The organism is Mesorhizobium sp. M1D.F.Ca.ET.043.01.1.1, from assembly GCF_003952385.1.
In the GTDB taxonomy this organism is placed as follows: Bacteria; Pseudomonadota; Alphaproteobacteria; order Rhizobiales; family Rhizobiaceae; genus Mesorhizobium.
In genome coordinates, this window is the sequence record NZ_CP034444.1 from 4,351,239 (window position 1) to 4,404,486 (window position 53,248).

The following is a 53,248-nucleotide window of genomic DNA, read 5'->3' on the forward strand; positions in this document are numbered from 1 at the left end:
TCTTAGAGCGTGTTCGGCGTCGCCGCCGAAAAGCCTTGACGGCGTGCCTGCCGCGGATTTTACAAAAGGGTGCCTCATTGGAGACGCCCAGATGTTCGGTGCCATCCCGCTGCTGATCGTGCCCTTCGTCCTCTACAATCTCGGACTGCTCGGGCTGTTCGGCGGCGGCGACGATCCATGGATGATCGAGATGTTCTCGTTCCGCATGATGTCGGGCGGCGTCTTCTCGATGACGCTCGGCGACCTCATGGTGCTGATCGGGCTGATCTTCCTGTTCATCGAGATCTCAAAATCGGTGCGCACGACCAATGCCTCGATCCTGGATCATCTTCTATCGACGCTGGTCTTCATCGCCTTCCTGGTCGAATTCCTGCTGGTGAAGGGCGCGGCGCACTCGGTGTTCTTCACGCTGATGGTCATCGCGCTGTTCGACGTGCTCGCCGGCTTCTCGGTGTCGATGCGATCGGCCAGCCGCGATATAAACCTGAACTGAAGGCATAGAATTTCTGGTCGCATGACTTCGCGATTGGCGAAGCACATTGATCGCGTCGTCATTCTATGGCGGAGCAAGGAGCGAAGCGACGCGCGCAGACCATAGAATCCATGCCGTGGCTTGGAAGCGCTACTACGGTCCAGAATTCTGCTCCGCGGCATTCCTCGGCCAAGTTAACGGCATGGATTCCAGGGTCTCCGCGACGGAGCTTCGCTCCTGCTTCGCCCTGGAATGACGAAGTTTCTTCGCCCCGCCTCAGCCTGCCATCGCCTCCGCCTTCCGGGCGACCACTTCCTCATAGGCAGCCTGCAGTTGCCGGCGCACGGTCGGTGCGCCCGGCGGCGTCTTCACCGGCGCGCCGAGGTGTTCGTGGCGCAGCTCGTCCATGAACTGCTCCCATAGCGGCGGGCCGCCTTTCTCGAGCAGCTCGGCGCGGATCGACAGCTCCTCGCTGACCGGCAGCCACACCCGCCCCCAGGCGCCGAGATGCGCCATGATCGGCACCAGGGTGATCGCCATCTCGGTCAGGCTATAGATCGCCTTCTGCTTGTGGCTGGGGTCGTCGGCCTTGGTCAGCAGGCCGAGCTCCATCAGCCGCCGCAGCCGGTCGGCCAGGATGTTGGAGGCGATGCGTTCCAGCGACCCGTTGAGCAGTTCGCGGAAATGCCGCCTGCCGCCGAAGATCATGTCGCGCAGGATGATCAGGCTCCAGCGGTCGCCAAAGACCTCGAGCGACAGATTGATCGGGCAGCTGGAGCGATGCTCGGTGTTCATGACGATCTCCAAAAAACCGGTTGCATTATGATATCGGTTTGATTATCGTGCAACTGATTGCAAAATGCAATCGGATTGGGAGAGGAGAGAAGGATGACCGCTTTGCCGCGCCCCGAAATCGTCTCGGAGACCTTCGGCGATCCGTCCGATCCGGCGATCCTTCTGATCATGGGCGCCATGGCCTCCATGCTCTGGTGGCCGGAAGCCTTCTGCCGGCAGCTTGCCGAACGCGGCCGCTTCGTCATCCGCTACGACAATCGCGATACCGGCCTGTCGACCAAGTACAAGCCGGGCAAGCCGCCCTATGCATTCGAGGACATGGTCGACGATGCCGTCCGCGTGCTCGACGACCACGGCCTCGCCGGGGCGCATGTCGTCGGCATGTCCATGGGCGGCATGATCGCGCAGATGGTGGCGCTGAAATATCCGACGCGCGTCAGCGCGCTCACGGTGATCTCCAGCTCGCCGCTCGGCGTCGATACGTCCGGCCTGCCCGGAACGACCACGGCCTACAAGGAGCATTCCGCGCAAGGCGCCGATGTAGACTGGTCGAACCGGAGACAAGTGCTCGACTTCATGGTCAAGGATGCGCGGGCACTTGCCAGCACCTTGCATCCGTTCGACAGCGAACGGACACGCGCGATGATTGAAGAGGATTACGACCGCTCCGGCGGCCTCGCCAGCGCCTCCAATCATTTCCTGCTCAAGGGCGGCGGTCCGGAGCGGCGGATAAAGGACCTGACGGCGCCACTCATCGTCATCCACGGCACCGCCGATCCGATCTTCCCGATCGAGCATGGCGAGGCGCTCAGCAAGGCGGTTCCCGGCGCCGGGCTGGTGCGGATCGAAGGCGGCGGCCACGAACTGCACCGCAACGACTGGCCGCAAATCATCGAAGCCATCGCGACGCATCGCTAGCCGGCAACGGCCAGCCTTGACTCCGGCGGTCCAGGAAAATAGTTAAGTGATCACTTCAGTATTGCCTCGACGCCCGACCACAGGAGAAAAAATGTCCCTGACGCTGCATTTCCATCCGCTGGCCTCCTTCTGCTGGAAACCGCTGATCGCGTTCTACGAGAACGACACGCCCTTCACGCCGGTGATCGTCGATCTTGCCGAGGAGCAATCGCGCGCGGCCTTCCTGAAGGTTTCGCCGACGGGCAAGATGCCGGCCCTGCGCGACGACGCGCGGGACCGCACCGTGCTGGAATCGACCATCGTCGTCGAATATCTCGCGGCCCATTACCCCGGGCCGGTCGAGCTCATTCCCGCCGCCATCGATCTCGCCATCGAGGTCCGCCAGGCCGACCGCTTCTACGACTTCTACGTGCAGCAGCCGATGCAGAAGATCGTCGCGGACCGGCTGCGGCCGCAAGACAAGACCGACCCGTTCGGGGTCGAGGAGGCCCGGGCGCAGCTGCGCAATTCCTACGCCATCATCGAAAAGGAGATGCAGGGAAAGATCTGGGCGGTCGGCGAGACCTTCACCATGGCCGACTGCGCCGCTTCGCCGGCGCTGTTCTATGCCAACAAGGTCGAGCCGCTCGGCGACAGTTTCCCTGCCGTGAAACGCTACCACGACCGTCTGCTCGAACGGCCGGCCTTCGCCCGCGTGATCGAGGAAGCGCAGCCTTATTTCAAGCTCTTCCCCTACAACAACGGCTAGCCCGCGATGCTGCACGATCCCGCCCAGCTCGACCTGATGTTCCAGGCGCTCGCGGATCCGGCACGGCGCCAAATGGTGGACCGGCTGTCGCGCGGGCCGGCCTCGGTCAGCCAGCTGGCCGAGCCGCTGGCGATGTCGCTGTCGGCCGTCGTCCAGCATCTCAGCGTTCTCGAGGCGAGCGGCCTTGTGAGCAGCGAGAAGCTCGGCCGGGTGCGTACCTGCCGGATCGAGCCGAACGCGCTCAGGGCTGCCGAGCATTGGATCAACGAGCGGCGGCTAGCCTGGGAGCGCCGACTTGACCGGCTCGGCGATTTTCTCGTCGAAACCAAGGACCAAAACTGAGGAACGCCGTCATGACCAAACGATCCGTCGTCCATTCCACCTTCGTCATCGAGCGCGTCTACCCGGCGGCGCCCGAAAAGGTCTATTTCGCGCTCAGCGATCCGGCGGCCAAGAAGCGCTGGTTTTTCGATCCGGACAATCCGATGCCGAGCCGGCATGAGATGGACTTTCGCGTCGGCGGCAAGGAGGTGAACGCCGGCTGCCCCAGCGACGGGCAGATGCATTTCTTCAACGCGGTCTATCAGGACATCGTGCCGAACCGGCGTATCGTCTACAGCTATGAGCTTTTGTTCGGCGAAACCCGGGTCTCGGTGTCGCTTGCGACGATCGAGCTGATCGCAGAAGGCAAGGGCACGCGGCTTATCATGACGGAGCAAGGAGCCTTCTTCGACGGCATCGATACGCCGTCCACGCGCGAGCATGGGACGGGCGAGCTGCTCGATGCGCTCGGGGCGGCATTGGCAACTGGCGACATGAAGCAGTAGAGCGTTTCATCATTTCACGGAAACGGCGAGCCGCCCTCTACCTGTCAAATGCTTGGCTTTTCGTCGCTGCATGGTGAAGCAGGTCCAGCTAAGGAGTCCTACTCCGCCGCAGCGACCAGATCACAGAAAACGAGCCGTGGCGGCGCACTCAGCAGCGCCTCGAAGCGCTCCAACGCCTGCTTCACCGGCGGAGATGCGAGGTGCGCGTCACACGCCGCCGCGTCTCGATAGAGCTCGTAGACCACAAAGGCATTGGGGTCCTCCTTCCGCCGATGCACCGCATAGCGCACATTGCCTTCTTCGCCGCTTGCGATATCCACTAGCTTGCGCAGAATCTGTTCGACTTCGCCGGCACAGGCAGGGCGGGCACTCAATTCCGCCAGCAAAAGATGCATGATGACAATCTCCTAGAGGTGTGAAGGAGCCATCAGCATCGATCCAACCCGACGGGAAGTATTGTAAAAATGCGTCCTGGCGCGAGCCTCTCTGAGGTAGCGCTGCGGAGACACAGCAACCAGCTCGCGGAAGTGGCGGATAAAGTGAGCCTGATCGTAATAGCCGTATGCCAGCGCCGCGTCTGCGGTCCTTGCGCTTTCATCCAGCATCAGGGCGCGAACCGTCTTCTGGAGGCGTCCCAGACTACGAATCTCGACTGGTGTCTGCCCGGCAATCCTAGCGAAACGGCGTTCCAACTGACGGCGCCCGAGTCCGACGCAGTCCGTCAACCGGTCGATCGCAAGGTTGGCAGGATCGCCATACAGCATGCCCATTGCGTGCTCGAAGACGATGTCCGGCGCCGCGCGGGACAGGCGTTCTGCAAGGAAGCGCTGGATCAGCAGGAGCCGGGCGGACGGCGTCTCCGCGCCGACTACACGCCAGGCCAACTCTTGGCCCGCCGCCCCCCACAGGTCCTGCGCGGAAAGGGCACGATCCATCATGTCTCTGCCCGGCATATCGACAAATCGATGTATCATGCCGGCCCGGAAGCGCACCGCGACGAAACCTACGTCGTCTGATGGCAACAGTTCCAGCGGCCGGTGGCGAATGTAGAACAAGTGGGCGACGGAACAGGTTTCCGGTGCGCCACCAGCCACCGACCGCCTGAACGGCGTACGGTAGTGGAAATACAGTTCGGCCCCGGTTCCGGGAAGCAGCACAGGCAAGTCGACCCGCTCGCCGCCGACACTTTCCCATCCCCAAATCCTGTCGACATAGGGAGCCAAACCATCGATCGGAAGGAATTGAAAGGCGCGCATCTGCACACTTTCTGAGCGGCATGCATTCACGGCCAAAGACTATTCCCCCGGCGCCGTCTCCCAGAACTGGTCGAGCCAGATGTTGAGCCTGAGGAAGCCGGCGCCGCTGACGGTATAGACGCGCCTTGTGCCTTCAGCCTTGGCATTGACCAGGCCGGCGTCAAGCAGGACCTTGAGATGCTGGGAAACGGCCGGGCGTGAGACGGGCAATCCGGCAGCCAGCTCGTTCACCGTCTTCGGACCGCGCCGGAGTTCTTCCAAGAGATAACGCCGGTTGGGATCGGCTATCGCCACGAAGGCGTCGGAAAAGATCATGCCTTCATTTGTGAGGCAAAGTCTTGCGAATCTCAACTATTGGTTTCAACCTTTCTGCGCGGATCGAGCCGTGTGGCCTCGGGCGTGACGGCGCGGTCGGCGGGCTGCGTCTTGAAGGCCTCGCGGTTTTCGATCGGCACCGGCGCGCGTGCGCGGATGCGCAGCAGCGTGTAGCCGGTGAGACTGAGATGGGCGAGCGCGGTCGCAAGGAAGAGCGCTTCGGGGCGCAGCCAGCCCATAAGGGCCGCCGCAAGCAGCGGCCCGATCATGGTGCCGAAGCCGTAAAGCAGAAGCAGGCCGCCCGAAACCTTGACGAAATCCTCCGCCCGCGCGTGGTCGTTGGCATGCGCGACGGCGATCGAATAGAGCGTGTAGGCGAAGGCGCCGTAGGAGGCGGTCAGCACGATGACGAAGACGCCCGAATGCGGCTCGATCAGGAAGATCAGCACCGCGAAAAGCGCCGCGCCAAAGGCGGCGCCGGCCAGCACGAAACGGCGGTCCGTGGTGTCGGAAAGCCGCCCCGCCGGGAGCTGCATGGCTGCGCCGGAGACGACCACAAGGCTCATCATCAACGCGATCTCGGGGGTGGAGATGCCGATGCGGGCGCCATAGACGGCGCCGAGCGTGCCCCAGGCTCCATTGGCGATGCCAATCAGAAGGCAGGCCACCGCCGAAACCGGCGAATTGGCGTATAGGCCTTTGACGTCGAGCTTGACGTCCTGCAGCGGTTTGGGATGCGACTGCGTCGAGACGGCGGTCGGAATGAGCGACAGGCAGAACAGGATGCCGGTGATCATGAACAGCGAGGCCGATTTCACGTCGCCGCCCGCGACGATCATCTGGCCCCCCATGATCGAGGCATAAGTGACCATCATATAGAGGCCGAAGACGGTGCCGCGGTTCTCGTTGGTGGCTTTCTCGTTCAGCCAGCTTTCGATGACCATGAAGGCGCCGGCCATGGTGAAGCCGGTGAAGGCGCGCAGCAGGATCCAGAAATATTCGTCGATGATGAGGCCGGTGAGCAGTGCGATGATCGCGCCGGAGGCGGCGAAGGCGCCGAAGGCCCTGACATGGCCGGCGCGGCGAACGAGGCGAGGCGCGAAGAAGCAGCCGGTGACGAAGCCGCCGGCCCAGGCCGTGCCCATCAGGCCGAGCGAGGCGGTCGAGAACCCTTCGACCTGGCCGCGCAGCGGCAGCAGCAGGCCATGCAGGCCCGACGCCGCCAGCAGGAATGCGGTGCCGCGCAGCAGCGAGAGGATCGGTCGATAGGTAGCGAACATGGGCTGATCCGGCTGGAAATTTCGGAGCACAGGTGGTTTCAGAGGAAAGGTGTCTGGCAGTCGCTTTCAGGCTTTTCCGGGGCGGGCGAACACGCCGCCAGGATTATCCCCGGCGAAACAGCGCCTCGGCGGCGGATTTGGTGGCGCCCTTGGCGGCGCGCTCTGCTTCCAGCCTGGCGATCTCGTCACGCAGCAGGGCAATGCGCTCGGACAACTCGTCGGCGGACAGCAACGACAGATCCTGGCCGATCTCGTGCGGGCGCGGCTTCTTCTTGGGTTCGTCGTCGAAGATCGCCATCGTCGCTCCTCCCTCACTTGGCCATTTGCCTGATTTGGTAATGAGCATACATAGGGCGGGGGTGCTGATGCAAATAGCCGGCCAACGGCATGAGGAGACGGACAATCCATGGCAAGCGGACAGAAGATTCCGGCGAGGATGACGGCCATCGCGATCTCGCAGCCCGGCGGTCCCAGGGTGCTCAAGCCCGAGACGCGTGACGTGCCTTCGCCTGGTCCCGGCGAGATCCTCATCCGCGTGCATGCCGCCGGCGTCAACCGGCCAGACGTGCAGCAGCGCAAGGGTGCCTATCCGCCGCCGCCCGGCGCCTCGGACCTGCCCGGCCTCGAGGTAGCCGGCGAGGTCGCAGCGCTCGGCGACGAGATATCGCGCTGGCGCATCGGCGACCGGGTCTGCGCGCTGACGCCGGGCGGCGGCTATGCCGAATATGTCAAGGTTCATGCCGGCAGCGTGCTGCCGATCCCGGCCGGCTTCACCTATTCGGAGGCCGCCGCCGTGCCGGAGAACTATTTCACCGTCTGGCACAATGTGTTCGAGCGCGGCGGGCTGAAAAAGGGCGAGACGCTGCTCGTCCACGGCGGCTCATCGGGCATCGGCACCACGGCCATACAGCTGGCCTCGGCGTTCGGTTCCTATGTCGTCACTACGGCCGGCAGCAAGGAGAAGTGCGACGCCTGCCTGAGGCTCGGCGCCGACCGGGCGATCAACTACCGCGAGCAGGATTTCGTCGCCGAGGTCAAGGACGCGACCGGCGGCCGGGGCGCCGACGTCATCCTCGACATGGTCGGCGGCGACTATGTGGCGCGCAACTACGATGCCGCGGCGATCGAAGGGCGCATCGTCCAGATCGCCGTGCAGGCCGGCGCCGTCGCCAGCACCGATTTCGCAAAGCTGATGGTCAAGCGCCTTGTCCATACCGGCTCGACGCTCAGGCCCCGCACCGTCGAATTCAAGGCGGCCATCGCGGGTGCGCTCGAGGCCCAGGTCTGGCCGCTGCTCGGAACCCGCAAGGTCGCTCCGGTCATGGACATGATCTTTCCGCTGACGGAAGCCTGGCGGGCGCATGAGCGCATGGAGGAGGGCGAGCATATCGGCAAGATCGTGCTCGACGTCGGTTAGGATGGGCCCCACCTGAATCTGGACCCATCCTGGGCCTGGGCATTCCCCCGCGACAAGCTGAACAAAGGCTTAATGCTGCAATGCACAAAACGCATTGCGGCCATGCAAAAGCGTCCGTTCAATTTGTGGGCAGGCGTGCCTATTTACGCGGCATCGAACAATTTGACCAAACGACTGGAGAACCATCATGAACCCGATCCGTGCTTTCCGTAAATGGCGCATGTACAACGAGACCGTGCGCGAGCTGAACAAGCTCAATGCCCGTCAGCTGAACGACCTCGGCATCAACCGCGCCGACATCGAGCGCATCGCCCGCCAGGCGGTGTAATCACAAGCAGCCCGACCGCAAGGCCGGGCTGCGACATGCAAGCCAGAGCCGTCGAGACGCTTGCTTCGTTTCCGGTTCCAAGCCCGCTGGACCTCGTCCAGCGGGTTTTGTCTTTTTGGGGCTGTCTCAATGCTTGTCGCCCAAAAGTGCGCAGCGGTTTTTGGGAAAACGACATGCGCAACAAATACCTAAAGCGGGTCGCCCGCATCCGCTTCGGCGCGACGCGCTTTGGCCCCTTTCCAAAAACATTGCGAAAATGTGAGGGAGCGTTTATACAGGCCGCGAATTTCCCATTTTGGTGGCTCTAAAACCACCGCCCGCGCGGGAACGCGGGCGAACGAGAAGGATTTTTGACATGGCCAATACGCTGCTGATGCCCAAGGCGACCGCCGTCTGGCTGGTCGACAACACCGCGCTTTCCTTCGAGCAGATCGCGCAGTTCTGCGGGCTGCATCCGCTGGAGGTCAAGGCGATCGCGGACGGCGAGTCGGCGCAGGGCATCAAGGGCATGGACCCGATCATGACCGGCCAGCTCACCCGCGACGAGATCGCCCGCGGCGAGAAGGACCCGAACCACCGGCTGAAACTGTCCGACCCCAAGGTGCGGGTGCCGGAATCGAAGCGCAAGGGCCCGCGCTACACGCCGCTGTCGAAGCGCCAGGACCGGCCGAACGCCATCCTGTGGCTGGTGCGCAACCATCCCGAGCTCAAGGATGCCCAGATCGCCCGCCTGGTCGGCACCACCAAGTCGACGATCGAGCAGATCCGCGAGCGCAAGCATTGGAACTCGGCCAACCTGCAGCCGATGGATCCGGTGACCCTCGGCCTCACCTCGCAGATCGACCTCGACCTCGAAGTCAATCGCGCCTCGCGCGGCCGCGAGCAGGCGCAGCCTGTCGCCGGCGACACGCTGCTGCCGGCGGCGCTCACCGAGCGGCTGGTGCCGGCTCCGGAGAAGCCGAAGGACGAGGATCAGGAACTCGACGCCAACGCCGTCTTCGCCAAGCTTTCGGCGCTGAAGTCGAAGGACAAGGACCAGGACGACGGCGAGGAGTAGGCTTATCGGGGTCTAGAGCGTTTCAGCGATTCATAGAATCGCCGAACCGCTCTAAGTATTTGTTTTTAAGCAATTCCGAACGGAAAACCGTTACACACTTTTCCTGGAATGCTCTAAAGCGCGTCGCGATCTTCAGATTCGCTCCGTGCGCTTTAGGTTCTTGATTCTACGCACGTCTTTATCCCGAAACCGGTTCCCACTTTCGGGAGACATGCTTCAACAAAAAAGCCCGCTTCGAGCGGGCCTTTTTGTTGGACAAGTCGCTTGGGAGGGATCATGTCCGCGCTGCGCGGTCGGGCGCCATGCCGTAATCCTCGCTGCGCTCCACGGCGCGGTAGAAATCGGCGAGCTGCTTGCCGCGCTCCGGCTTGTAGACGCGGCCGGCGATCACCACCGAGGCGATGCGGTCGATGCGGAAGGCGCGAAAATCGTCGCGCATCTCGCACCAGGCGACCAGGGTCCAGACCTTGCCCCAGAACCACAGGCCTAAAGGCCGGATGTCGCGTGCCGTGCCGCGGCCGGCCTCATCCGAATAGTCGATGGTCAGCACCTGGCGCTTCTCGATGGCGCGCTCGATCAGATCGATCGCTTCCCGCGCGGCATCGCTCACCACCCACATCGGCGTATGGATCTCGGTGCGCGCGATGCGGTCCTTTTCCGTGTCGGGCAGCACGGCGCCGATCTTGACCAGCGCCTCGTCGGCGGCCCTTGCCATCGCGGCGCCGCCGAAGGCGCGCACCATGCGGGCGCCGGCAACCAGCGCCACGATCTCGTCACGCGTGAACATCAGCGGCGGAAGGTCGAAACCCTCCCTCATCATGTAGCCCACACCCGCCTCGCCGTCGATCGGCACGCCCGTCGACTGCAGGTCGGCGATGTCGCGGTAGATGGTCCGCTCGGAAACCTCGAGCCACGTGCCGAGCTTCTGCGCGGTGACCAGCCGGCCGCCGCGCAAATGCTGGACGATCTGAAAAAGCCTGTCGGCGCGGCGCATCGTTTGACCCCTTGGTTTCGGTTCTACGCATGCCGCGGTCCCAAACCGGTTCCCGCAGGTTCAAGGCTGCATCAATAACGCAAGCCTCCTGACAACATACTGTCAGGAGGTTGCAGCCAATCCGCCACGGGACAACGGCGTCTTTCGTGAAACCCAGCGTTTCGACCGACATTACATCTGGGCGTGGCACGGTCGCTATCCAAGTCGTGCGCTCAAAAATTTCAGTTCCTACGCACGCGGCCGTCATAGAGATCCGGCCAGCCGATGTCCTTGCGGATGTCCGCTGGCAAAGTATTCAGGAAACGCTGGGTGCGAATCTCGTCCCGCACGGTGCGGATCTTGCCGACATAGTTCTGTACGCTACGCAGGATGGTAAAACCGTTCATGACCAGACTCCTCTCTTTTGATGGGAGGAGTATCTCACACCCCTGCTGACAGCAGTCTGTCAGGAGCCTGGCAGGTTGCCGAAGCAGGCCCCGGAAAGATTGGCGCGGCCCCGGGCAACCGGTTGTCTGTCAGGAGCGAATGCGGCTGCCGGAGGCGCCAAGAACCGCTTTGACAGCTGCCGGCGATGCTGGTCAAAGGCGGCATGACGAAACTTCTCGCCCTTGTCATCATCGGCATCATGCTGATCCAGATCATCAAGCCGCTCGGCTGGCCGGGGCTGAAGCGCCGCGGCGATTTCTGGAAGCTGGCGCTGCTTGCCATGGCCGCGATCTCGCTGGCCGCCGTGCTCGGCCACTGGGCCTGAGGCACGTCCATATTCAGGTGAGGACGCCTACGAATGGCGGCCTCCTGCGGCTGTTTCGACGGAGGTGAACGAGGCCGGTCACTCGCAGCAGTCCGGCCGATCCTTGCCTTGCGCCTGGTATTCGTCGTGCAGGCGAACCCAGTCCATCAGGCCGTGATAGGGGCCGGTCTCGTTGCGGCCTTTCGGCGTCATGTCGAGATAGTGGTAGGCGCCGATCAGCGCGTCGCCGCCGCGGGCGCGCGACATGAAGGTGAGGAAGATGTCGCCGTTTTCGTCGCGGTAGAAGACGCTGATGCCCGGCAGGTCCCTCGACCGTAGCGGGCGCTTCTCGAAATTGTAGACGGTGTCGCCGGCCGCGATCTGCCTGTCGGTGAAGGAGACCTGCATGTCGAAGTTGAAGTCCGACGCGTAGGACGACACCCAGTCGAATTTCCAGCCCATGCGCTGCTTGTAGGGCAGGAGCTCGGCCAGCGGCGCCCGTGAGACGGCGACCAGCGACACGTCGTGGTGCTTCAGATGCTGGTCGGCGGCGTCGATGTGATCGGCCAGGAACGAGCAGCCTTCGCAGCGATGGTCGGATCCTGGTGTCATCATGAAATGGTAGACGATCAGCTGGCTCCTGCCGGCGAACAGTTCGGCGAGGCGCTTCGGCCCCTGCCCGCTTTCGAAGACATAGTCCTTGCGCAGCTTCAGCCAGGGCAGTTGCCGCCGCTCGGCGGCGATACAGTCGCGAAACCGCGTCAGCTCCTTCTCGCGCTCGAGGTGCCTTCTGTGCGCCTCGAACCAGTCCTCTCGCGAAACCACGGCATTGCGATGCATGATCATCTCCTGTCCTCTCCTGCCAAGGACGTTCGACATCGGCGCGATCCGACACGGCCGGTAGCGGCCGGAGCCTCACAAGTGGGAATGCAGTCCGCAAAAAGCAAAACCCGGGCCGATGGCCCGGGCTTTCAGCGGCGGCGAGGCGGATGTCAGGCGGCTTTTTCCAGCGCCGGCTGCCATTTTCCGAGCGCTGCCAGGTGGTTCATATGGGCGCGGTGGATGAAGGCCGCCTGGCCGGCGGCGACGTTCGACGCCTTGCCGCTCCAGGCCTTCTGCGCGGCCGCCTGCAGGGCCCGGCCGTATGAGAAGGAGAGCTTCCACGGATGCGGGCCGATGACGTTGATGGCATTGAGGTTGGCCGTCGCTTCCTCGTCGTCCTGGCCGCCGGAGAGAAAGGCAATGCCTGGCACCGCCACCGGCACGGTCTCGCGGAACAATTTGATCGTCTTCTCGGCGACTTGCTCGGGATTGTCCTTCTTTCCCGATTTCTTGCCGGAAATGACCATGTTCGGCTTGAGGATGGTGCCTTCGAGCACGACGCGCGCGGCATAAAGCTCGCCATAGAGCTTCAGCAGGGTAGCCTTGCTCACTTCGTAGCAAGTGTCGATCGAGTGGGCGCCGTCCATCAGCACTTCCGGCTCGACGATCGGCACGATGCCGGCCTCCTGGCAGAGCGCGGCATAGCGGGCAAGCGCATGCGCGTTGGAGGCGATCGAGGTCGCCGAAGGCACGCCCTTGGCGGTGTCGATGTCGATCACCGCTCGCCATTTGGCGAAACGGGCGCCGAGCTTGTAATAGTCCGCCAGCCGCTCGCGCAGGCCGTCCAGGCCTTCGGTGATGGTGTCGCCGGGAAAGCCGGCGAGGGGTTTGGCGCCGAGATCGACCTTGATGCCCGGAATGGCGCCGGACGCCTTGATGATATCGACCAGCGGCGTGCCGTCGGCGGCCTTCTGGCGAATCGTCTCGTCATAGAGGATGACGCCGGAAATGTACTTGGTCATCGCGTCCTTGGCGCGGAACATCATCTCGCGATAGTCGCGGCGGCTGTCGGCGGTCGATTCGACGCCGATGACGTCGAAACGCTTCTTGATGGTGCCGGAGCTCTCATCGGCGGCCAAAAGGCCCTTGCCATCAGCCACGATCGCGGCGGCAATGTCTTCGAGACGTTCGCTCATGGTGCTGCTCTCCTTGACGGTTGTATTCCGCGCCTGGAGCGGTCAGCCCGCCGACCGCTTCAGGCCTTTGTTTTTCCCGCAATTCCGGACGGAAAACCGCTGCGCACTTTTCCTGGAATTGCTTTAAGCAGAACACTACCGCCAAAGGAACGACGCCGGAAAGCTCGAATCGATTGAAAGTGTTTGAGCCCTGGACCGGCTCGCCGACTATTGATCGGCTCAGCGCTTCAGCACCTCGACACCGGGCAGCGGCTTGCCCTCCATCCATTCCAGGAACGCGCCGCCGGCGGTCGAGACATAGGTGAAGTCGTCGGCAACGCCGGCATGGTTGAGCGCGGCCACCGTGTCGCCGCCGCCGGCAACCGACACCAGCTTGCCCTCCTTGGTGCGAGCCGCGGCGTGTTTCGCCGCAGCCACCGTGGCGTGATCGAAGGGCTCGATCTCGAAGGCGCCGAGCGGGCCGTTCCACACAAGCGTGGCGGCGCGGTCGATCCAGTCGGTGACGCTCTTCACCGTCTTTGCCCCGACATCGAGGATCATGCCGTCGGCCGGCACGGCCTCGATGGCCACGGTTTCGCTGGCGGCGCCCGCCTTGAATTCCTTCGCCACGACGCCGTCGGCGGGCAGGATGATGGCGCAGCCGGCCTCTGCCGCCTCGATCATGATCTGCTTGGCGGTGGTGGCCAGGTCGTGCTCGCAGAGCGATTTGCCGACATCGGTGCCGCGCGCGGCGAGGAAGGTGTTGGCCATGCCGCCGCCGATGACCAGCGCGTCGACCTTCTTCACCAGGTTCATCAGGAGGTCGATCTTGGTCGATACCTTGGCGCCGCCGACGATGGCCACCACGGGCCGAACCGGATTGCCGAGACCCTTTTCCAGCGCGTCGAGCTCTGCCTGCATGGTGCGGCCGGCAAAGGCCGGCAGGCGGTGCGCCAGGCCTTCGGTCGAGGCATGCGCGCGATGCGCGGCGGAAAAGGCGTCGTTGACATAGATGTCGCCATTGGCGGCAAGCCTTTCGGTGAAGGCCGGCTCGTTCTTCTCCTCGGCCTTGTGGAAGCGGGTGTTTTCCAAAAGCAGGACGTCGCCGTCCTTCATGGCGGCGACGGCTTCAGCCGCCCTATCGCCGATGCAGTCGGAAGCAAAGCCCACCGGGCGGCCGAGCACTTCCGCCGTCGCCCGGGCGATCGGTTCCAGCGAGAACTCGGCCGACGGGCCGTCCTTGGGGCGGCCGAAATGCGCAAGCAGGATGACCTTGGCGCCCTTGCCGGAGAGCTCGGAAATGGTCGGCGCGATGCGCTCGATGCGCGTGGCGTCGGTCACCTTGCCGTCGGCGACGGGCACGTTTAGGTCGACGCGCACCAGAACGCGCTTGCCGCTGACTGCGCCGATATCGTCGAGTGTCTTGAAGCCGGCCATGGTCGTTCCTTTTTAGCGAAAAACGCGGCGACCTTACCCGGCACCGGGGACGATGCAAGGGCTGCGTTACGGCGCGCGCGCAAAAATCATGTCGATGTGTGACGTCAGCTTTCGGTCGCGGCTTTTTGCGCCGCGGGTTCGGGCTCGGCCGCTTCGTTTGCCGCGCTCTCGGCAACCGGCACCTGCGCCGGTTTGCGCCACTTGCGGATGAAGGCCCCGAGGCGGTCGGCGATCTCGCCGGCGCTCAGGAATACAGGCACGCGCGCCACCGGCGCGGTCGGCTCGAAGGACAGGCCAAGGCCGGTGATCCGGCCCTTCTCGTCGACATCGCGCACGATCAGCTCGATCGGGCCGATCATGACGCGGTCGGCATATTCGGCATGGCCGCCGAGCCGCTCGGTGACCAGTGCCGCGACGGTGAGCTTCTGTTCGGCCTCGGTGAGGCCGGGCGCGTATGCGGCTTCCAACTCGGCAGCGGAGCGGGACGGATCGACGGCGAAGGCGCCGAAGAAATCGGCGTCCTCGGGGTCGACGACGGCGCGGCTGGCGAACAGCTTGTCGAGCAGGCGCGGATAGCGGTCCGGCACGAAGATGTAGACCTGGTCGCCCGCGGTCAGCCGGCCCATGTCCTGGAAGCGCATGGAGCGGCCGTCGCGCAGCACCAGCGAGGGCCTTGCCCAGCGCGGGATGCGCTCGCCGCGCGCCACCGGGCTGCCGGGGGCGACGCGATAGGCGAGGAGCTCGTGATGCGCCGAGCCCGGCAGCTCGAGCTCGACCTTGTCGAGCGGGCCGAGCCGCGCCGGCACGATCAGGCCGAGCCGGCGCGCCAGCGGGCCGACGGTCCAGCCCTGCACCACCAGCGACACCAGCACGATGATGAAGGCGACGTTGAAGATCAGCCGGCCGTGCTCGAGCCCGCCGAGCAGGGGCGTAATGGCTAGCAGTATCGACACGGCGCCGCGCAGACCCACCCAGGAAACGAAGGCGACCTCGGGGCGCGGCAGGCGGAACGGCATCAGGCAGAGCCAGACGGCCACAGGCCGCGCGACGAAGATCAGGAACAGGCCGAGCAGGATCGCCGGCAGCATGATCGCCGGGAATTGCGAGGGCGTGGCGAACAGGCCGAGGATCAGGAACATGATGATCTGCGCCAGCCACGACATGCCGTCCTGGAAGCGCTTCAGGATGGTGACGGCGCGAATGTCGGAATTGCCGGCGATGAGGCCGGCGAGATAGACCGCCAGGAAGCCCGAGCCGCCGACCGCGCCTGCCGCCGCGAACACCATCAGGGAGAGTGTCAGCACGAAGATCGGCAGCAGGCCGTGGTCGAGGTTCAGCCGCTCGACGAGGCGCACGATCGCCAAGCCGCCGAGCACGCCGATGACGGCGCCGAGCCCCATGTTGATGAGGAAGCCGAGCAGGAGATTGGTGGCCAGCACGTTGGCTTCCGGATTGGCGTTCGCGGCGATGATCTCGACCAGGGTGATCGTCAGGAAAATAGCAATCGGATCGTTGGTGCCGGATTCGACCTCCAGCGTCGAGCGCACGCGCTCGCGCAGATGGATCTCGCCGGCGCGCAGCAGGAAGAACACGGCGGCAGCGTCTGTCGAGGCGACCGCCGCGCCGAGCAGCGCGGATTCCAGCCAGCTGAGGTTGAGCAGGTAGAAGGCGGCGACGCCGAAAATGCCGGTGGTGAGGATGACGCCGATCGTGGCCAGCGAGAGCGCCGGCCCGGCCGCCTGGCGCAAGGCGTTGAGCGGCGTGCCGAAGCCGGAATCGAACAGGATGATGGCCAGAGCCAATGAGCCGGCAAAATAAGCCAGCCGCGCATTGTCGAACTCGATGCCGAGGCCGTCGACACCGGTGGCGAGCCCGATGCAGAGGAAGAGGAGCAGCAGGGGAGCGCCGAAGCGGAAGGCGATCAAGCTCGAAAACGCGGCGGCCACGACAAGCGCGGTTCCGACCAGCGTCACAAGATAGATCGCATGCTCCATCCGGAATCGCCCCTCATCTTACGCTTCCCTCCCGCTTTACGGCAGAGTGGGGCGAAGACATGACCAGTGCAAGGCGGCGGTGTGTTTTTTGGCTCAAGCCGGCCAACAAAAAACGCCCGGCCGAAGCCGGGCGTCTGGATCAGAGTGACTATTCTCTAGATCAGGCGATGGTCTTGCCGAAGGCGACGGCGGTGTCGGCCATGCGGTTGGAGAAGCCCCATTCGTTGTCGTACCACGAGAGCACCGACACGAAATTGCCGTCCATGACCTTGGTCTGGTCGAGCGCCGCGATCGAGGAATGCGGATCGTGGTTGAAGTCGATCGAGACATTCGGGTGATGGGTGACCGCCAGGATGCCCTTCAGCTTGCCCTTGGAGGCGGCGATCAGCGCTTCGTTGATCTCCTGCGCGGTGGTCGAGCGCTTGGCGATGAACTTGAAGTCGACGACCGAGACGTTGGGGGTCGGGACGCGGATCGAGATGCCGTCGAGCTTGCCCTTGAGGTCGGGCAGCACCAGGCCGATCGCCTTGGCGGCGCCCGTCGAGGTCGGGATCTGCGACAGGGCAGCCGCGCGGGCGCGGTAGAGGTCCTTGTGCATGGTGTCCAGCGTCGGCTGGTCGCCGGTGTAGGAGTGGATCGTCGTCATCATGCCCTTCTCGATGCCGACGGTCTCGTGCAGCACGGCGGCCAGCGGCGCCAGGCAGTTGGTGGTGCAGGACGCGTTCGAGATGACGACGTGGTCCTTGCTCAGCTTGTCGTGGTTGATGCCGTAGACAACGGTGAGGTCGGCGCCGTCGGACGGGGCCGAGACGATGACGCGCTTGGCGCCGGCGGCCAGATGCGCGGCTGCCTTGTCGCGGGCGGTGAAGATGCCGGTGCATTCGAGCGCGATGTCGATGCCGAGATCCTTCCAGGGCAACTGGGCCGGATCCTTGATGGCGGTGACCTTGAACTTCTCAGAGCCGACCGAGATCTGGTCGCCGTCGACCGCCACCTCATGCGGGAAGCGGCCGTGCACGCTGTCGTAACGCAGCAGGTGCGCGTTGGTCTCGACGGGGCCGAGATCGTTGACGGCGACGACGTCGATGTCCTTGCGCCCGGATTCGTGGATCGCGCGCAGGATGTTGCGGCCGATGCGGCCAAATCCGTTGATGGCAACTCTGACGGTCATTTTTCTCTCCCTAGGGGCTGGAAGCAGATAGGTCCGCAGCTTCATAGCGGCGGACGGCACAAGAATCCAGCCGCAGAAGCCGGAATTTAAATCGATTAGGTTAGGCCAGTCCGGCAAAGCCCTTTGAATAGGCATCGCCGGACCGGAGCCCTTCCTGTTCTACAGGCCGCTCGAAACCGCCGTGCGCTTTCGAGCGACATGCAATGGCTCACTTGCCGTGCAGGCGTTCTTCCACGGCCTTGGCCGCGGCCTCGGCGGTAATGCCGAAATGCGGATAGAGCTGCTCGATCGAGCCGGAGGCGCCGAAGCCGTGCATGCCGACGAAGATGCCGTCGGTGCCGATCAAGTGGTCCCAGCCCTGGCGGATGCCGGCTTCGATGGCGACCTTCACCTTGGCGTTGCCGATGGTCTTCTTGCGATAGTCCTCGCTCTGCAGGTCGAACAGCTCGAAGCACGGCACCGAGACGACGCGGGTCGGGTGGCCGTGCTTCTCGAGCAGATCGCGGGCGCCAAGCGCGACCTCGACTTCGGAGCCCGTGGCGAAGATCGTCACCGCCGCCTCGCCGCTTGCCGCGGCGAGCTCATAGGCGCCGGAAGCGCTGCGGTTCTCTTCGCTGAACTCGGCACGCACGGTCGGCAGGTTCTGGCGGGTCAGGGCCAGCGTCGACGGCGTCTTTTCCGACTTCAGCGCCAGCTGCCAGCATTCCGCCGTCTCGACCGCATCGGCCGGGCGGAACACGTTGTGGTTCGGAATGGCGCGCAGCGCGGCCAGATGCTCGACCGGCTGGTGGGTCGGACCGTCCTCGCCGAGGCCGATCGAGTCGTGCGTCATGACGAAGATCGAGCGGATGCCCATCAGCGAGGCAAGGCGCATCGAGGGGCGGGCATAGTCGGAGAAACAGAGGAACGTGCCGCCATAGGCGATCAGCCCGCCATGCAGGGTCAATCCGTTGATCGCCGCCGCCATGCCGTGCTCGCGGATGCCGTAATGTACATAGCGCTGGCCGTAGTCGTCCGGCGTGATGTTCTTGGTCTGGCTGGTCTTGGTGTTGTTGGAGCCGGTGAGGTCGGCCGAGCCGCCGATGGTCTCCGGGACCGCGCCGTTGATGACTTCCAGAGCCATTTCCGAAGACTTGCGGGTGGCGACCTTCGGCTTGTCGGCCGAGAGCTTCTTCTTGTACTCGGCAATGACGGCGTCGAAATTGCTGGGCAGCTTGCCGGCGAGTCGGCGCTCGAATTCGCCCTTCAGGCTGGCGTCGGCCTTGGCAAGGCGGCCTTCCCAGTCGGCGCGCGCCCTGGCGCCGCCGGTGCCGACGGCGCGCCAGGCGTCGAGGATGTCGGACGGAATCTCGAAGGGCGGCGATTCCCAGTTGAAGAATTTACGGGCGCCGGCGATCTCCTCGGCGCCGAGCGGCGAGCCATGCGCCTTGTTGGTGCCGGCCTTGGTCGGGGCGCCGAAGCCGATGGTCGTCTTGCAGGCGATCATCGTCGGCTTGTCGGAATGGCGGGCCGCCTCGATGGCGTAGGCGATCGCTTCGGGATCCGTGCCGTCGATGTGGCTGGCGTTCCAGCCGCTGGCCTGGAAGCGGGCGACCTGGTCGGTGTTGTCGGCAAGTGAGACCGGGCCGTCGATGGAGATGTTGTTGTTGTCCCAGAAGACGATCAGCTTGTTGAGCTTGAGGTGGCCTGCAAGCGCGATGGCTTCCTGGGAAACGCCCTCCATCAGGCAGCCGTCGCCGGCCAGCACATAGGTGTAGTGGTTGACGAGGTCGTTGCCGAAGGCGGCGTTCATGATGCGCTCGCCGAGCGCGAAGCCGACCGAGTTGGCGAGGCCCTGGCCGAGCGGACCGGTGGTGGTCTCGATGCCGGCCGCATGGCCGAATTCGGGATGGCCCGCGGTCCTCGATCCGAGCTGGCGGAAATTCTTGATCTGGTCGATCGTCATGTCCTCGTAGCCGGTGAGGTACAAGAGCGAGTAGAGCAGCATCGAGCCGTGGCCGGCCGACAGGATGAAGCGGTCGCGGTCGGCCCAGCGCGGGGCCTTGGCGTCGAATTTCAGGAAGCGGGTGAACAGCACCGTGGCGATGTCGGCGCAGCCCATGGGCAGGCCAGGGTGGCCGGAGTTCGCCTTCTCGACGGCGTCCATGGAAAGGAAACGGATCGCGTTCGCCATCCGGTCATGTTGTTCACGCGAGGTCATGCTTCCTCCGGAAGTAAGGGTTGGAGCCTTGGGAGAGCCCGTGGAAAGGGTGCGCGACACATAGCAGGCGCGGCCCTTGAGTCAACAAATCGGTGCTTTTTTGCCGGGCTTGTGAAGGCGCCGGCGGCGCTACATTAGCGTTAGCGGGGGACAGTCGCGAGAGCTTTATTGACGCGCGCTTCACCCGGTGCCTAATGTTTCCGCAATAACGCGTTCTGAACGCGAGCGATTCGGTGACGGGCAGGGCATAGGACGAAGGCCATGACCGGGGAAACGACCCTCAAGGAAGTCATCGCCAGGCTCGGCAAGGCCATGGAAGGACTGGAAAGCGCCGTCGCGGCGCGGCTCGAGCACGAGCGCGACTATTCCGAAGCCGAGGCCGAGGTGCAGCGCATGAACGCCGACCGCTCGCGGCTGGCTCAGGAGCTCGACAATTCCGAGGCCCGCGCCGAACGGCTTGAGGATGCCAACAAGGAAGTGTCGCGCCGGCTGGTGACCGCCATGGAGACCATCCGCGCGGTGTTGGACAGGTAGGCCAATGGCACAGGTGACGGTTTCCATCGACGGCAAGCAGTACCGGATGGCTTGCGACGAGGGCCAGGAAGAGCATCTGATCGACCTCGCCGAGCGCTTCGACCGCTATGTCATGCATTTGAAGGATTCTTTCGGCGAGATCGGCGACCAGCGGCTGACCGTGATGGCCGGCATCATGGTGATGGATGAGCTCTCGGAGCTCAACAAGCGCGTCAAGGGCATGGAAAGCGAGGTGCAGACGCTGCGCAAGACCCGCGACGAGGCTCTGACCAAGGCCGACAAGAGCGACAGCGTGCTGACCACCGCGCTTGCGGCGCTCGCGCAGCGCATGGAAGACCTGGCGACAACGCTGGCGATGAAAAAAGCTTAAAGCGCGCCGCAGGGTCAAATATCCGTCGCGGAAGTTCCTGCTGTCTTTTCCAGGAAAAGACGAAATTTTTCCGCTCTCCCGATCACGCTTGCGGACACAAGCCTTTTGAACCGGACCGTGCGGCGGTATAGAAAGCAGAGCCGCCGATGGGGTTGGCCCATGCCGGCGAATGTCACAGGGTTGGGAGCAACGTCATGAGCCTTCGTATCAACGATACCGCGCCGGACTTCACGGCCGAGACCACGCAGGGAACGATCAATTTCCATCAATGGATCGGTGACGGCTGGGCAGTGCTTTTCAGCCATCCGAAGAACTTCACGCCGGTCTGCACGACCGAGCTCGGCACGATGGCCGGCCTCGAAGGCGAATTCAAAAAGCGCAACGTCAAGGTCATCGGCATTTCGGTCGATCCGGTGTCGAGCCACGACAAGTGGCAGGCCGACATCAAGACCGCTACCGGCCAGACGGTGAACTACCCGCTGATCGGCGACAAGGACCTCAAGGTCGCCAAGCTCTACGAGATGCTGCCGGCGGGCGCCGGCGAGAGCTCGGAGGGCCGCACCCCGGCCGACAACGCCACCGTGCGTTCGGTCTATGTGATCGGCCCGGACAAGAAGATCAAGCTGGTGCTGACCTATCCGATGACCACGGGCCGCAACTTCGACGAGATCCTGCGCGTCATCGATTCCATCCAGCTGACGGCCAAGCATCAGGTGGCGACGCCGGCGAACTGGAAGCAGGGCGAGGATGTGATCATCACCGCCGCCGTCTCCAACGAGGACGCGATCAAGCGCTTCGGCGCCTACGAGACGGTGCTGCCGTATCTGAGGAAGACCAAGCAGCCGACGGCTTAGGGCGTACTGATATTCAGGTGAGGCCGGCCTGCAAATGCCGGCTTACTGCGCTTCCGGTGCTCACGTACTTCAAGTACGCTCCGCTCCGGCCTTTGCCGGCCGAAGCCCTCATAAGTCTCTTCGCTCTATGAAGGCTACGGCCGGCGTAGGCCGGTTCTCGGAAGCCGTCATTTTCGGCGCGTCCTGACCTGAATCTCACCACGCCCTGGGCCGTGCCCTGAAGACAACAAAAAGCGGCGCCGAAGCGCCGCTTTTTGTTTCCATATAGAGATCGAGCTCTAAGCAGCCGGCTGCGCTTCGATGGTGCGCAGCGCCTGGTTCTGGCGCTTGGCCGCGGCCTTGACCGCGTCCTGGACCTTCTCGAAGGCGCGCACCTCGATCTGGCGCACGCGCTCGCGGCTGATGTCGAACTCGGCCGACAGCTCTTCCAGCGTCAGCGGCTCTTCGGCCAGGCGGCGCGCCTCGAAGATGCGGCGCTCGCGATCGTTGAGCACCGACAGCGCGCCCGACAGCATGGCGCGCCGGCTTTCCAGCTCGTCCTGCTCGATCAGCATCTCTTCCTGGCTCTCGTGGTCGTCGACCAGCCAGTCCTGCCATTCGCCGGACTCGCCCTCGCTCGCCCTGATCGGGGCGTTGAGCGAAGCGTCGCCCGACAGGCGGCGGTTCATCGACACCACCTCGGCCTCGGAAACATTGAGGCGCGTGGCGATCTCGGCGATCTGGTCGGGCTTCAGGTCGCCGTCGTCGAGCGCCTGGATCCTGCCCTTCACCTTGCGCAGGTTGAAGAACAGGCGCTTCTGGTTGGCGGTGGTGCCCATCTTGACCAGGCTCCACGAGCGCAGGATGTATTCCTGGATCGAGGCCTTGATCCACCACATGGCGTAGGTGGCGAGCCGGAAACCACGCTCCGGTTCGAATTTCTTGACGGCCTGCATGAGGCCGACATTGCCTTCCGAGATCACCTCGCCGATCGGCAGGCCGTAGCCGCGATAGCCCATGGCGATCTTGGCGACGAGCCGCAAATGGCTGGTGACGAGCTTGTGCGCGGCGGAAGTGTCCTGATGCTCGGCATAACGCTTGGCGAGCATGTATTCTTCCTGCGGCTGAAGCATCGGAAAGCGACGGATTTCTTCCAGGTACCGGGCGAGACCGCCTTCACCGGAAACGATACTGGGTAGTGACTGGGCCATGATAGCGCCCCCTCTCAATTGGAGTGATGCCCCCGTAACGCGGCGGGCATGTGACGCGAATGCCAATCGGCTCATCCGCGGCAACTGCTGTATATAGGAACAAAACCAGAAAGGACAGGCATTTGTTCAACACGAAACAGTGTGTCACGCTGAAGTGAACAACGCCAGTCAGGTTTTTTGATGGCTGGTTTGAAGCGTCTTGATGGCGGTTCAGAACTTGCGAAAGCCGCCGACGAGTTCCTCCATGTCCCTCGGCATCGGCGCCTCGAACCTCATCGTTAGATGGGTGGTCGGGTGCCGGAATGCAAGGAGCCAGGCGTGCAAGGCCTGCCGGGAAAATGCATTGACCTCGCTTTTCAGCGGCTCCGGCAGCCGGTTGGCCTTGGTGCGAAAGGCCTGGCCGTAGTCCGGGTCGCCGATCACGGGATGGCCGATATGCGCCATATGGACTCTGATCTGGTGGGTCCGCCCGGTTTCCAGCCGGCATTCGATCAGGCTTGCGGTGGCGAATTCCTTCTGCTGCGCGCCGAAACGCTCCACCACCGAAAAATGCGTGACCGCGTGGCGGGCATCGTCCCGACCTTCGGGAACCACGGCGCGCCGCACGCGGTCGGCGGCGCGGCCGAGCGCTGCGTCGACGGTGCCGGTCGGCCGCTGCGGGATGCCCCAGACCAGCGCCAGATAGGCGCGCTCCAGATCGCCGATCAGGCCATGGTCGGCGAAGGCCTCCGACAGCGCCTTGTGGGCGCGGTCGGTCTTGGCCACCACCATGACGCCGCTGGTCTCCTTGTCCAGCCGGTGCACGATGCCTGGCCGTTTTACACCGCCGATGCCGGAGAGACTGTCGCCGCAGTGATGGATCAGCGCGTTGACCAGCGTGCCGGTCCAGTTGCCGGCGCCGGGATGGACGACCAGTCCGGCAGGCTTGTTGATGACGATCAGCTCGTCGTCCTCGTAAAGGATATCGAGGGGAATGTCCTCGCCTAGCGGCTCGGCCGGCTCCGGTTCCGGCATGACGACCGAGACGCGCTCGCCCGCCGCAATCTTGCGCTTGACCTCTTGGACCGGCTTGCCGGCGATGGAGACCGCGCCCTGGCGGATCAAGGCCTGCACGCGGCTGCGCGAGATATCGGGGCCGAGCTTCGCGGCCAGCCATTGGTCGAGGCGCTGGCCGGCGGCATCGGCGCCGGCCTCCAGAACGACCGCTTCGTTATCGGCCAATTCATCCTCTGTCAAAATCGGGGCCCTATCAAAATCGGGGGCTCTTCGTTATGAGCGCTCATCGAAACCCGTTGCGGATTGTTTAGCCATGGCCCGGCCTGTCGCCGAAGAAGATGAGGAGAAGCCGCTCGACCCGGCAGCCGAAAAGGTGCGCCGGAAGCTCATCCGCTTCATGATCGTCAATCTCGGCCTTCTGTTCCTCGCCCTTATGGTGGTGATCGGGGCGCTTGTCTACAAAGCCCGCAACGCGCCCGGCGCAGGGTCGGCTCCTGCTGGCGATGTCCCGGCCCCGGCCGGCGCGCCGCTCTCCGGCGACATCGTGCTGCCGGTCGGCGCCAGGGTGGTCAGCCAGGCGCTGTCCGGCAACCGGCTGTCGATCGACGCCGAGCTTGCCGACGGCAGCCGTTCCATCTTCGTCTACGACATTGCCGCGCGCCGCATGATCGGCCAGTTCGCGATCCGCAACAAATGAGCCCGCAACAGATAAGCGGCTTTGCCGAAAACCGCAGCATTGCGACCGTGGCGCTCGTGGTCGGGAACTACGACGAGGCGATCGCCTGGTATGTCGGGCGGCTCGGCTTCGTGCTGACCGACGACGTCGACCTCGGCGGCGGCAAGCGCTGGGTGACCGTCACGCCGGCGAGCGGGCGGGGCGCGCGGCTGCTCCTGGCGGAAGCCTCCGGCGAGACGCAGGCAAGCCGCATCGGCGACCAGACCGGCGGCCGGGTGTTTCTGTTCCTCGAAACGGACGGCTTCGCGCGCGACCATCAGGCGATGCTCGGCCGGGGCGTCGAGTTCCGCGAGGCGCCACGCCTTGAAGCCTATGGAACGGTGGCAGTGTTTGCCGATCTTTACGGCAATCTCTGGGACCTGATCGAGCCGAAACGGCGGGGTTGATCACGGTCCTCTGGCAAAGTCTGCGGACAATCCGAAACCCCAGTTGCTTTTTCGCGGCCTTCATCCTATGTAGCCGGTTCTTGAGCGCGCCCATCGTCTAGCGGTCAGGACACCGCCCTCTCACGGCGGGAACAGGGGTTCGATTCCCCTTGGGCGTACCATCCTCCCAATAAGCTGCGTAGGTTGCCGGTGCTGACCCGACATCCGATTCTAAACGCCCGCTACCGTCTTGTCATGGGACGCCTGTTCCAGCAACCGCGACAGGTGCTGGAGGTGCATCGATTGGGCATCTTCGAGCAACTGCAGGAAGTTGGACGCCTTGCCGCGCGGCAGCCGACGACGCTTCAGGGTTGCGATGCGCGCGCGCTGGAGCTTGATGTGCCGCTCGGCCTGCAGGACATGCCGTTCCGCCATTTGGATGTCGTCGTTCAGCGCCATGGCCCTAAACGGCCGGGCGGTCAAAGGGTTCCGCAGGGGAAAGCGTCATCTGAAGCGCGGTCCCGATGGCGAGAACCCGATTCGCGCCGCCAGGATCCTACGCGGCCTGAGCGGAAGCCAGCTCGCGATGCAGGCGGGGATCACGCCCAGCATGCTGTCGCAGATAGAGCGCAGCGGAAAGGCCGCGCCTGCACCTGAAGCTCAGCGCTTCTGGCGCAACGCCTCGGATTGAATTAGCATCCGTTCGTCAAAGCTTCGGCCGCAATCCCGCAGGATGCGGAAAATGCGGAGCGCGGGAGCGAAGCCGGGCGGTCACATGCCGGGCGCCAAGCGCGACTGGCATCTGAAACGTGTCCGCCGGCAAGGCGGCGTGGCCGGGAGGAGCAGATGCGGAAACTGCAATCGCAAGGCGTCCATCACATCACGCTGGTCGGCGCCGATCGCCAGACCTCCATCGATTTCTGGGAAGGCGTGCTCGGCATGCCCTTCATCTTCGAGCAGCCCAATCTCGACAAGGCGAGCGAAAGCCACCTCTATTTCGACCCGGGCGATGGGCGGCTGATCACGGTCTTCACCGACGAGAGCCGCAGCCCGGTCAAGCGGCGCACGCCGACCGACATCGGCTGCGTCCACCACATCGCGTTTGCGGTGTCGCGGGTGACCTTCCTGCAGGCGGTAGGCCGGCTCGACGAGCGCGGCATCAAGCACAGCGGCGTCAAGGATCGCGGCTTCATGGATTCGATCTATTTCGAGGATCCGCTCGGCCTGCTGATCGAGCTCGCCTCCTACCGCTTCGAACCGCCAGCCGGCTTCAGCCATGCCGACGTGCTGATGGAGGCGCACAGGGTTCGCGTGGGGCGCGGCGACTACGCAATAGCCGAGGTGCATCTTGCGGACGCCATCCAGGCGCTGGTCGAGCGATCACGCGCAACATTGTCCGAGGACCGGGCGGCGAAGAATCCATACTGAACAGGTGACAGGGAGGACCAAGATGGCAAAGGCAGCAACGAAAGCAACGAAGAAGACCGCGGCCAAGCCAGCGGCGAAGCCTGCAAAGCCGGCGGCGAAAACCGCGGCAAAGGCAGCAACTGCCGCCAAGGTGTCGGCCAAGGCAGCCAAGCCCGCGCCTAAAGCGACGGCCAAAGCCGCGCCTAAAGCGACGCCCAAAGCCGGGGCGAAGCCGGCCAGGAGACCCGCGGTCAAGCTCAGCATGCTGAGGCCCAGCGTCAACAACATGACGGTCAGGGTGTTCACCCGCGCGGCCGGCCTCGATCATGCCGAGACCGACGCCTGGGGCCTGACGCGCACACCGGAATTCCTGGCGCGGAACCCGGCGCATCTGACGCCGATGATCGAGGACAAGGGGCTTCCGAGAGGCGTGCTGTGGGAAAGCTGCGCCATCATGCAGTATCTCGCCAACAAGCACGGGCTGGACAAATTCTATCCGAAGGCGCCCGCCAAGCGGGCGATGGTCGACAGCGCCATGTTCTACCTGGTCGGAACGCTCTATCCCTATGTGGCCAGGGCCACCTATCCGGCGCTCGGCTTTCCGCAATATGCCGGAGAGGTCGGCCATAGCGACGCCCATCCGGAGAAGAAGTCGGAGGCACAGAAAGCTGCCGCCGCCGCGATCGCGGAGCCGCTGGAGGTGTTTCACTCCTTCTTCAGGGACGGCAAGCCGTTCATCGGCGGCAACAACCCGTCGATCGCCGATATCCGTCTGGCGGCGACGCTCGAGTTCCTGGCCGTCATCGACTATGCTCTGCCGGCATGGGCGAAGGACTATATGTCCGCGATCGAGAAGAAGCTCGGCAAGGCCTATGCGGAGCCGGCCGGCGACGTGCGCGGCTATATCGCGCATATCAAGTCGCAGGCCGCCGCCTGAAGCGTGTCGCCCTGACACGGATTCAGGCGACGCGCTTAAATGGTTAGTTAACCAAAGCCCTGTCAAGTGATCCGGTCCTCTTCGCGAACCACGGATGTACTGGCGCGATGGCAAGGCGAAGGAAAGGTCGGCCCCGTGCCGGCCTTTTGCTTTTGGCGACGGTCGCGCGATGACGGCAGTCTGATTTCGACGGCGCCGGGCGGGTCGAAATCCTATTGTCATCGTTCCCGTTGATCGTACGATGCCATCGTGCGGGCGGCGAAAGGGACGAGGACCTGCGATGAGAAACACGGCAAGTTTTGCGACGGTCGCCGGCGTGCTGCTGGCGCCGCTCTTCCCGGCGAATGCCGCGTCGCTCAACACCATGAACGAGGTCGGCACCGCCCTCCAAGCGTGCTGGACGCCGCCCGCCGATTCCGGAACTGCCTCGGTCACCTTGAGCTTCAGCTTCAAGCGCGACGGCACGCTGATCGGCCCGCCGAAGCCGACGGCCATCAAGGTCAGCGGCGACGACAAGGCGCGTCAGGCCTATGTCGACGCGGCCACCGCGGCCCTGCGCAACTGCCTGCCGCTCAGCTTTTCGCCGGCATTGGCCAAGGGAATTGCCGGCAACGTCTTCACGCTTCAGTTCAATTCGCCGAAGCAATAGCAAGCGCCGGGGCTATCCCGACGCAAATGCTCCGCGGCGCGTGACCGGAACGCTGTTCCAGGACCAGGCAAGGCCTGCCCCGGGCAATCAACAATCAGTGCGGCAAGGATGCGCGCCTCGCCTTGCGGTGACGTGCTTTGCCAACTCCGGCATCTCGAACACATAGTCGTTCCAGGCCGACTCCGGAATCTGTCCGGCCAGATAGCATTCCAGCAGCAGATTTTGCTCCGGCGTCAGATGCCTCGGCGCCCGCTCGTGATCCAGTCCAAGCGAATGGATCAGGTTCCTGGTCAGGCCAGAGACGGTGAAGTGAATGGACATCGACAGTCTCCCTCGCGCAGCACAGATAACGTCCGATGCGGGCCAAAGGTTTCATCGTCAGCCCGTGATCGAGGGCCGCCGGACATCGATTGGCAGGCGCCGGCCGGTGCGGAGTGGTTTTTGGCGTCTGTCCCATTCTTGAAATGAAAGCGTAATATTCATTTACAAGATCGGTCATAACACTCAGTGTAAGAGGCCGATTGAGGCGCTCTACTTTGCAATCGTGACGATGAGCCTAAAGCCGTTGTTTTATGCATGTCGCCCAAAACAGCTGTGCATTTTCGGGTGACAGGCATTACTCGCAGACGACGCGATAGCGCTTGCCGGCTTCGCTGACATTCCTGCAGGCCAGCGCCTTCTCCGGCTGGGAGGAAGCATCGGGCAAATCCGGCTGAAGGGAAGGGGTCGTCGAAGCCGGCCTGAAATGTCTTCGGCCGGGGGGACCCGCAGGCGCGCCCGGAGGCTGCGGAAATACGTCCGAGGCAACCTGCCTCGAGGCGGTCGTCCCCGGCGGGGCCTTGTCCCAGATGCGCCTGACGTCCATCCGGCTTGGAATGACGACGGTTCCGTCGTCGCTGCGCGCGCAGCTGCTTGCCGCCAGCAGCGCCGGGCAGAGAACAAAAGTCAGCATTCGACCAAGCATCGGCAATACCCCCGGACAGTCTTATATCGCGGTGGCGGCGGGGCAGCCAACGGGCGGATTACCGCAGCCGGCATCGGACCAGGGTCTGACTAAATGGAATTGCGCGGAGGTGGTTCCAATTCGTTAAGGTTAGCGGATCGTTAATGCTTCTGAGGCACTGTTCGCCGACGAACCACGAAGGCGGTTCGGCGGGGGTGGCGACAGCATGGCGGACTTGGACGAGACGGGCGGGACAGGCGGCATGCGCAATCCCCTCGAAGCAGCGGTTGCGCGTGGCGACGATTCGTCCGGCAACGAACAGCATCTTGCCGATCTCGATCGCACGATGGACGCCATGCATATGGGCATCGTGCTTTTGGACGCCCGGCTCGACACGTTGATCATCAACAAGGCCTATCGCGACCTGTCCAGGATTCCGGACGGGGCCGTGGCCGTCGGTGCCCCATTCAGCCACCTGATGGACCTCAACCGCCGCAACGGCATCTATGGCGAGATCGGCGAACAGGAGTGGCAGCGCTACCTCGCCGCCCGGATCGCGGAGATCCGCGCCGGATCCGTCGCGCCGCGCGAGTTCGTCCATGCCGACGGCCGGACGATGATGTTCTCGGTGACGGCGCTGTCCGAAGGCAAGCGCCTGCTGACCTACTATGATGTCACAGAGGTCAAGCGCCGCGACGCCGAGATCGAGAGAGCCAACGCCAGGACGGCCGAGACGTTCACCAATCTTCGACTGATGGTTGATTCGATGCCGATCGGCGTCATCGTCCTCGATACCGATCTCAGGGCGGAGGTCATCAACCGCGCCTTCTACGACTTCTGGAAGATCGATCCGCGCCGCGCCACGGTGGGCTGCGGCTTCCGCGAGCTGATGGAGGCGAGCCGCGACGCCGACCCCTATGGCGCCGACGAGGCGGCCTGGCAACGCCACATCGCCGAACGCGAGGCGGAAATCCGGGCGGGTGTCGCCGGCTCCAGGCAGTTGCCGCGCATTGACGGCCGCACGCTGATCGCCTCGCTGGCGCCGCTTGCCGGCGGCAAGCGGCTCATCTCCTATGTCGACATCACCGACATGAAGCATCGCGAGACTGAGGCCGACGATGCGCGCAAGAACCTCGCCACCGTGCTGGAATCGCTGCCGGCCGGGGTCATCATCTACGATCGGGACGACAAATTCGTCTTCGCCAACCGCAAGCTGCAGGATACGCTGCCGGCGCTGAAACCGGCCTGGCAAGCGGGCTGCACGTTCCGCGAGGCACTCACTCTCGGTCATTCCGTCGGCTATTTCCGGTCGAGCGGCGACGCCGAGGTCGACAAGCTCTACAGCATCGAGAAGGAACGCTGGCTCGACGCCATGCTCGGGCGCTATCGTTTGCCAAATTCCTCCTACGAGCGCCAGAATCCCGACGGTCGCTGGTACCAGGTCTACGACATGAGGACCGACGACGGCACGTTCATCGGCGTGCGCGTCGACATTTCCGATCTCAAGGCGCGCGAGAAGGCGCTGCGCGACTCGATGCGCCAGATCGACCTCTACCGGCATGTCATGGACGAACTGCCGGTGGCGGCCTTCATCAAGGCAGAGGATCTCAGCATCGAGTTCGTCAACAAGGCCTGGTGCGCGCTGACCGGCATCCCCAAGGAAGATGTCATCGGCAAGACGGACCGCCAGCTTTTCGGCACCCATGATGCCGAGAGCTACAGCCAAGACGACACCGAGGTCGTCGCCACCGGCAAGGGGCGCGAGGTCGAGGAACCGGTCACCCATCGCGACGGCACCGTGCGGCAGCTGATGACGCGCAAGAACCGGCTGGTGGCCATCGACGGTTCGGTGCATCTGGTCGGTTCCAGCACCGACATCACCGACGTCAAGGCGCGGGAGCGGGCGCTCAAGGAAAGCATGAGCGAGAACGAGGTGTTCCGCAGCCTGATCGACAACGTGCCGGTGTCGATCTATGCCAAGCGCTCGGATCTGCGGCAGTTCTACGTCAACAAGGGCTGGTCGGATCTCACCGGCTTCAGCAAGGACGAGGCGATCGGCAAGACCGACGTCGAAATTTTCGGCGCGGACGGCGAAGCTTTCATCGCGGGGGATCTCGCGGTGCTGCGCACCGGCGAGACGCAGGAGATCGAGGAAAAGGTGACGCTGCCCGACGGCAGCGTGCGCCACCAGTTCGCGCGCAAGGGCGCGATGATCGCGTCCGACGGCTCGCTCTACCTGATCGGGTCGACCACGGACATAACGGAACTGAAGCAGCGCGAGGCCGAGCTTAGCGAGGCGCGCCAGCGCGCCGTGCTCGCCGACCGCGCCAAGTCGGAGTTCCTCGCCAATATGAGCCACGAGATCCGGACCCCGATGAACGGCGTGCTCGGCATGGCCGAGCTGCTCGCCAAGTCCGACCTCGACCCGAAGCAGAAGACGTTCACCGACATCATCGTCAAATCGGGCAACGCGCTGCTCACCATCATCAACGACATCCTCGACTTCTCCAAGATCGACGCCGGCCAGCTGGTGCTCGACCCGGCGCCCTTCAATCTCGCCGAGGCGGTCGAGGATGTGGCGACGCTTGTGTCGACGCGCGCCAAGGAGAAAGACCTCGAGCTCATCGTCCGCGTCCAGCCCGGGCTCGACGGGCAGTTCGTCGGCGATGTCGGCCGCCTCAGGCAGATCGTCACCAACCTGCTCGGCAACGCGGTGAAATTCACCGACGAGGGCCACGTGCTGGTCGACGTCACCGGCGAGCGGGTTCCGGCCGGCACCAGGCTCACCATCTCGATCACCGATACGGGTATCGGCATTCCCGAGGACAAGCTGAAGCTGGTGTTCGAGAAGTTCAGCCAGGTCGACACCTCCTCGACGAGGCGGCACGAGGGCACCGGCCTCGGCCTTGCCATCACCTCGCGGCTGGTCGAGCTGATGGGCGGCGAGATCGGCGTCGACAGCGCCGAGGGCAAGGGCTCGACCTTCTGGTTCACCGTCACGCTGCCGCGGGCGGAGCGCGGCGGGCAACGGATCATGCCGGTCGACGTGACCGGCGCTCGCGTGCTGATCGTCGACGACAACGCCGTCAACCGCTCGATCCTGAGCGAGCAGATGGCGTCGTGGACCTTCGATTCCTGCGCGGCCGAAAGCGGCGCCGAGGGACTGAAGGTGCTGATCGCGGCCGCCGCCTATGGCGTGCCTGTCGACTGCGTCGTGCTCGACTACCAGATGCCGGGCATGACAGGCGCCGAAATGGCGCGCATCGTGCGCAATACGGTCGGCCTCGCGCATACGCCGATCATCATGCTGACCTCGGTCGACCAGTCGCTCGCCACCGCCGCCTACCGCGATCTCGGCATCGATGCGCAACTGATCAAGCCGGCACGCTCCTCCATCCTCCTGGAGACGCTGGTCGCCACCATCCAGCGCCATCGCCACACAACGGCGGCCGCCCGGCCGCCGCTGGCAACCGGAACCGGTTCCGCGCATGGCGTGCCGCCGCAGCCATCGCAGCCGCAGGTGCCCGCGGCGGCGTCGAATCGTACCCTGCTGCAGCCGCCGTCCGTCCGCGCGCGCCCGCGCCCGGCCGGCGCGGAGCGCGGGCTCGACATCCTCGTCGCCGAGGACAATGAGGTGAACCAGCTGGTGTTCACACAGATCCTCGGCGAGACAGGCTATCAGTTCGAAATCGTCGGCAACGGCCGCAAGGCGCTGGACGCCTTCAGCAAGCTCAACCCGCGCATGATCCTGATGGATGTGTCGATGCCCGAGATGAGCGGTCTGGAGGCGACCGCCGCCATCCGCCGGCTCGAAGCGGAGATGGGGACGCATGTGCCGATCGTCGGCGTCACCGCGCATGCGCTGAAGGGGGACCGAGAGCGCTGCCTGGAAGCCGGCATGGACGACTACCTGCCGAAGCCGATCAGCCCGAAGGCGTTGCTCGAAAAGCTCGAAAGATGGCTCGGGTCGAACGCCGAAGTCCGGCGCAGCGCCGGCTAACAGTCTTGCTCGCGGAGTTGCCCGCCGCGAGCAGGGTCCGCGGATCGGACGCGGGGCATATGGTGTGATCGCACCATACAAAACGAAGCCCAAGTCGCGACAATGGTCACTGTCGATTCCGCCCTTCGGTTACGGGCGGGAGCAGCGACCGCCGGCAAGGAACAGCGTCGACTCTACCCCAACGGACCCTGTTTTCGGCGATGGCTATGCCATGATCCGCTCTGGCATTCGGGCAACGCGCTCTCGTCCGGATTTTATTTCCGGCGGCCGAGATCCGGCCGCCGGGATAATTTTTGACTCAAAAGTCAGACAAGTTACTGATTCCCGCGGCAAACTCCGGCCGGTCCGCAAAGGGCGGCTGCAGGCTCCTCCAGGCATCGCCGATGAGGCGTTACCGGGCTGACACGAAACTGTCATGCAACTGTAATAATCGAGAGCTATTGCGCTCACGGGCGCCGGCAAAAGGCGGTGCCAAGAGACCATATTCCGAACAGGAGCAGGCCACATGAGACATTTCATCCGCTCGGCGGCCGTTGCGATCGCAATGGCTACGGCGTCCACGCTCACCCTGTCCGCCGCTTGGGCTGCGGACATCTCCGGTGCCGGCGCCACCTTCCCCTATCCGATCTACGCGAAGTGGGCCGACGCCTACAAAAAGGAGACCGGCATCGGTCTCAACTATCAGTCGATCGGTTCCGGCGGCGGCATCAAGCAGATCAAGGCCAAGACCGTCACCTTCGGCGCCTCCGACGCGCCGCTGAAGGGCGACGAACTTGACGGCACCGGCCTCGCGCAGTTCCCGATGGTGATGGGCGGCATCGTTCCGGTCGTCAACCTCGAAGGCGTCAAGCCCGGTGAACTCGTGCTCGACGGCCCGACGCTGGCCGATATCTTCCTCGGCAAGATCACAAGCTGGGATGACGCGGCGATCAAGAAGCTCAACCCCGACGTCAAGTTGCCTTCGCAGGCGATCGCCGTGGTTCACCGTTCAGACGGTTCGGGCACCACGTTCAACTTCACCTACTATCTCGGCGACGTCAGCGCGGACTGGAAGGGTAAGGTCGGCGTCGACAAGGCTGTGGAATGGCCCGTCGGCATCGGCGCCAAGGGCAATGAGGGCGTTGCCAACAACGTCTCGCAGACCGGCGGCGCGATCGGCTATGTCGAATATGCTTACGCCAAGCAGAACAAGCTGACCTACACCGACCTGGTCAACAAGGACGGCAAGAAGGTCGAGCCGACCGCTGCGGCGTTCTCGGCCGCGGCGGCCAGTGCCGACTGGAACTCGCAGCCGGGCTACGGCGTGATCCTGGCCAACCAGGCTGGCGCCGAATCCTGGCCGATGACTTCGGCCACCTGGATCCTCGTCTACAAGAAGCCCGACGACGCCGCGGCCACGACCGAAGCGCTCAAGTTCTTCGCCTGGTCCTACGCCAAGGGCGACGACATGGCCGCCGAGCTGGACTATGTTCCGATGCCCGACGCGGTGGTGAAGAGCGTCGAGGAAATGTGGGGCAAGGACATCGTCGACGCGAACGGCAAGCCGCTCTATTCCGGCATGTAATTCCTGCGGAATAGGGAGGGCGCCACGGCGCCCTCCTGTCTCTTTCGAAATGCGAGGGGCTAAATGACTGCTGTTTCCGAAGCCGTGGCACCGTCCGTCACGCGGTCCAGAGAAGCGACGGTGCGCCGCTTCGCCCTCACCGACACGATCTTCCGGACGGCCACGCGCCTTTCCGCCATCCTTGTGCTGGTCCTGCTCGGCGGGGTCGCGATCTCGCTGATCGCCGGCTCGTGGGAGGCCCTGTCCAAGTTCGGCTTCTCCTTCCTGACCACCGAATCCTGGAACCCGGTCACCGAGAATTTCGGTGCCCTGGCGCCGATCTACGGCACCATCGTCACCTCGGCCATCGCCATTCTCATTGCCGTGCCGATCGGCATCGGCATCGCCATCTTCCTCACCGAGCTCTGCCCGCGCCCGCTCCGGCGCCCGATCGGCATCGCGGTCGAGCTGCTCGCCGGCATTCCCTCGATCATCTACGGCATCTGGGGCCTGTTCGTCTTCGCGCCCTTCCTGCAGACGACGGTGCAGCCCTTCATCATCGGCCTTTTCCACGGCATACCGGGCCTTTCCAGCCTGTTTGCCGGTCCGCCCTACGGCATCGGCCTGCTGACCTCGTCGCTCATCCTTGCCATCATGGTGCTGCCCTTTATCACCTCGATCACCAAGGACGTGTTCGATACGGTGCCGGCGGTGCTGAAGGAATCAGCCTACGGCATCGGCTGCACGACCTGGGAAGTGACCCGGCGCGTGACCATTCCCTACACCCGCGTCGGCATCATGGGCGGCGTCATGCTCGGCCTCGGCCGCGCGCTCGGCGAGACGATGGCCGTCACCTTCGTCATCGGCAACGCGCACCGCATCAGCGCCTCGCTGTTTGCGCCGGGCACGACGATCTCGGCGACCATCGCCAACGAATTCACCGAGGCCGACGGCGAGCTCTATACGTCCTCGCTGGTCTCGCTCGGCCTGATCCTGTTCATCATCACCTTCATCATACTCGCGCTCGCACGCTACATGCTGTTGCGCATCGATAGCCGCACGGGAGCCTGACCGATGTCGACAGCCGCATCGCTCCACCAGAGCCGCAAGCGCAAGAACGCCGTGATGATGGCGCTGTGCGTCGTCGCCGCGGGCATCGGTCTTGCCTGGCTGGCGCTGATCCTCGGCGCGCTGATCTACAAGGGCGTCTCCGGTGTCTCGCTGGCGGTCTTTACCGAGATGACGCCGCCGCCCGGCGACGCCGGCGGCCTGCTCAACGCCATCTACGGCAGCATCGTGATGACCATCATCGGCATCATCGTCGGCACGCCGATCGGCGTGCTGGCCGGCACCTACATGGCCGAGTACGGGCGCTTCTCGCGTCTCACCACGGTGGTGCGTTTCATCAACGACATCCTTTTGTCGGCGCCGTCGATCATCGTCGGCCTGTTCGTCTATGAGCTGATGGTGCGGCCGATGGGGCATTTCTCGGCGATCGCCGGCGCGGTGGCGCTGTCCATCTTGGTGATCCCCGTCGTGGTGCGCACCACCGAGGACATGCTCAACCTTGTGCCCAACGCGCTGCGCGAAGCCGGCACCGCCATCGGCGCGCCGCGCTGGGTGGTGATCCGCTCCGTCGCCTATCGTGCCGCGCTTTCCGGCATCGTCACCGGCATATTGCTGGCGATCGCCCGCATTTCAGGCGAGACGGCGCCGCTGCTGTTCACCGCGCTCAACAACCAGTTCTGGTCGAGCAATCTCAACGCGCCGATGGCCAGCCTGCCGGTGACCATCTTCCAGTTCGCGCTCAGCCCCTATGAGGAATGGCAGCAACTGGCCTGGACGGGCGCACTCATAATCACCCTGACGGTTCTCGGGCTGAGCATTTTCGCCCGCAGCCTTACCGGACGCAGAGAGGACAGATGAAACCGATGTTGTCCACCGACCTTAACGTAGCCGAGACGGCCGTCGAAAAGGCCAAGATCGAGGTCAAGAACCTCAACTTCTTCTATGGCCAGTCGAAGGCGCTGAAGGACATCAACCTGTCACTGCCGGAGCGCAGCGTCACCGCCTTCATCGGGCCGTCGGGCTGCGGGAAGTCGACGCTGCTGCGCGTGCTGAACCGAATCTACGAACTCTACCCGAAGCAGAGCGCCGAAGGCCAGGTGCTGCTCGACGGCAAGAACATCCTCGACCGCTCGCAGGACCTCAACCTGCTCAGGACCAAGATCGGCATGGTGTTCCAGAAGCCGACGCCGTTCCCGATGTCGATCTACGAGAACATCGCCTTCGGCGTCCGGCTGTATGAGAAGATCAGCAAGGCCGAGATGGACAACCGGGTCGAGTCGGCGCTGAAGCGGGCGGCGCTGTGGAACGAGGTCAAGGACAAGCTCAACGCCAGCGGCCAGAGCCTTTCGGGTGGCCAGCAGCAGCGGCTCTGCATCGCCCGCACGGTGGCGGTGAAGCCGGAGGTCATCCTGCTCGACGAGCCGGCATCGGCGCTCGATCCGCTGTCGACGGCCAAGATCGAGGAGCTGATCGACGAGCTGCAGGCCGACTACACGATCGTGATCGTCACCCACAACATGCAGCAGGCGGCGCGTGTGTCGCGGCAGACGGCGTTCATGTATCTCGGCGAGCTGGTCGAGTTCGACCGGACCGAGAAGATCTTCACCTCGCCTCGCGAGAAGCGCACCCAGGACTACATCACCGGCCGCTTCGGCTGAGTTCATACGAGGACATCATCATGGCCCATACGGTCGCTTCCTTCGACGAGGATCTGAGGCAGATCAGCCAGCTTATCCGTGACATGGGCGATCTTGCCGGGTCGATGGTCGGCGCGTCGACCAAGGCTCTGCTCAACTCCGACAACGCGATGGCGCAGCGCGTGGTCTCCGACGATGCCATCATGGACGCGCGGCAGCGCGAGCTCGACGACCGCGCCATCACGCTGATCGCCAAACGCCAGCCGATGGCCGACGACCTGCGCAGCGTGGTCGGCGCCATCCGCATGGCCGGCGACCTCGAGCGCATCGGCGACCTTGCCAAGAACATCGCCAAGCGCGTCGGCTCGGTCGGCGTCAGCGCCGCGCCGCGCGACCTGTCGCACTCCATCGATTCGATGGCGCAGCTGGTGCTGATCCAGGTCCAGGGCGTGATCGAGGAATATACGGCGGGCGACGCCACGGCGCTCGCCAAGCTGCGCAACGACGACGAGCGCATCGACGTCAAATACACCTCCGTCTTCCGCGAGCTCCTGACCTACATGATGGAAGACCCGCGCAACATCACGGCTTGCACGCATCTTTTGTTCTGCGCCAAGAATCTGGAGCGCATCGGCGACCATGTGACCAATATCGCCGAGAACGCCTATTATGTGCTGACCGGCACGCAATTGCCCGCGAACCGTCCGAAACAGGACGAGACGGCGATGTCGGCGCCGGCGGCCTGACAGCGAAGGTAGCTCTATATGATCGCGCCACGCATCATGGTGGTGGAGGATGAGGAGCCGCTGGGGGTGCTGCTCCGTTACAACCTCGAATCCGAAGGCTATCAGGTCGAGGTGGTGACCCGCGGCGACGAGGCCGAGATCCGCCTGCAGGAGAACGTGCCTGACCTTCTGGTGCTCGACTGGATGGTGCCGGCGGTTTCCGGCATCGAGCTTTGCCGGCGGCTCAGGATGCGGCCCGAGACCGAACGGCTGCCGATCATCATGCTGACGGCGCGCGGCGAGGAAAGCGATCGCGTGCGCGGCCTCTCGACGGGCGCCGACGACTACCTGGTCAAGCCGTTCTCGACGCCGGAATTCATGGCCCGGGTCAAGGCGCTGCTGCGTCGCGCCAAACCGGAGGTGCTGTCCAGCGTGCTCAAGGTCGGCGACATCGTGCTCGACCGCGAATCGCACCGCGTCTACCGCAAGAAGAGCGAGATCAGGCTCGGCCCGACCGAGTTCCGGCTTCTCGAATTCATGATGCGGCATCCCGGCCGGGTGTTCTCGCGCAGCCAGCTGCTCGACAATGTCTGGGGCGAGACGATCTATATCGACGAGCGCACGGTGGACGTGCATGTAGGACGCCTGCGCAAGGCGGTCAACAACGGCCGCATGCCGGATGTCATCCGCACCATCCGCGGGGCGGGTTACGCGATCCGCGAGGATTAGGGATATGCTGATATTCAGGTGAGGCCGGCCTGCGAATGGCGGCTTCCTGCGCTTCCGGTACTCACGTACCTAAAGTACGCTCCGTTCCGGTTCTCGGAATCCACCATTCTCGATTCGGCATATCCCGGCGCTTGAGCTTGTGGCTTATGCGACGTGCTTGCCCGTTCTTGCCTGAACGCCCGGCGCGAAGATCTCCTGGTCGACGAAGGTCAGCGCGCGCATGGCGCAGCCTTCGCGGATCAGCGGCAATTCGTTCGGCTCGGTATCGAAGGAGATCGACTGCGAATGCTGGCCGCCGGCGGTCTGGGCGATCGCCTCGCGCAGCGCCGGCTCGATCAGGTCGAAGGCGGCGGCGCTGACGCCGACCATGGCGACCGGCGCCGGGTCGATCAGCGCGAACAGGCTGCCGAGGCTGAAGCCCAGGGCCTCGCCCGCCCGGCGATAGGCCTCGCGCTCCGGACCATCCTTCTCGCGCGCCTTGGCGGCGAGCGCGCGCATGTCGGCATCGCCGACATCGACCGGCTCTGCATCCTCGCTCATCTTCATGGCGCTGCGCCAGATGGCGTAGTTGCCGGCATAGGCCTCGACGCAGCCGCGCCGTCCGCAGCGGCAGAGCGCGCCGCCCGGACGGTGGATCATGTGGCCGAACTCGCCGCCCGAGGAGTGCGTGCCGGTGAACAGCTCGCCCTTCAGCACCAGCCCCATGCCGATGCCGTGCGAGAGCAGGATGGCGATGAAATTGTCGCGATAGCGGTCGGGGTCGCGCCATTGCAGCGCCACCGCCATCATGTTGCAGTCGTTCTCCATGGTCGCCGGGATGCCGAATTCCTTTTCCAGGATGTCGGCGAAGGGAATGTCGGTCAGCGGCGTGATCGGCGACCACAGCATGGCACGGGCATGGGAATCGGTGATGCCCTGGATGCCCATGGCGAGGCGGGCGACGCTGCCGACATCGAGGTCCGGATCCTCCAGCCGGCGCCGCACGATCGCAATGCATTCGCCGATCAGCTCTTCGCGCGGCATGGTAAGGGTATCGAGGCGACGCTGCTCCTCGGCGATGACCTGGCCGGCATAGTCGATGACGGCGACAGAGAGGAAATTCAGCGACAGCACCACCGTCACCACCGCCGCCACCTCGGGATTGAGGGCGAGGCCGACCTGCGGCCGGCCGCGCTTCAGCGAAGCGGTCTCGCTCGGCCTGCTCTCGGCCAGGATGCCTTCCTGGATCAGGTCCGCGCTGATCGCCGAAATGGTCGAGTGGCTGAGTCCGGTGGTTGCGGCGATTTCCGTTCGCGACGGCTGGCCGGCCCGGCGCACGGCCGAAAGCACCATGGCGCGGTTGCGCCGGCGCAGGTCGTCGTGGCGGATTCCGACCGACATTTTCTCCTCCCGGTCAGCGCGGCCTCTTGATAATGCAGGCCGTCGGCGACGCGCCAGATCGGTTCAGTTCCGGACAGAGCCGTCGAACCGCCCTGGATTGTCTCGTTCAATTCCAGCGGAAAGCGTCGCGCTTCCTTGGAACTGTTTTGGGATAGTGGCAGAAGCGGCAGGGACTGTCATTATTTATTGCGGGCCTCGAAAAAAAGTCCGAGGCACCTCAAAAACCATCAGAATCGCAGTTGACAGCGCTTCGGCGTTGCATCACTATTTTTTCGAGGCTCGAAAAAAAGCCTCTGTGCCGGCCTTCGGGCCAGTCTGGGTCGCGCCGCAAGGGCGCAGGGAGGAAATCATGAAGAAATTCGCAACCGCCATGCTGGCGGGTGTCGCCTTGTCGTTGACGCTCGCGTCGGTCGCCGAGGCGAAGGACAAGGTGATCGGCGTTTCCTGGTCGAACTTCCAGGAAGAGCGCTGGAAAACCGATGAAGCGGCGATGAAGAAGGCCATCGAGGCGGCCGGCGACAAGTATATTTCCGCTGACGCGCAGTCCAATCCGGGCAAGCAGCTGACCGACGTCGAAAGCCTGATCTCGCAGGGCGCCAATGCCCTGATCGTGCTGGCGCAGGACGCTTCGGCCATCGGGCCGGCGGTGCAGAAGGCGCTGGACGAGGGCATTCCGGTCGTCGGCTACGACCGGCTGATCGAGAACAAGGACGTCTTCTACCTGACCTTCGACAACAAGGAAGTCGGCCGCATGCAGGCCCGCGAAGTGTTCAAGGTCAAGCCGGAAGGCAACTATGTCTTCATCAAGGGCTCGGGCGCCGACCCGAACGCCGATTTCCTCTTCGCCGGGTCCATGGAAGTGCTGAAGGAAGCCATCGACGGCGGCAAGATCAAGAATGTCGGCGAGGCCTATACCGACGGCTGGCTGCCCGCCAACGCGCAGAAGAACATGGAGCAGTTCCTGACCGCCAACGACAACAAGGTCGATGCGGTGGTGGCGGCCAATGACGGCACCGCCGGCGGCGTCGTCGCCGCGCTGACGGCGCAGGGCCTCGCCGGGACCGTTCCGGTGTCGGGCCAGGACGGCGACCACGCCGCGCTGAACCGCATCGCGCTCGGCACCCAGACCGTGTCGGTGTGGAAGGACGCGCGCGAACTCGGCAAGAACGCCGCCGAGATCGCCTCGCAGCTCGCCGACGGCAAGAAGATGGCCGACATCGCCGGCGCCAAGGATTTCACGACGCCCGGCGGCAACACCGTCAAGTCGCTGTTCCTGACCCCGGTGGCAATCACCAAGGACAATCTCAACGTCGTCATCGACGCCGGCTGGATCAAGAAGGACGAAGTCTGCGCGGGCGTTGCCGCCGGCAGCGTTGCGGTCTGCAACTGAAGCCAGGCCGACAGCGGTTCGAAAGATAGCGCCGCGGCCCCAAAGCCGCGGCGTTCGTCAAAGGGCTTCCCGCTTCAATTGGGCCGGGAAAGCAAATAAAATCGTGGTCCGGCAACCGCGCCAGACGGCAAACCGGTGGGAGGAAATCATGACCGATACGACCTCAAGTACGGTCGCCGCGGACCGGGCACGCGCAGCCGAACTCAGCGCCGCCGGCCGCTTCCTCAAGGCAACCGAACTCGACACGCGCATGCTCGGCATGGTCGGCGCGCTGCTGGTCATCTGGATCGGCATCCACGTCCTGTCGGGCGGGCTTTTCCTGACGCCGCGCAACCTGTGGAACCTGTCGGTGCAGACGTCCTCGGTAGCCATCATGGCGACCGGGATGGTGCTGGTCATCGTCATGCGCAATATCGATCTTTCCGTTGGCTCCGTCGAAGGCGTGGTCGGCATGATCATGGGCGTGGCGCAGGCCGAATTCCTGATCCGGGTCATCGGTCTCGATCTCGGAAATCCCTGGCTGTGGATCATCGCGCTCGCCGCCGGCGTGGTGCTTGGCCTGGCGATCGGCGCGTTCCAGGGCTTCATCATCGCCTATATGGAGGTGCCGGCCTTCATCGTCACGCTGGGCGGCCTGCTGGTCTGGCGCGGATTGGCCTGGATGATCACCAGCGGCCGCACGGTCGCGCCGCTCGACGCCACCTTCCAGTTGATGGGCGGCGGACCGCGCGGCTCGATCGGCGCCACGGCGAGCTGGGTCGTCGGCGTCGTCGCCTGCGCGGCGGTCGCCTTCGCGCTGCTCAACGGCCGCTCGCAGCGCAAGCGGTTCAATTTCCCGCTGCGTCCGGTGTGGGCGGAAGTCTTCCTCGGCGTCGTCGCCTGCGCCGCCATCCTCGGCGCGGTCTCAGTCGCCAATTCCTATCCGTGGCCGGTCGGCATCGTGCGCCAGTACGCCCAGCAGAACGGCGTCACCATTCCCGAAGGCGGTCTGTTCATCGCCCACGGCATCGCCATACCGGTGCTGATGGCGGTCGCGGTCGGCATTGTCATGACCTTCATCACCAGGCGAACCCGCTTCGGCCGCTATGTCTTCGCCATCGGCGGCAATCCGGAGGCGGCCTCGCTCGCCGGCATCAACACGCGCTGGGTGACGATGAAGGTGTTCATGATCATGGGCGTGCTGGCCTCGATCAGCGCCGCCATCTCGTCGGCGCGCCTCAACGCCGCCACCAACGCGCTGGGCACGCTGGACGAGCTCCTGGTCATCGCCGCCGCCGTCATCGGCGGCACGTCGCTCGCCGGCGGTTCGGGAACCGTGTTGGGGGCCATGCTCGGCGCGCTGCTGATGCAGTCGCTGCAGTCAGGCATGGTGCTGCTCGGCATCGACTCGCCGCTGCAAAGCATAGTCGTCGGCGCGGTTCTGGTCGTCGCCGTCTGGCTCGACACCGTCTACCGCAAGCGAGTCTGAGCAAGAACTTCAGGGAGGAGACGCGACCATGGAAAAGACAGCTCCCATCGGCACGCCGCTGATCGACATGCGCAACATCTCGATCGCCTTCGGCGGCATCCGCGCCGTCGACGATGCCTCGATCGATCTCTTTCCGGGCGAGGTGGTGGCGCTGCTCGGCCACAACGGCGCCGGCAAGTCGACGCTGATCAAGATCCTGTCCGGCGCCTACAAGCGCGACGCCGGCCAGATCTTCGTCAACGGCGAGGAGGCCTCGATCTCCAATCCGCGCGACGCCAAGAAATACGGCATCGAGACGATCTACCAGACGCTGGCGCTTGCCGACAATGTCGACGCCGCCGCCAATCTTTTCCTCGGCCGCGAGCTGATGACCGCCTGGGGCACGCTCGACGACGTCGCCATGGAGGCCGAGGCGCGCAAGGTGATGGGCCGGCTCAATCCGCGCTTCCAGCGCTTCAAGGAGCCGGTGATCAAGCTCTCCGGCGGCCAGCGGCAATCGGTGGCGATCGCCCGCGCGATCCTGTTCAATGCGCGCATCCTGATCATGGACGAGCCGACGGCGGCGCTCGGCCCGCAGGAGACGGCCCAGGTGGGCGAACTGGTGCGCCAGCTCAAGGCCGACGGCATAGGCATCTTCCTGATCAGCCACGACATCCATGACGTGTTCGAGCTGGCCGATCGTGTCTGCGTGATGAAGAACGGCCAGGTCGTCGGCACGGCGCGCACCGGCGACGTGACCCAGGACGAGGTGCTTGGTATGATCATTTTGGGCAAGTGCCCGCCGGGCGCCATCCCGGGTCCCGGAGCGCTGAAAATCGCGGCCTGAAGCGCGTTGCGCTGAACTGATTCAGCGCAACGCGCTTCAGTCCTTGTTCTTCTGCATCTCGTTTTCGCAAGAGCGCTGCGCACTTTTTGCGCGACATGTAAACGCATTAAGTTAGCCGGCTAATTTACGAATGATTGATGTGCCAGCCGCCGCGATGGTTTGGCCTCGCCATTGTGTTGGCGCGGAGACTTGCTCATAAAGGTGGTCAACCATCCATGGGCCGCACCCTGCGTTGAAAAAGCTCTTTCCGATCGTCGCTTTCATTGCCGTCGCGCTGATCAGCCTGACGATGGCGGGGTTTGCCTATTTCGCGACCCAGGAGGCGGCGCGCATCAAGTTCGAGGGAACGGCCGACGACGCGCTCAACCGCATCGAGAGCCGCATCGACCTGCATCTGTCGCTGCTGCGCTCGACGCAGGCGCTGTTCGATGCCCGCAACGGCGACATCACGCGCGGCGAATTCAACGCCTTCTTCACCGCGCTCGACATCGACGACAATTTCGCCGGCCTGCGCGGCATCGGCTTCCTGCGGCTGGCAAAGACCGGCGACGAGGCGGCGGTCGAGCGCGACATCCTGCACGATCACGGTTCGGCGCACCCGATCTATCCGGCCACCACGCAACAGCCGTGGCGAACGCCGATCGTGCTTTTCGAGCCACTCGACACGTCCAACCAGTCGATCATCGGCTTCGACATGTTCAGCGAGCCGATGCGGCGGGCGGCGATCGAGAAGGCCATGGCCGACGACCGGCAGCATGCGAGCGGACTCGTTCAACTTGGCCAGGGACAAGGGCAGGAGCAAACCTTCCCCGGTTTCCTGGTCTTCGTGCGGCTGAACGTGGAAACGGCTCCGGACGTCATCAATGCCAGCCGTTCCTCGACCGCGGGCCTCCTCTACGCCGCCTTCCGCGCGCGCGATTTGTTCCAGGTGGCGCTCAGCAAGGCTCCGCTGCTGCCGGTCAATGTCGAGATTTATGACGGCAAGCCGGGAGGCGACAATCTCCTGTTCCGCTCGGAGGCGCCGCCGGCCGAATCGCTTGGCGGAAGGCTTGTGGCGCGCCGGGATATCGTCGTGGCCGGCCGGCCCTGGACTGTCCTGTTTCGGCCGACGAGCGCTTTTTCGTTGCCTTCCTCGCGCGCCATTCCGGTGATGCTCGGGCTGTTCGGCCTGCTGCTGGCCGGGGCGATCGCCCTGGTGGCCCGCTATCAGGAACGCGCCTATGAGGCGAAGTCGCTGCTGCATGAGGCGACGGAGAAGAGCCTGCTGGAAAAGGAGCTGATCCTGCAGGAGATGAAGCACCGCATCAAGAATTCGATCACAAGGGTACTGGCGATCGCGCGGCAGACTGCTTCCCAGGCCACCGACGTGAAGGAGTTCTCCGCATCATTTTCGGCGCGGCTGCAGGCGATGGCCGCGTCGCAGGACATGCTGACACGCTCGCGCTGGCAGAAAGCGGATCTCGGCGATCTCCTGCGCATCGAACTCGGCCAGGTGTTCGGCAAGGAGCTTCCCGAAGGCATATTGTCGGGGCCAGAGGTGCTGCTCGACGAGACGACGACACAGGCGCTCGGCCTGACCTTCCACGAGCTTGCCACCAATGCGCTGAAATATGGCGAAGCCGGCAGCACGGCCAATGTTCTCAAGGGAGACTGGGCGCTGAAAGTCGACTGGATGGTGGAACGGCGCGGACGCGAGCGGACGCTGGTGCTCAACTGGCGCGAGACGGGGCAGGAAAAGCTGGAAGCACCGGCCAAGACCGGCTTCGGCACCAAGCTGATCGATCTCAATGTCACGCGCGAGCTGCACGGCACGATCAAGCGCGATTTTCAGGCCGACGGACTGAAAGTGGAGATAAGGCTTCCGCTGGCGGAGTGAGCGAGCCTTTCAGCGGGCAACCGCTCGTTCAAATACAAGAAATGGAGGCCGGCGAGCCGGCCCCCAGATTGGCATTTTACGCAATTCCGAACCTGGAATTGCTGATCAATTGCAGCGAGCGGTGTAGATCCGGCCGCGGTGATCGCGATACTGGCAATAGCCATTGCGCAGGTTGCGGACCAAGAGGCCGGACCCGGCGCCGACGGCCGCGCCGATCAGCGCGCCCTTGCCGCCGCCGACCAGGCCGCCCACACCGGCGCCGATCAGGCCGCCGCCGACCACATCCTGCTCGGTCGTGGTGCAGCCGCTGACAGCGACCACGGCAACCATGGCAATGATCATCTTCCGCATAAATTGCTCCTCACTTTTGTCCTCACTTTTGGCAGTACCAGCCGCCATTTAGCACGAAAAAACGGGGTTTGCCTGCCTGATCTTACTGTTGCTGAAGATAGTCTTTTTCGGGGCGCGCGCCGTTCGACGCGACAACCGTGCCGGAGACCTCCAGCGACGCGACGAGCGTGCCGTCGGGACGCACGGTCCAGAGGAGCTGATCGTAGTCGTCCTCGAGCGCCGGATCGACGGCAAGGCACTCGCCCATGATGTGCGGCGTCCGGCCCCGCAGGTCGCCCAGCGCAAAGGGCCGTTCGGCGATGCAACCCTCGAAGGTCTCGAAAACGCTGAGCGGCACCGGCAGCTCGCGGCAATCGGTCATGGTGTCCGAGCAGCCGATGACGAGGAGCAAAGCGGCGATGTGTTCCACGGGTGATCCTCCCGCCGCCAAGAACGATTCTCGCCGCTCAAAAGTTCCTGGCCAGCTACCCTTCCCGGCCACGATACTGCGAGCCCTTAAGCGGCTCGGCTTTTCGCAGAATCGCCGATCCGTTTCAGGCATCTGTTCTTGCGCATTTCCAGACGGAAACCGCTATGCACTTTCCCGGAATTGCTCCAGTGGCCCGGAATTGCTCCAGTGGCCCGGAATTGTTCCAGTGGCTATGCGGTTGCCGAGCGGGAAACCCATCGGATCAGGTCAGCCGCCAAGCCGCCGCCAGCACCAGCGCGGCAAGGAGCGCAACGGCGCCGAGGCGGAGCGACAGATGGGCGGAACGCGGCAAGGGCGGCGCCTCGGCATCCTGGAAGCCGCTCATCGAGACGCGGGCGGCCTGCTCCAGCCTGTTCATGTCGGCAACCATCATTCAGTCCTCCCGGATCGCGTGCCCAATCGTGTGCCAAATCATGTGATTGGGCGCGGTTGGGTTCCGGCGCACCCGCCCGGTTCAGCGTTCGATGGGACCGCCGACCCGCTCCAGGTGTCTGTTTCTGCACAACTCCAGACGAAAATCCGTCGAACGCTTTTCCTGGCGTTGCTTCCAGCCGGGAACAGAATCGGACTTTATGGTGAACAGCCGGTTAAGGCTCGCCGGCGAATGGCGACGCGGCGGTTCACTCTATCTCGAAATTGCCGCCCGGGATCGTGAGGCGGTATTCGAGACGATCCTCGTTGATATCGAGGGTGGCCGAGCCATTCAGCGACGTCGGCACAACGCGTTCGAGAGCGACGCTGCCAAAGCGTTTTTCGTCGCGCCGGCCGGCGCCGGTCTTTTCCGCCCATATCAGCAAAAGACCGGGCGAGGTCTCGCTGCCGGCGGCGATCCTGGCGCTTATCTTGATCCGGCCGTCGGGCCGCGACAGGGCGCCGTAACTTACCGAATTCACAGCCAGCTCATGCATGGCAAGCCCGATATGCAGGGCGGCGTTCGGATTGAGGTAGGGGTTCTCGCCATCGAAACGCAAGCTGCGACCTGGATCGGCGCTATAGCGGCCGACCTGGCCGGATACGAGCTCCCGAAGCGCAGCTCCCCGCCAGTTGGAGGATGTCACCAGATCCTGAGACGATGCGAGCGACTGGAGGCGTCCGCGAAAGCGCGTCAGGAAGTCGCCAAGCGTCTCGGAGTAGCGCCCGGTCTGGGTGGCTATGCTCTGGATGATGGCCAGAAGGTTCTTCGAGCGATGGCTGACCTCCCGCAGCAGCGTCTTCAGCGTCTGCTCGCGGCGTTTCTGCTCCGTCGTCTCGACCATGGTGGTGACGACGCCCTGGACTTCGCCGGTGTCGCTGCGATCGGCATCGATCCAGATATGGAACCAGCGCACGCCGTCATTGTCGGGAATGCCGAGCTCGAGGCGATCGGCGTTGCCGGTTTCAACCACCTTGCGTTTGGCCGCGCCTATGCGCTCGGCCTGTGCGGGGGAGAGCAAATCCTTGCCGTCGGCCGTCTCGGATGCCCACGGCGCGCGCATGTTGCGGGCCCAGACGGTTTTCATTTCACGATCCTGGTAGAGGACCGAAATTCCAGCATTGTGCAGCGCATGGAGCAGCGCTCGCCCGAGCTGCATCCCGCTTTCCGCCGGATGCATCGCGATCACTTCATCGCTGCGTCTCTCCGAGGCCTTGGAACGCATCCGATACTTCCCGCATCCAGGCTTGAACGGCTAAGTCGGGTTACCGCCCCCGGTTTTGACACGCCGAGGCTGCGCGTAGCCCCAAAAGCGGTCCGCCGGACGATGCCCTTTGGAGACACCGCCCGGCGGTAGCTGGAAACCGTTTGAGGGGTGCGGCTTCCAGTGTTCGGCGTTCTCGCGTCAGACCCGTCTGAACAGGCCGGCGATAAGCGAAATCACCAGGAAGGCAAGGAAGATGAAGAACAAGATCTGCGCGATGCCAGCCGATGTGCCGGCAACGCCGCCGAACCCAAGCGCGCCGGCGATAATCGCGACCACAAGAAAAACGAGCGCCCAGTACAGCATGATACATCTCCTTCTGATGACCTGAAAAACGTGGTTGGATAGCGTTTGTTCCACCATTTGCGGAAAAAGACGACCCCTGGAAGCAGTTGCCGATCAGGCACCGCCAGCCTCATGCGAGGCGGGACCCTCGCATGAGATATCGGTCGTCGGCACGGATGAGGTCAGGCTGCGGCTTTTGCCTGGCGGTCGAAGAAAAGCGCCTGGCTGATCAAGGCCTTGACCATCTCGGGATTGAAGGGCTTGGTCACCAGAAACGCCGGCTCGGGGCGCTCGCCCGTCAACAGGCGTTCGGGGAAAGCGGTAATGAAGATCACCGGCACCGGTGTCGAGGACAGGATCTCGTTCACCGCCTCGATGCCCGAGCTGCCGTCGGCGAGCTGGATGTCGGCCAGGACCATTTTCGGACGCGTCTTGCCGAAAATCGCCACCGCCTCGGCATGCGTGCGCGCGGTGCCGACAACGCGATGGCCGAGGCTTTCGACCATCTCCTCGATGTCCATGGCGATCAGCGGCTCGTCCTCGATGATCAGCACGTCGGTCGCGACCTGGCGGGAGATCTCGCTGCTTGCCTGGGCAAGCAATTCGGAGAATTCCTGTTCGTCGGCGTCGAGGATTTCCGCCGCCTCGTCCTCGCTGAAACCTTCCACGGCGACCAGCAGGAAGGCCTGCCGCGGCCGCGGCGCGATCGCGTTCAGATTGGCGGCCGCCCGCTGCTCCCAGGCGGTCTGCGCATGCTCCTGCGGCACGCGGATGGCAATCGAGGTGAAGAGCCTGGCGAAGACCTTGTACAGCGCGATGCGATCGCTCGATGCCTTGGGGAAGACGTCGGTGTCGGCGATAATGGCTTCCAGCAACGCGGCGACCAACGCGTCACCGCTTTCCTGGGATCCCGACACGGCGCGCGAGAAACGGCGAAGGAACGGCAGGTGAGGAGCGATGGTTGCGGATAGACTCATATTCGACGTCTCCCTCAGATGACGCTGTTGCATTTCCATTAGGCCAAACGGGTCGCAAACCCCGGCAAACCAACGTCGGCTTTCTGAAAAAGTTCCGCCGGGCGTGGAACTAAATTAGGAAGCGGACGTTTGGGGATTTCGGGATGGGCAACCAGACAAAGGTGCCGCTTGCGTTGTGGTCTGTGGTTCTAAAGCGGTTTCGGGTGCTGGGAATTAGGGCAAATATGAAAGAAATGTCAAAGAATTCAACGACTGGCGCCATGGGCAGGCACCGGAATGGGGGTGGCAATCCGCTCGGACCGAACTCCGAAATTGCCCGCAAGCTCAAACAATATTACGACGATCTGGTTTCCGATCAGGTGCCGGATCGATTCGCTCAGTTGCTCAGCCAGCTGGAAAAGGCCGAACCCGCCGAGAAAAAGGACTGAGGCATGGCGGCGGTCTCCCAGAGCTTCAAGACCGAGCTGCTCGGCGCGATCCCGAGCCTGCGCGCCTTTGCGGTATCGCTGACGCAGAATGCGGACAAGGCGGACGACCTTGTCCAGGAAACGCTGGTCAAGGCGTGGGACAAGCATGAGAGCTTCCAGCCGGGCACCAACCTCAAAGCCTGGCTGTTCACCATCCTGCGCAACGAATTCTATTCGCAGATGCGCAAGCGCGGCCGCGAGGTGCAGGACAGCGACGGCATCATGACCGCCAGGCTTGCCGTCCACCCTGCGCAGCATGGCCAGCTCGACCTCAAGGATTTTCGCGGCGCGCTGGAGCAGCTGCCGGAGGATCAGCGCGAAGCCATCATCCTGATCGGCGCGTCCGGCTTTTCCTACGAAGAGGCGGCCGAGATCTGCGGCTGCGCGGTCGGCACCATCAAGAGCCGGGTCAGCCGGGCGCGCGCCCGGCTGCAGGATATCCTCAAGATTTCCGGCGAGGACGAATACGGCCCCGATGCGATCTCGGCGCAGGTGACCGGTTCGAACGCGGCCTGACGTCGCGCCGCATCGAGTATCGTTCCTTGTGGCGAATCAACCCGTTCAGGCGGCCGCCGCGCGCCCGCAGGCGGCAGCCAGGGCCGTGACAAGGTCTTCGCCCGAAAAGGGCTTGCCGATCAGCCGTATCTCGGGAAAAGAGTCCCTGAGGTCGTCCGAGTCCGAATAGCCGGTGGCAAAGACGAACGGAACGCCCGTGTTGCGCAGTCGCCCGGCAAAATCGAGGGTCGAAACGCCGTCCAGCATCAGGTCGACGACGGCCGCGTCGAAGCGGGACGGCAGGTCCTGCTCGTCGATCTCGGTCAATCCGCGGGCGATGGCGACATCGGCGGCACCATGGTCCCGGCACAGCTGTTCGACATCCATGGCGATCAGGAATTCATCCTCTACAACCAGGATGCGCAATCCGTCCAGCAATGAGGGCACGTGTCGGCGACTCCTATAAGGCCCGCAGTCATGCGCGGTATTTGGGTCTCTGTCATTTAAAAAAGACATGACCGGGTGATGCATTGCCGTGAACGGCGGAACCTCGGTGCGCGTGGAGCGTTTCCATTCGCCCGATCGGGGGAGGGATTTCGAAGAGGGGTCGAAATGTCCGGCCAGAGCGCACCTTCCGTTTCCAGCCGCCAATACCCTTGCGAGAAATGTCCGCTGCGGCCGCTGCCGGCTTTTCGCGAGTTCGAAAGCCAGGAGCTGTCATTCATCAGCGGCTTCAAGAAGGGAGAGCTCGCGGTCGACAAGGGCGCGACGGTGCTGGTCGAAGGCAGCCACAGCGCTCATCTCTACACCGTGCTCTCGGGCTGGGCATTCCGCTACAAGCTGCTGCCCGACGGGCGGCGGCAAATCCTCAACTATTCCATGCCGGGCGATCTCATCGGCCTGCAGGGCAGCCTGATGGGCGAGATGCAGCATTCCGTCGAGGCCTTGTCGCCGATGCTGCTGTGTGTCTTCGAGCGCGACCAGTTGCACGAGCTCTACCGCAACTACCCGGGCCTGGCCTATGACATCACCTGGATGGCATCGCGCGAGGAACGCATGCTCGATGAAAACCTGCTGAGCATCGGCCGGCGCTCGGCGCTGGAGCGCACGGCCTATCTCGTCGCCTTCATCTCCAGCCGCGCCCGGGGCGCAAGCCTGGAAAGCAAGAAGCCGATGCAGATCCCGATCACGCAACAGCATATCGCCGATACGCTCGGCCTTTCGCTGGTGCACACCAACAAGACGATCCGCAAGCTGATCGACCGCAAGCTGATTGCGTGGCGCGACGGCGGTTGCGAGATCATCGACCAAGAAGGGTTGAAGGACCTCGCCGGTTGGGAAGGCCTGGGTGAGGAGCGCAGGCCGCTGATCTGAAGGATCCGGACTGCTAGGAACGGAACCCTGGTCTCAACCGGGCGTTGGAAGCGAAGCGAACTTAAGGAGTTAAGCAATGGCGACCGCCTCAGGCAGATCCGCAACGGATGCTCCCTCCAACACCGACCTCGAAGCCGACATCCGGCAGTTGAAGGCCGACATCGAAGAGCTCACCAGGCAATTGGCCAAGACCAGGGACGACGGCTACGGCGCGGCGCGGCGAGCGGCCACCGAGGGCGTCGAGCAGTTGCGCGCGCAAGGCGAGGCAGCGTTCGAAAGCGTGCGCGGAAGCGCCCAGGACCTGGAAGCGCAGTTGATAGCCAGCGTCCGCGAAAAGCCGGTGACATCGCTGGCGATCGCCGCGGGAGTGGGCTTCCTGTTCGCGCTGCTCTCGCGCCGCTAGCCCGCATATGGGGACGCTGGCTTCGCTGATCTCGGCCCTTGCTTCCGGCGAGGCCACGGCCGTTTTGCAAAGAGCGCGCGTGACGGCAATCCTCTACGGGCTTGCCGGCATTTTCGTCCTGTGCGGCGTCGGCTTCCTGGTCGGCGCCGCCTACATCTGGTTTGCCGCGCGCTACGGCGCGCTGGCGACTTCCCTGGGCTTTGGCGTAGGGTTCCTGGTGTTCGCGGCGCTCATTCTGGTGATCCACAAGCTGACCGCCGGCATGCGGGCGCGGCGACGCGCGCGAAGGCGAAAGGCCGACATGACGGCTATCGGCATTACCGCGGCGCTCGCGCTTCTTCCGGCGCTGGCCAAGAGCAGGGGTGGCCTGGGCGCGCTTCTCGCGCCCGCGATCGCGCTCGCCGCCTACGCCATCTACCGTGAGAATGTGAAGCCCGGGCCCGGCGATCCGGATTCCGGCAATGGATCTTAAGCGGCTCAGCGTCAGGCAGGAACGCTGGACCGCTTCAGCTTTCGTCACTTCAACAGCGGCTCGAGCGGCATCGCTATCTCGGCAAAGACGCCGCCGGGACGATATTCGTGGGTTACCTCGCTGTCGATGACCTTGGCCAGGCTGCGCCGGATCAGGATGGAGCCGAAGCCGTGGCGATCGGGCGGCTCGACCTTGGGGCCGCAGGTCTCGCGCCAGGTCAGCACCAGCCGTCTCGCGCCCTTTCGACCCTGTGTTTTCCATTCCAGATCGACTTTTCCGGACGGAACCGAGAGCGATCCGTATCTCAGCGCGTTGCTGGCGAGCTCATGCAGGATCAAGCCCAGCCCAACGGCCTGATCCGGCGAGAGCAGGAGATCGGGGCCGGAGATCCTTATGCGGGACCGGCCGCCGGCGTCGAAGGCCTTTGCCTCGATCCTTGCCAGCTCGGCGATCCCGATGCCGCGCCATTCGCGGTCCGAGAGCAAACCGTGGGCGGCGCCAAGCGCTTGCAGCCTGGCGCTGAAGGCTTCGAGAAACTCGCTCGGCTGGTGGGCATGGCGCACGGTCTGCGTCGCCAGGGCCTGGACCGTCGCCAGCGTGTTCTTGACGCGATGGTTCAGCTCGCGAAGCAACAGGCGCTGGCGCTCGTCGCCGAGCTTGCGCTCGGTGATGTCGTAGTTGACGCCGAAGATAAGCGTCGGCCTGCCGTCGCTGTCGCGC

Annotated in this window: 62 protein-coding genes and 1 tRNA gene (1 of these 63 running past the window's edge); 36 read left to right on the forward strand and 27 right to left on the reverse strand. The window is 64.1% G+C overall.

Translation table 11 applies throughout. From position 1 onward, the window contains the following. Positions 1-91: 91 nt before the first annotated feature. On the forward strand, positions 92-493 hold the full coding sequence (locus EJ067_RS21095) for a hypothetical protein (protein WP_126087188.1): 402 nt from the start codon (positions 92-94) through the stop codon (positions 491-493). Between the two features lie 255 nt (positions 494-748). Here EJ067_RS21095 and EJ067_RS21100 read toward each other — a convergent pair whose 3' ends face one another. Beyond that, positions 749-1,267, reverse strand: a complete 519-nt coding sequence (locus EJ067_RS21100; RefSeq protein ID WP_126087189.1) for a helix-turn-helix domain-containing protein — start codon at positions 1,265-1,267, stop codon at positions 749-751. Between the two features lie 93 nt (positions 1,268-1,360). Here EJ067_RS21100 and EJ067_RS21105 point away from each other — a divergent pair, with 93 nt between their 5' ends. The 4 genes from EJ067_RS21105 to EJ067_RS21120 all read left to right on the forward strand — a co-directional run bounded on the left by EJ067_RS21105 (position 1,361) and on the right by EJ067_RS21120 (position 3,760). Continuing rightward, entirely contained in the window at positions 1,361-2,185 is an 825-nt protein-coding gene (locus EJ067_RS21105; protein ID WP_126087190.1) for an alpha/beta hydrolase, read from the forward strand. Between the two features lie 91 nt (positions 2,186-2,276). Further along, a complete protein-coding gene (locus EJ067_RS21110; RefSeq protein WP_126087191.1) occupies positions 2,277-2,933 on the forward strand; it encodes a glutathione S-transferase family protein in 657 nt (218 codons plus the stop codon). A 6-nt stretch (positions 2,934-2,939) separates the two neighbouring features. Then, on the forward strand, positions 2,940-3,275 hold the full coding sequence (locus EJ067_RS21115) for a metalloregulator ArsR/SmtB family transcription factor (RefSeq protein WP_126087192.1): 336 nt from the start codon (positions 2,940-2,942) through the stop codon (positions 3,273-3,275). Positions 3,276-3,286: 11 nt separating this feature from the next. Next, positions 3,287-3,760 carry an SRPBCC family protein gene (locus EJ067_RS21120; RefSeq protein WP_126087193.1) on the forward strand — a complete coding sequence of 158 codons (474 nt, stop codon included), beginning with the start codon at positions 3,287-3,289 and terminating at the stop codon, positions 3,758-3,760. A 98-nt stretch (positions 3,761-3,858) separates the two neighbouring features. On the opposite strand, the gene EJ067_RS21125 is transcribed toward EJ067_RS21120, so the two are convergent. The 5 genes from EJ067_RS21125 to EJ067_RS21145 form a co-directional block, all read right to left on the reverse strand. Then, the gene (locus EJ067_RS21125) at positions 3,859-4,155 is read right to left on the reverse strand and encodes a putative quinol monooxygenase (protein ID WP_126087194.1); all 297 of its coding nucleotides are present in this window, start codon (positions 4,153-4,155) and stop codon (positions 3,859-3,861) included. A 12-nt stretch (positions 4,156-4,167) separates the two neighbouring features. Then, entirely contained in the window at positions 4,168-5,046 is an 879-nt protein-coding gene (locus EJ067_RS21130; protein WP_245468332.1) for a helix-turn-helix transcriptional regulator, read from the reverse strand. A gap of 9 nt (positions 5,047-5,055) precedes the next feature. Beyond that, positions 5,056-5,331, reverse strand: coding sequence for a metalloregulator ArsR/SmtB family transcription factor (locus EJ067_RS21135; RefSeq protein ID WP_126087196.1), 276 nt, complete (start codon positions 5,329-5,331; stop codon positions 5,056-5,058). Between the two features lie 32 nt (positions 5,332-5,363). Continuing rightward, positions 5,364-6,611, reverse strand: coding sequence for an MFS transporter (locus EJ067_RS21140; RefSeq protein WP_126087197.1), 1,248 nt, complete (start codon positions 6,609-6,611; stop codon positions 5,364-5,366). A gap of 103 nt (positions 6,612-6,714) precedes the next feature. Then, positions 6,715-6,909: a DUF1192 domain-containing protein gene (locus tag EJ067_RS21145; protein ID WP_126087198.1), complete on the reverse strand. Its 195-nt coding sequence runs from the start codon at positions 6,907-6,909 to the stop codon at positions 6,715-6,717. 108 nt (positions 6,910-7,017) lie between these two features. On the opposite strand from EJ067_RS21145, the gene EJ067_RS21150 reads away from it, so the two are divergent. The 4 genes from EJ067_RS21150 (at position 7,018) to EJ067_RS21165 (ending at position 9,413) form a co-directional block, all read left to right on the forward strand. Then, the gene (locus EJ067_RS21150; RefSeq protein ID WP_126087199.1) at positions 7,018-8,028 is read left to right on the forward strand and encodes an NAD(P)H-quinone oxidoreductase; all 1,011 of its coding nucleotides are present in this window, start codon (positions 7,018-7,020) and stop codon (positions 8,026-8,028) included. Positions 8,029-8,215: 187 nt separating this feature from the next. Further along, the gene (locus EJ067_RS21155; protein WP_126087200.1) at positions 8,216-8,356 is read left to right on the forward strand and encodes a DUF1127 domain-containing protein; all 141 of its coding nucleotides are present in this window, start codon (positions 8,216-8,218) and stop codon (positions 8,354-8,356) included. A 35-nt stretch (positions 8,357-8,391) separates the two neighbouring features. After that, the gene (locus EJ067_RS21160; RefSeq protein ID WP_126087201.1) at positions 8,392-8,664 is read left to right on the forward strand and encodes a hypothetical protein; all 273 of its coding nucleotides are present in this window, start codon (positions 8,392-8,394) and stop codon (positions 8,662-8,664) included. 47 nt (positions 8,665-8,711) lie between these two features. Further along, entirely contained in the window at positions 8,712-9,413 is a 702-nt protein-coding gene (locus EJ067_RS21165) for a DUF1013 domain-containing protein (protein WP_126087202.1), read from the forward strand. Between the two features lie 274 nt (positions 9,414-9,687). On the opposite strand, the gene EJ067_RS21170 is transcribed toward EJ067_RS21165, so the two are convergent. Continuing rightward, positions 9,688-10,407: a YafY family protein gene (locus EJ067_RS21170; protein WP_126087203.1), complete on the reverse strand. Its 720-nt coding sequence runs from the start codon at positions 10,405-10,407 to the stop codon at positions 9,688-9,690. Between the two features lie 221 nt (positions 10,408-10,628). Beyond that, positions 10,629-10,793, reverse strand: a complete 165-nt coding sequence (locus tag EJ067_RS21175) for a hypothetical protein (RefSeq protein ID WP_126087204.1) — start codon at positions 10,791-10,793, stop codon at positions 10,629-10,631. Between the two features lie 203 nt (positions 10,794-10,996). Between EJ067_RS21175 and EJ067_RS21180 the strand changes: the two genes are divergently transcribed. Then, positions 10,997-11,158 carry a hypothetical protein gene (locus tag EJ067_RS21180; RefSeq protein WP_096874765.1) on the forward strand — a complete coding sequence of 54 codons (162 nt, stop codon included), beginning with the start codon at positions 10,997-10,999 and terminating at the stop codon, positions 11,156-11,158. Positions 11,159-11,236: 78 nt separating this feature from the next. On the opposite strand, the gene EJ067_RS21185 is transcribed toward EJ067_RS21180, so the two are convergent. The 6 genes from EJ067_RS21185 to tkt all read right to left on the reverse strand — a co-directional run bounded on the left by EJ067_RS21185 (position 11,237) and on the right by tkt (position 19,936). Next, a complete protein-coding gene (locus EJ067_RS21185; RefSeq protein ID WP_126087205.1) occupies positions 11,237-11,977 on the reverse strand; it encodes a thioredoxin family protein in 741 nt (246 codons plus the stop codon). A gap of 152 nt (positions 11,978-12,129) precedes the next feature. After that, on the reverse strand, positions 12,130-13,155 hold the full coding sequence (locus EJ067_RS21190) for a class I fructose-bisphosphate aldolase (protein WP_126087206.1): 1,026 nt from the start codon (positions 13,153-13,155) through the stop codon (positions 12,130-12,132). 219 nt (positions 13,156-13,374) lie between these two features. After that, positions 13,375-14,571, reverse strand: a complete 1,197-nt coding sequence (locus EJ067_RS21195) for a phosphoglycerate kinase (RefSeq protein WP_126087207.1) — start codon at positions 14,569-14,571, stop codon at positions 13,375-13,377. Positions 14,572-14,675: 104 nt separating this feature from the next. Next, positions 14,676-16,565, reverse strand: coding sequence for a potassium/proton antiporter (locus EJ067_RS21200; RefSeq protein WP_126087208.1), 1,890 nt, complete (start codon positions 16,563-16,565; stop codon positions 14,676-14,678). Between the two features lie 160 nt (positions 16,566-16,725). Further along, complete coding sequence (gene gap, locus EJ067_RS21205) at positions 16,726-17,736, reverse strand: type I glyceraldehyde-3-phosphate dehydrogenase (RefSeq protein ID WP_126087209.1); 1,011 nt, start codon at positions 17,734-17,736, stop codon at positions 16,726-16,728. A gap of 208 nt (positions 17,737-17,944) precedes the next feature. After that, a complete protein-coding gene (tkt, locus tag EJ067_RS21210; RefSeq protein ID WP_126087210.1) occupies positions 17,945-19,936 on the reverse strand; it encodes a transketolase in 1,992 nt (663 codons plus the stop codon). A gap of 261 nt (positions 19,937-20,197) precedes the next feature. On the opposite strand from tkt, the gene EJ067_RS21215 reads away from it, so the two are divergent. From EJ067_RS21215 to EJ067_RS21225, 3 genes are all read left to right on the forward strand, one after another. Further along, positions 20,198-20,470: a DUF4164 domain-containing protein gene (locus EJ067_RS21215; RefSeq protein ID WP_126087211.1), complete on the forward strand. Its 273-nt coding sequence runs from the start codon at positions 20,198-20,200 to the stop codon at positions 20,468-20,470. A gap of 4 nt (positions 20,471-20,474) precedes the next feature. After that, positions 20,475-20,840, forward strand: a complete 366-nt coding sequence (locus tag EJ067_RS21220; protein ID WP_126087212.1) for a cell division protein ZapA — start codon at positions 20,475-20,477, stop codon at positions 20,838-20,840. A gap of 194 nt (positions 20,841-21,034) precedes the next feature. Next, positions 21,035-21,694 (forward strand): peroxiredoxin, encoded by a 660-nt coding sequence (locus EJ067_RS21225; RefSeq protein ID WP_126087213.1) that lies wholly within the window; start codon positions 21,035-21,037, stop codon positions 21,692-21,694. A gap of 278 nt (positions 21,695-21,972) precedes the next feature. Here EJ067_RS21225 and rpoH read toward each other — a convergent pair whose 3' ends face one another. Both rpoH and EJ067_RS21235 read right to left on the reverse strand, forming a co-directional pair. Next, the gene (gene rpoH / locus EJ067_RS21230; protein WP_126087214.1) at positions 21,973-22,884 is read right to left on the reverse strand and encodes an RNA polymerase sigma factor RpoH; all 912 of its coding nucleotides are present in this window, start codon (positions 22,882-22,884) and stop codon (positions 21,973-21,975) included. A 210-nt stretch (positions 22,885-23,094) separates the two neighbouring features. Then, positions 23,095-24,105: an RluA family pseudouridine synthase gene (locus EJ067_RS21235; protein WP_189510047.1), complete on the reverse strand. Its 1,011-nt coding sequence runs from the start codon at positions 24,103-24,105 to the stop codon at positions 23,095-23,097. Positions 24,106-24,193: 88 nt separating this feature from the next. On the opposite strand from EJ067_RS21235, the gene EJ067_RS21240 reads away from it, so the two are divergent. The 3 genes from EJ067_RS21240 to EJ067_RS21250 all read left to right on the forward strand — a co-directional run bounded on the left by EJ067_RS21240 (position 24,194) and on the right by EJ067_RS21250 (position 25,163). Continuing rightward, complete coding sequence (locus tag EJ067_RS21240) at positions 24,194-24,577, forward strand: fimbrial protein (protein ID WP_126087216.1); 384 nt, start codon at positions 24,194-24,196, stop codon at positions 24,575-24,577. Positions 24,578-24,588: 11 nt separating this feature from the next. Next, positions 24,589-25,002 (forward strand): VOC family protein, encoded by a 414-nt coding sequence (locus tag EJ067_RS21245; protein WP_126089681.1) that lies wholly within the window; start codon positions 24,589-24,591, stop codon positions 25,000-25,002. Between the two features lie 86 nt (positions 25,003-25,088). Further along, a tRNA-Glu gene (locus EJ067_RS21250) sits at positions 25,089-25,163 on the forward strand. A 49-nt stretch (positions 25,164-25,212) separates the two neighbouring features. Here EJ067_RS21250 and EJ067_RS34685 read toward each other — a convergent pair. Beyond that, entirely contained in the window at positions 25,213-25,440 is a 228-nt protein-coding gene (locus tag EJ067_RS34685) for a hypothetical protein (RefSeq protein ID WP_189510862.1), read from the reverse strand. Here EJ067_RS34685 and EJ067_RS21255 point away from each other — a divergent pair. From EJ067_RS21255 to EJ067_RS21270, 4 genes are all read left to right on the forward strand, one after another. Beyond that, on the forward strand, positions 25,421-25,672 hold the full coding sequence (locus EJ067_RS21255) for a helix-turn-helix transcriptional regulator (protein WP_245467994.1): 252 nt from the start codon (positions 25,421-25,423) through the stop codon (positions 25,670-25,672). The two genes, EJ067_RS34685 and EJ067_RS21255, sit on opposite strands and share 20 nt — an antisense overlap. A gap of 155 nt (positions 25,673-25,827) precedes the next feature. Beyond that, positions 25,828-26,409 (forward strand): VOC family protein, encoded by a 582-nt coding sequence (locus EJ067_RS21260; protein WP_126087217.1) that lies wholly within the window; start codon positions 25,828-25,830, stop codon positions 26,407-26,409. Between the two features lie 22 nt (positions 26,410-26,431). Further along, entirely contained in the window at positions 26,432-27,325 is an 894-nt protein-coding gene (locus EJ067_RS21265) for a glutathione S-transferase family protein (protein WP_126087218.1), read from the forward strand. 280 nt (positions 27,326-27,605) lie between these two features. Beyond that, positions 27,606-27,974 carry a hypothetical protein gene (locus EJ067_RS21270; RefSeq protein ID WP_126087219.1) on the forward strand — a complete coding sequence of 123 codons (369 nt, stop codon included), beginning with the start codon at positions 27,606-27,608 and terminating at the stop codon, positions 27,972-27,974. Between the two features lie 87 nt (positions 27,975-28,061). On the opposite strand, the gene EJ067_RS21275 is transcribed toward EJ067_RS21270, so the two are convergent. Further along, on the reverse strand, positions 28,062-28,295 hold the full coding sequence (locus EJ067_RS21275; RefSeq protein ID WP_126087220.1) for a hypothetical protein: 234 nt from the start codon (positions 28,293-28,295) through the stop codon (positions 28,062-28,064). An 848-nt stretch (positions 28,296-29,143) separates the two neighbouring features. Here EJ067_RS21275 and EJ067_RS21285 point away from each other — a divergent pair. The 7 genes from EJ067_RS21285 to phoB all read left to right on the forward strand — a co-directional run bounded on the left by EJ067_RS21285 (position 29,144) and on the right by phoB (position 38,619). Continuing rightward, complete coding sequence (locus tag EJ067_RS21285; protein WP_126087222.1) at positions 29,144-32,917, forward strand: PAS-domain containing protein; 3,774 nt, start codon at positions 29,144-29,146, stop codon at positions 32,915-32,917. Positions 32,918-33,422: 505 nt separating this feature from the next. Beyond that, positions 33,423-34,481: a phosphate ABC transporter substrate-binding protein PstS gene (gene pstS, locus EJ067_RS21290; protein WP_126087223.1), complete on the forward strand. Its 1,059-nt coding sequence runs from the start codon at positions 33,423-33,425 to the stop codon at positions 34,479-34,481. A gap of 63 nt (positions 34,482-34,544) precedes the next feature. Continuing rightward, positions 34,545-35,531: a phosphate ABC transporter permease subunit PstC gene (gene pstC / locus EJ067_RS21295; protein ID WP_126087224.1), complete on the forward strand. Its 987-nt coding sequence runs from the start codon at positions 34,545-34,547 to the stop codon at positions 35,529-35,531. A gap of 3 nt (positions 35,532-35,534) precedes the next feature. Next, the gene (pstA, locus tag EJ067_RS21300) at positions 35,535-36,386 is read left to right on the forward strand and encodes a phosphate ABC transporter permease PstA (protein ID WP_126087225.1); all 852 of its coding nucleotides are present in this window, start codon (positions 35,535-35,537) and stop codon (positions 36,384-36,386) included. Next, a complete protein-coding gene (gene pstB, locus EJ067_RS21305) occupies positions 36,383-37,186 on the forward strand; it encodes a phosphate ABC transporter ATP-binding protein PstB (RefSeq protein ID WP_126087226.1) in 804 nt (267 codons plus the stop codon). Before pstA ends, pstB begins: the two co-directional genes overlap by 4 nt. Positions 37,187-37,203: 17 nt before the next feature. Further along, the gene (gene phoU / locus EJ067_RS21310) at positions 37,204-37,911 is read left to right on the forward strand and encodes a phosphate signaling complex protein PhoU (RefSeq protein ID WP_126089683.1); all 708 of its coding nucleotides are present in this window, start codon (positions 37,204-37,206) and stop codon (positions 37,909-37,911) included. Between the two features lie 18 nt (positions 37,912-37,929). Next, the gene (gene phoB, locus EJ067_RS21315) at positions 37,930-38,619 is read left to right on the forward strand and encodes a phosphate regulon transcriptional regulator PhoB (RefSeq protein WP_010911896.1); all 690 of its coding nucleotides are present in this window, start codon (positions 37,930-37,932) and stop codon (positions 38,617-38,619) included. Positions 38,620-38,763: 144 nt separating this feature from the next. Here phoB and EJ067_RS21320 read toward each other — a convergent pair whose 3' ends face one another. Then, positions 38,764-39,999 (reverse strand): ROK family transcriptional regulator, encoded by a 1,236-nt coding sequence (locus EJ067_RS21320; RefSeq protein ID WP_126087227.1) that lies wholly within the window; start codon positions 39,997-39,999, stop codon positions 38,764-38,766. 349 nt (positions 40,000-40,348) lie between these two features. Here EJ067_RS21320 and xylF point away from each other — a divergent pair, with 349 nt between their 5' ends. From xylF to EJ067_RS21340, 4 genes are all read left to right on the forward strand, one after another. After that, positions 40,349-41,389, forward strand: coding sequence for a D-xylose ABC transporter substrate-binding protein (gene xylF, locus EJ067_RS21325; RefSeq protein WP_126087228.1), 1,041 nt, complete (start codon positions 40,349-40,351; stop codon positions 41,387-41,389). 148 nt (positions 41,390-41,537) lie between these two features. Continuing rightward, positions 41,538-42,857 carry a sugar ABC transporter permease gene (locus EJ067_RS21330; RefSeq protein ID WP_126087229.1) on the forward strand — a complete coding sequence of 440 codons (1,320 nt, stop codon included), beginning with the start codon at positions 41,538-41,540 and terminating at the stop codon, positions 42,855-42,857. 28 nt (positions 42,858-42,885) lie between these two features. Continuing rightward, positions 42,886-43,683 (forward strand): ATP-binding cassette domain-containing protein, encoded by a 798-nt coding sequence (locus EJ067_RS21335; protein ID WP_126087230.1) that lies wholly within the window; start codon positions 42,886-42,888, stop codon positions 43,681-43,683. 232 nt (positions 43,684-43,915) lie between these two features. Next, a complete protein-coding gene (locus tag EJ067_RS21340; RefSeq protein ID WP_126087231.1) occupies positions 43,916-45,559 on the forward strand; it encodes a CHASE domain-containing protein in 1,644 nt (547 codons plus the stop codon). A 105-nt stretch (positions 45,560-45,664) separates the two neighbouring features. Here the strand turns inward: EJ067_RS21340 and EJ067_RS21345 are convergent, their stop codons facing one another. From EJ067_RS21345 to EJ067_RS21365, 6 genes are all read right to left on the reverse strand, one after another. Continuing rightward, positions 45,665-45,910, reverse strand: a complete 246-nt coding sequence (locus EJ067_RS21345) for a YMGG-like glycine zipper-containing protein (RefSeq protein WP_027166589.1) — start codon at positions 45,908-45,910, stop codon at positions 45,665-45,667. A gap of 82 nt (positions 45,911-45,992) precedes the next feature. Further along, a complete protein-coding gene (locus EJ067_RS21350; protein WP_126087232.1) occupies positions 45,993-46,319 on the reverse strand; it encodes a hypothetical protein in 327 nt (108 codons plus the stop codon). A 262-nt stretch (positions 46,320-46,581) separates the two neighbouring features. After that, positions 46,582-46,752, reverse strand: a complete 171-nt coding sequence (locus tag EJ067_RS34690; protein WP_168247409.1) for a hypothetical protein — start codon at positions 46,750-46,752, stop codon at positions 46,582-46,584. Between the two features lie 247 nt (positions 46,753-46,999). Beyond that, positions 47,000-48,016 carry a sensor histidine kinase gene (locus tag EJ067_RS21355; RefSeq protein WP_126087233.1) on the reverse strand — a complete coding sequence of 339 codons (1,017 nt, stop codon included), beginning with the start codon at positions 48,014-48,016 and terminating at the stop codon, positions 47,000-47,002. Between the two features lie 180 nt (positions 48,017-48,196). Then, positions 48,197-48,361: a DUF1328 domain-containing protein gene (locus EJ067_RS21360; protein ID WP_126087234.1), complete on the reverse strand. Its 165-nt coding sequence runs from the start codon at positions 48,359-48,361 to the stop codon at positions 48,197-48,199. A gap of 161 nt (positions 48,362-48,522) precedes the next feature. Further along, entirely contained in the window at positions 48,523-49,317 is a 795-nt protein-coding gene (locus EJ067_RS21365) for a response regulator (protein ID WP_126087235.1), read from the reverse strand. A gap of 224 nt (positions 49,318-49,541) precedes the next feature. Between EJ067_RS21365 and EJ067_RS21370 the strand changes: the two genes are divergently transcribed. Both EJ067_RS21370 and EJ067_RS21375 read left to right on the forward strand, forming a co-directional pair. Next, positions 49,542-49,745, forward strand: a complete 204-nt coding sequence (locus EJ067_RS21370) for a NepR family anti-sigma factor (RefSeq protein ID WP_126089684.1) — start codon at positions 49,542-49,544, stop codon at positions 49,743-49,745. 3 nt (positions 49,746-49,748) lie between these two features. After that, the gene (locus EJ067_RS21375) at positions 49,749-50,300 is read left to right on the forward strand and encodes an RNA polymerase sigma factor (protein ID WP_040973662.1); all 552 of its coding nucleotides are present in this window, start codon (positions 49,749-49,751) and stop codon (positions 50,298-50,300) included. 45 nt (positions 50,301-50,345) lie between these two features. Here EJ067_RS21375 and EJ067_RS21380 read toward each other — a convergent pair whose 3' ends face one another. Further along, positions 50,346-50,726 (reverse strand): response regulator, encoded by a 381-nt coding sequence (locus EJ067_RS21380; RefSeq protein ID WP_245467995.1) that lies wholly within the window; start codon positions 50,724-50,726, stop codon positions 50,346-50,348. A 165-nt stretch (positions 50,727-50,891) separates the two neighbouring features. On the opposite strand from EJ067_RS21380, the gene EJ067_RS21385 reads away from it, so the two are divergent. The 3 genes from EJ067_RS21385 to EJ067_RS21395 all read left to right on the forward strand — a co-directional run bounded on the left by EJ067_RS21385 (position 50,892) and on the right by EJ067_RS21395 (position 52,528). Then, the gene (locus tag EJ067_RS21385; protein ID WP_126087236.1) at positions 50,892-51,653 is read left to right on the forward strand and encodes a Crp/Fnr family transcriptional regulator; all 762 of its coding nucleotides are present in this window, start codon (positions 50,892-50,894) and stop codon (positions 51,651-51,653) included. A 76-nt stretch (positions 51,654-51,729) separates the two neighbouring features. Next, entirely contained in the window at positions 51,730-52,056 is a 327-nt protein-coding gene (locus EJ067_RS21390) for a DUF883 family protein (RefSeq protein WP_126087237.1), read from the forward strand. Positions 52,057-52,063: 7 nt separating this feature from the next. Further along, complete coding sequence (locus EJ067_RS21395) at positions 52,064-52,528, forward strand: phage holin family protein (RefSeq protein ID WP_126087238.1); 465 nt, start codon at positions 52,064-52,066, stop codon at positions 52,526-52,528. A 44-nt stretch (positions 52,529-52,572) separates the two neighbouring features. Here EJ067_RS21395 and EJ067_RS21400 read toward each other — a convergent pair whose 3' ends face one another. Then, positions 52,573-53,248: the final stretch of an HWE histidine kinase domain-containing protein gene (locus EJ067_RS21400; RefSeq protein WP_126087239.1), read on the reverse strand. The gene runs 848 nt beyond the window's last position; 676 of the gene's 1,524 nt are visible here — the last part of the coding sequence; the start codon falls outside the window, past its right edge; its stop codon occupies positions 52,573-52,575.

Excerpts from the sequence above, each read along its gene's own strand:
- EJ067_RS21095 (WP_126087188.1), top strand. The coding sequence starts at position 92 with ATGTTCGGTGCCATCCCGCTGCTGATCGTGCCCTTCGTCCTCTACAAT.
- EJ067_RS21100 (WP_126087189.1), bottom strand. The coding sequence starts at position 1,267 with ATGAACACCGAGCATCGCTCCAGCTGCCCGATCAATCTGTCGCTCGAG.
- EJ067_RS21105 (WP_126087190.1), top strand. The coding sequence starts at position 1,361 with ATGACCGCTTTGCCGCGCCCCGAAATCGTCTCGGAGACCTTCGGCGAT.
- EJ067_RS21110 (WP_126087191.1), top strand. The coding sequence starts at position 2,277 with ATGTCCCTGACGCTGCATTTCCATCCGCTGGCCTCCTTCTGCTGGAAA.
- EJ067_RS21115 (WP_126087192.1), top strand. The coding sequence starts at position 2,940 with ATGCTGCACGATCCCGCCCAGCTCGACCTGATGTTCCAGGCGCTCGCG.
- EJ067_RS21120 (WP_126087193.1), top strand. The coding sequence starts at position 3,287 with ATGACCAAACGATCCGTCGTCCATTCCACCTTCGTCATCGAGCGCGTC.
- EJ067_RS21125 (WP_126087194.1), bottom strand. The coding sequence starts at position 4,155 with ATGCATCTTTTGCTGGCGGAATTGAGTGCCCGCCCTGCCTGTGCCGGC.
- EJ067_RS21135 (WP_126087196.1), bottom strand. The coding sequence starts at position 5,331 with ATGATCTTTTCCGACGCCTTCGTGGCGATAGCCGATCCCAACCGGCGT.
- EJ067_RS21140 (WP_126087197.1), bottom strand. The coding sequence starts at position 6,611 with ATGTTCGCTACCTATCGACCGATCCTCTCGCTGCTGCGCGGCACCGCA.
- EJ067_RS21145 (WP_126087198.1), bottom strand. The coding sequence starts at position 6,909 with ATGGCGATCTTCGACGACGAACCCAAGAAGAAGCCGCGCCCGCACGAG.
- EJ067_RS21150 (WP_126087199.1), top strand. The coding sequence starts at position 7,018 with ATGGCAAGCGGACAGAAGATTCCGGCGAGGATGACGGCCATCGCGATC.
- EJ067_RS21155 (WP_126087200.1), top strand. The coding sequence starts at position 8,216 with ATGAACCCGATCCGTGCTTTCCGTAAATGGCGCATGTACAACGAGACC.
- EJ067_RS21160 (WP_126087201.1), top strand. The coding sequence starts at position 8,392 with ATGCAAGCCAGAGCCGTCGAGACGCTTGCTTCGTTTCCGGTTCCAAGC.
- EJ067_RS21165 (WP_126087202.1), top strand. The coding sequence starts at position 8,712 with ATGGCCAATACGCTGCTGATGCCCAAGGCGACCGCCGTCTGGCTGGTC.
- EJ067_RS21170 (WP_126087203.1), bottom strand. The coding sequence starts at position 10,407 with ATGCGCCGCGCCGACAGGCTTTTTCAGATCGTCCAGCATTTGCGCGGC.
- EJ067_RS21175 (WP_126087204.1), bottom strand. The coding sequence starts at position 10,793 with ATGAACGGTTTTACCATCCTGCGTAGCGTACAGAACTATGTCGGCAAG.
- EJ067_RS21180 (WP_096874765.1), top strand. The coding sequence starts at position 10,997 with ATGACGAAACTTCTCGCCCTTGTCATCATCGGCATCATGCTGATCCAG.
- EJ067_RS21185 (WP_126087205.1), bottom strand. The coding sequence starts at position 11,977 with ATGCATCGCAATGCCGTGGTTTCGCGAGAGGACTGGTTCGAGGCGCAC.
- EJ067_RS21190 (WP_126087206.1), bottom strand. The coding sequence starts at position 13,155 with ATGAGCGAACGTCTCGAAGACATTGCCGCCGCGATCGTGGCTGATGGC.
- EJ067_RS21195 (WP_126087207.1), bottom strand. The coding sequence starts at position 14,571 with ATGGCCGGCTTCAAGACACTCGACGATATCGGCGCAGTCAGCGGCAAG.
- EJ067_RS21200 (WP_126087208.1), bottom strand. The coding sequence starts at position 16,565 with ATGGAGCATGCGATCTATCTTGTGACGCTGGTCGGAACCGCGCTTGTC.
- gap (WP_126087209.1), bottom strand. The coding sequence starts at position 17,736 with ATGACCGTCAGAGTTGCCATCAACGGATTTGGCCGCATCGGCCGCAAC.
- tkt (WP_126087210.1), bottom strand. The coding sequence starts at position 19,936 with ATGACCTCGCGTGAACAACATGACCGGATGGCGAACGCGATCCGTTTC.
- EJ067_RS21215 (WP_126087211.1), top strand. The coding sequence starts at position 20,198 with ATGACCGGGGAAACGACCCTCAAGGAAGTCATCGCCAGGCTCGGCAAG.
- EJ067_RS21220 (WP_126087212.1), top strand. The coding sequence starts at position 20,475 with ATGGCACAGGTGACGGTTTCCATCGACGGCAAGCAGTACCGGATGGCT.
- EJ067_RS21225 (WP_126087213.1), top strand. The coding sequence starts at position 21,035 with ATGAGCCTTCGTATCAACGATACCGCGCCGGACTTCACGGCCGAGACC.
- rpoH (WP_126087214.1), bottom strand. The coding sequence starts at position 22,884 with ATGGCCCAGTCACTACCCAGTATCGTTTCCGGTGAAGGCGGTCTCGCC.
- EJ067_RS21240 (WP_126087216.1), top strand. The coding sequence starts at position 24,194 with ATGGCCCGGCCTGTCGCCGAAGAAGATGAGGAGAAGCCGCTCGACCCG.
- EJ067_RS21255 (WP_245467994.1), top strand. The coding sequence starts at position 25,421 with ATGTCGTCGTTCAGCGCCATGGCCCTAAACGGCCGGGCGGTCAAAGGG.
- EJ067_RS34685 (WP_189510862.1), bottom strand. The coding sequence starts at position 25,440 with ATGGCGCTGAACGACGACATCCAAATGGCGGAACGGCATGTCCTGCAG.
- EJ067_RS21260 (WP_126087217.1), top strand. The coding sequence starts at position 25,828 with ATGCGGAAACTGCAATCGCAAGGCGTCCATCACATCACGCTGGTCGGC.
- EJ067_RS21265 (WP_126087218.1), top strand. The coding sequence starts at position 26,432 with ATGGCAAAGGCAGCAACGAAAGCAACGAAGAAGACCGCGGCCAAGCCA.
- EJ067_RS21270 (WP_126087219.1), top strand. The coding sequence starts at position 27,606 with ATGAGAAACACGGCAAGTTTTGCGACGGTCGCCGGCGTGCTGCTGGCG.
- EJ067_RS21275 (WP_126087220.1), bottom strand. The coding sequence starts at position 28,295 with ATGTCCATTCACTTCACCGTCTCTGGCCTGACCAGGAACCTGATCCAT.
- EJ067_RS21285 (WP_126087222.1), top strand. The coding sequence starts at position 29,144 with ATGGCGGACTTGGACGAGACGGGCGGGACAGGCGGCATGCGCAATCCC.
- pstS (WP_126087223.1), top strand. The coding sequence starts at position 33,423 with ATGAGACATTTCATCCGCTCGGCGGCCGTTGCGATCGCAATGGCTACG.
- pstC (WP_126087224.1), top strand. The coding sequence starts at position 34,545 with ATGACTGCTGTTTCCGAAGCCGTGGCACCGTCCGTCACGCGGTCCAGA.
- pstA (WP_126087225.1), top strand. The coding sequence starts at position 35,535 with ATGTCGACAGCCGCATCGCTCCACCAGAGCCGCAAGCGCAAGAACGCC.
- pstB (WP_126087226.1), top strand. The coding sequence starts at position 36,383 with ATGAAACCGATGTTGTCCACCGACCTTAACGTAGCCGAGACGGCCGTC.
- phoB (WP_010911896.1), top strand. The coding sequence starts at position 37,930 with ATGATCGCGCCACGCATCATGGTGGTGGAGGATGAGGAGCCGCTGGGG.
- EJ067_RS21320 (WP_126087227.1), bottom strand. The coding sequence starts at position 39,999 with ATGTCGGTCGGAATCCGCCACGACGACCTGCGCCGGCGCAACCGCGCC.
- xylF (WP_126087228.1), top strand. The coding sequence starts at position 40,349 with ATGAAGAAATTCGCAACCGCCATGCTGGCGGGTGTCGCCTTGTCGTTG.
- EJ067_RS21330 (WP_126087229.1), top strand. The coding sequence starts at position 41,538 with ATGACCGATACGACCTCAAGTACGGTCGCCGCGGACCGGGCACGCGCA.
- EJ067_RS21335 (WP_126087230.1), top strand. The coding sequence starts at position 42,886 with ATGGAAAAGACAGCTCCCATCGGCACGCCGCTGATCGACATGCGCAAC.
- EJ067_RS21345 (WP_027166589.1), bottom strand. The coding sequence starts at position 45,910 with ATGCGGAAGATGATCATTGCCATGGTTGCCGTGGTCGCTGTCAGCGGC.
- EJ067_RS34690 (WP_168247409.1), bottom strand. The coding sequence starts at position 46,752 with ATGATGGTTGCCGACATGAACAGGCTGGAGCAGGCCGCCCGCGTCTCG.
- EJ067_RS21355 (WP_126087233.1), bottom strand. The coding sequence starts at position 48,016 with ATGCGTTCCAAGGCCTCGGAGAGACGCAGCGATGAAGTGATCGCGATG.
- EJ067_RS21360 (WP_126087234.1), bottom strand. The coding sequence starts at position 48,361 with ATGCTGTACTGGGCGCTCGTTTTTCTTGTGGTCGCGATTATCGCCGGC.
- EJ067_RS21365 (WP_126087235.1), bottom strand. The coding sequence starts at position 49,317 with ATGAGTCTATCCGCAACCATCGCTCCTCACCTGCCGTTCCTTCGCCGT.
- EJ067_RS21370 (WP_126089684.1), top strand. The coding sequence starts at position 49,542 with ATGAAAGAAATGTCAAAGAATTCAACGACTGGCGCCATGGGCAGGCAC.
- EJ067_RS21375 (WP_040973662.1), top strand. The coding sequence starts at position 49,749 with ATGGCGGCGGTCTCCCAGAGCTTCAAGACCGAGCTGCTCGGCGCGATC.
- EJ067_RS21385 (WP_126087236.1), top strand. The coding sequence starts at position 50,892 with ATGTCCGGCCAGAGCGCACCTTCCGTTTCCAGCCGCCAATACCCTTGC.
- EJ067_RS21390 (WP_126087237.1), top strand. The coding sequence starts at position 51,730 with ATGGCGACCGCCTCAGGCAGATCCGCAACGGATGCTCCCTCCAACACC.
- EJ067_RS21395 (WP_126087238.1), top strand. The coding sequence starts at position 52,064 with ATGGGGACGCTGGCTTCGCTGATCTCGGCCCTTGCTTCCGGCGAGGCC.